General features: G+C 46.0%; 49 protein-coding genes, 5 pseudogenes and 1 riboswitch. Of the genes and pseudogenes, 37 read left to right on the forward strand and 17 right to left on the reverse strand.

Annotated elements, in window-relative coordinates:
- Positions 1-305 precede the first annotated feature (305 nt).
- From GBH70_RS09415 to GBH70_RS09425, 4 genes are all read left to right on the forward strand, one after another.
- The gene (locus GBH70_RS09415) at positions 306-752 is read left to right on the forward strand and encodes a GNAT family N-acetyltransferase (protein ID WP_151680803.1); all 447 of its coding nucleotides are present in this window, start codon (positions 306-308) and stop codon (positions 750-752) included.
- A 72-nt stretch (positions 753-824) separates the two neighbouring features.
- The gene (locus tag GBH70_RS09420) at positions 825-1,388 is read left to right on the forward strand and encodes an FAD-dependent oxidoreductase (protein WP_151680804.1); all 564 of its coding nucleotides are present in this window, start codon (positions 825-827) and stop codon (positions 1,386-1,388) included.
- Between the two features lie 219 nt (positions 1,389-1,607).
- Positions 1,608-1,784, forward strand: coding sequence for a hypothetical protein (locus GBH70_RS18000; protein WP_503827274.1), 177 nt, complete (start codon positions 1,608-1,610; stop codon positions 1,782-1,784).
- A 22-nt stretch (positions 1,785-1,806) separates the two neighbouring features.
- Entirely contained in the window at positions 1,807-1,992 is a 186-nt protein-coding gene (locus tag GBH70_RS09425) for a type Z 30S ribosomal protein S14 (RefSeq protein ID WP_151680805.1), read from the forward strand.
- Positions 1,993-2,219: 227 nt separating this feature from the next.
- On the opposite strand, the pseudogene GBH70_RS09430 reads toward GBH70_RS09425, so the two are convergent.
- Positions 2,220-2,336: pseudogene (locus GBH70_RS09430) on the reverse strand (zinc-binding dehydrogenase); the annotation flags it as partial.
- 509 nt (positions 2,337-2,845) lie between these two features.
- Here GBH70_RS09430 and GBH70_RS09440 point away from each other — a divergent pair.
- From GBH70_RS09440 to GBH70_RS09450, 3 genes and pseudogenes are all read left to right on the forward strand, one after another.
- A pseudogene (locus tag GBH70_RS09440) lies at positions 2,846-3,222 on the forward strand (AMP-binding enzyme); the annotation flags it as partial.
- A gap of 104 nt (positions 3,223-3,326) precedes the next feature.
- The gene (locus GBH70_RS09445; RefSeq protein ID WP_151680807.1) at positions 3,327-5,513 is read left to right on the forward strand and encodes an ATP-dependent helicase; all 2,187 of its coding nucleotides are present in this window, start codon (positions 3,327-3,329) and stop codon (positions 5,511-5,513) included.
- A gap of 358 nt (positions 5,514-5,871) precedes the next feature.
- Complete coding sequence (locus GBH70_RS09450) at positions 5,872-7,023, forward strand: glycerate kinase (RefSeq protein ID WP_151680808.1); 1,152 nt, start codon at positions 5,872-5,874, stop codon at positions 7,021-7,023.
- A gap of 413 nt (positions 7,024-7,436) precedes the next feature.
- On the opposite strand, the gene GBH70_RS09455 is transcribed toward GBH70_RS09450, so the two are convergent.
- The 4 genes from GBH70_RS09455 to nfsA form a co-directional block, all read right to left on the reverse strand.
- Positions 7,437-8,321 (reverse strand): sulfite exporter TauE/SafE family protein, encoded by an 885-nt coding sequence (locus tag GBH70_RS09455; protein WP_253693687.1) that lies wholly within the window; start codon positions 8,319-8,321, stop codon positions 7,437-7,439.
- A gap of 210 nt (positions 8,322-8,531) precedes the next feature.
- Positions 8,532-8,640, reverse strand: a riboswitch (SAM riboswitch).
- Between the two features lie 159 nt (positions 8,641-8,799).
- A complete protein-coding gene (locus GBH70_RS09460; RefSeq protein ID WP_151680810.1) occupies positions 8,800-9,318 on the reverse strand; it encodes a ribonuclease H-like YkuK family protein in 519 nt (172 codons plus the stop codon).
- A 67-nt stretch (positions 9,319-9,385) separates the two neighbouring features.
- Entirely contained in the window at positions 9,386-10,723 is a 1,338-nt protein-coding gene (locus tag GBH70_RS09465) for an amino acid permease (RefSeq protein WP_151680811.1), read from the reverse strand.
- Between the two features lie 154 nt (positions 10,724-10,877).
- Positions 10,878-11,624: an oxygen-insensitive NADPH nitroreductase gene (gene nfsA, locus GBH70_RS09470; protein WP_151680812.1), complete on the reverse strand. Its 747-nt coding sequence runs from the start codon at positions 11,622-11,624 to the stop codon at positions 10,878-10,880.
- A gap of 234 nt (positions 11,625-11,858) precedes the next feature.
- On the opposite strand from nfsA, the gene dhaK reads away from it, so the two are divergent.
- From dhaK to dhaM, 3 genes are read left to right on the forward strand one after another with little or no spacing between them, the layout of a single operon-like run.
- Entirely contained in the window at positions 11,859-12,851 is a 993-nt protein-coding gene (gene dhaK, locus GBH70_RS09475; RefSeq protein WP_151680813.1) for a dihydroxyacetone kinase subunit DhaK, read from the forward strand.
- 13 nt (positions 12,852-12,864) lie between these two features.
- Complete coding sequence (dhaL, locus tag GBH70_RS09480) at positions 12,865-13,455, forward strand: dihydroxyacetone kinase subunit DhaL (RefSeq protein WP_151680814.1); 591 nt, start codon at positions 12,865-12,867, stop codon at positions 13,453-13,455.
- The gene (gene dhaM / locus GBH70_RS09485; RefSeq protein ID WP_151680815.1) at positions 13,448-13,825 is read left to right on the forward strand and encodes a dihydroxyacetone kinase phosphoryl donor subunit DhaM; all 378 of its coding nucleotides are present in this window, start codon (positions 13,448-13,450) and stop codon (positions 13,823-13,825) included. The genes dhaL and dhaM overlap by 8 nt, the downstream gene beginning before the upstream one ends.
- 31 nt (positions 13,826-13,856) lie before the next feature.
- Here the strand turns inward: dhaM and GBH70_RS17190 are convergent, their stop codons facing one another.
- Together GBH70_RS17190 and GBH70_RS17195 are read right to left on the reverse strand one after the other, a co-directional pair.
- Positions 13,857-15,569 carry a sigma-54 interaction domain-containing protein gene (locus GBH70_RS17190; protein ID WP_253693693.1) on the reverse strand — a complete coding sequence of 571 codons (1,713 nt, stop codon included), beginning with the start codon at positions 15,567-15,569 and terminating at the stop codon, positions 13,857-13,859.
- A gap of 111 nt (positions 15,570-15,680) precedes the next feature.
- Positions 15,681-16,760 (reverse strand): annotated as a pseudogene (locus GBH70_RS17195) (transporter substrate-binding protein); the annotation flags it as partial.
- Between the two features lie 188 nt (positions 16,761-16,948).
- On the opposite strand from GBH70_RS17195, the gene GBH70_RS09495 reads away from it, so the two are divergent.
- From GBH70_RS09495 to GBH70_RS09555, 13 genes are all read left to right on the forward strand, one after another.
- On the forward strand, positions 16,949-17,932 hold the full coding sequence (locus GBH70_RS09495; protein WP_151680816.1) for an aliphatic amidase: 984 nt from the start codon (positions 16,949-16,951) through the stop codon (positions 17,930-17,932).
- A 47-nt stretch (positions 17,933-17,979) separates the two neighbouring features.
- On the forward strand, positions 17,980-19,722 hold the full coding sequence (locus GBH70_RS09500; protein ID WP_151680817.1) for a purine-cytosine permease family protein: 1,743 nt from the start codon (positions 17,980-17,982) through the stop codon (positions 19,720-19,722).
- 49 nt (positions 19,723-19,771) lie between these two features.
- A complete protein-coding gene (locus GBH70_RS09505; protein WP_151680818.1) occupies positions 19,772-20,770 on the forward strand; it encodes a formamidase in 999 nt (332 codons plus the stop codon).
- A 164-nt stretch (positions 20,771-20,934) separates the two neighbouring features.
- A complete protein-coding gene (locus tag GBH70_RS09510) occupies positions 20,935-21,237 on the forward strand; it encodes an urease subunit gamma (protein WP_151680819.1) in 303 nt (100 codons plus the stop codon).
- Between the two features lie 15 nt (positions 21,238-21,252).
- On the forward strand, positions 21,253-21,576 hold the full coding sequence (locus tag GBH70_RS09515; RefSeq protein ID WP_151680820.1) for an urease subunit beta: 324 nt from the start codon (positions 21,253-21,255) through the stop codon (positions 21,574-21,576).
- A complete protein-coding gene (gene ureC / locus GBH70_RS09520; protein ID WP_151680821.1) occupies positions 21,573-23,282 on the forward strand; it encodes an urease subunit alpha in 1,710 nt (569 codons plus the stop codon). The genes GBH70_RS09515 and ureC overlap by 4 nt, the downstream gene beginning before the upstream one ends.
- A gap of 11 nt (positions 23,283-23,293) precedes the next feature.
- The gene (gene ureE, locus GBH70_RS09525) at positions 23,294-23,743 is read left to right on the forward strand and encodes an urease accessory protein UreE (RefSeq protein ID WP_151680822.1); all 450 of its coding nucleotides are present in this window, start codon (positions 23,294-23,296) and stop codon (positions 23,741-23,743) included.
- Positions 23,733-24,419, forward strand: a complete 687-nt coding sequence (locus GBH70_RS09530; protein WP_151680823.1) for an urease accessory protein UreF — start codon at positions 23,733-23,735, stop codon at positions 24,417-24,419. The genes ureE and GBH70_RS09530 overlap by 11 nt, the downstream gene beginning before the upstream one ends.
- Positions 24,420-24,443: 24 nt before the next feature.
- The gene (ureG, locus tag GBH70_RS09535; RefSeq protein WP_151680824.1) at positions 24,444-25,058 is read left to right on the forward strand and encodes an urease accessory protein UreG; all 615 of its coding nucleotides are present in this window, start codon (positions 24,444-24,446) and stop codon (positions 25,056-25,058) included.
- On the forward strand, positions 25,055-25,873 hold the full coding sequence (locus GBH70_RS09540; RefSeq protein ID WP_151680825.1) for an urease accessory protein UreD: 819 nt from the start codon (positions 25,055-25,057) through the stop codon (positions 25,871-25,873). The genes ureG and GBH70_RS09540 overlap by 4 nt, the downstream gene beginning before the upstream one ends.
- A gap of 16 nt (positions 25,874-25,889) precedes the next feature.
- Entirely contained in the window at positions 25,890-26,552 is a 663-nt protein-coding gene (locus tag GBH70_RS09545) for an urease accessory protein UreH domain-containing protein (protein ID WP_151680826.1), read from the forward strand.
- Positions 26,553-26,756: 204 nt separating this feature from the next.
- Complete coding sequence (locus GBH70_RS09550) at positions 26,757-27,515, forward strand: GTP pyrophosphokinase (RefSeq protein ID WP_151680827.1); 759 nt, start codon at positions 26,757-26,759, stop codon at positions 27,513-27,515.
- Positions 27,512-27,949: a DUF5392 family protein gene (locus tag GBH70_RS09555; RefSeq protein WP_151680828.1), complete on the forward strand. Its 438-nt coding sequence runs from the start codon at positions 27,512-27,514 to the stop codon at positions 27,947-27,949. The genes GBH70_RS09550 and GBH70_RS09555 overlap by 4 nt, the downstream gene beginning before the upstream one ends.
- A gap of 49 nt (positions 27,950-27,998) precedes the next feature.
- Here the strand turns inward: GBH70_RS09555 and GBH70_RS09560 are convergent, their stop codons facing one another.
- Complete coding sequence (locus tag GBH70_RS09560) at positions 27,999-29,648, reverse strand: M20/M25/M40 family metallo-hydrolase (RefSeq protein ID WP_151680829.1); 1,650 nt, start codon at positions 29,646-29,648, stop codon at positions 27,999-28,001.
- A gap of 133 nt (positions 29,649-29,781) precedes the next feature.
- Between GBH70_RS09560 and GBH70_RS09565 the strand changes: the two genes are divergently transcribed.
- A complete protein-coding gene (locus tag GBH70_RS09565; protein WP_151680830.1) occupies positions 29,782-30,531 on the forward strand; it encodes a polysaccharide deacetylase family protein in 750 nt (249 codons plus the stop codon).
- A 45-nt stretch (positions 30,532-30,576) separates the two neighbouring features.
- Here GBH70_RS09565 and GBH70_RS09570 read toward each other — a convergent pair whose 3' ends face one another.
- Positions 30,577-31,614, reverse strand: coding sequence for a PTS sugar transporter subunit IIC (locus GBH70_RS09570; protein ID WP_151680831.1), 1,038 nt, complete (start codon positions 31,612-31,614; stop codon positions 30,577-30,579).
- Positions 31,615-31,853: 239 nt separating this feature from the next.
- On the reverse strand, positions 31,854-32,099 hold the full coding sequence (locus GBH70_RS09575; RefSeq protein ID WP_151680832.1) for a hypothetical protein: 246 nt from the start codon (positions 32,097-32,099) through the stop codon (positions 31,854-31,856).
- A 178-nt stretch (positions 32,100-32,277) separates the two neighbouring features.
- Here GBH70_RS09575 and rlmN point away from each other — a divergent pair, with 178 nt between their 5' ends.
- The 5 genes from rlmN (at position 32,278) to GBH70_RS09600 (ending at position 36,913) form a co-directional block, all read left to right on the forward strand.
- On the forward strand, positions 32,278-33,345 hold the full coding sequence (rlmN, locus tag GBH70_RS09580) for a dual-specificity RNA methyltransferase RlmN (protein WP_151680833.1): 1,068 nt from the start codon (positions 32,278-32,280) through the stop codon (positions 33,343-33,345).
- Between the two features lie 409 nt (positions 33,346-33,754).
- Positions 33,755-34,243 (forward strand): PTS sugar transporter subunit IIA, encoded by a 489-nt coding sequence (locus tag GBH70_RS09585; protein WP_253693690.1) that lies wholly within the window; start codon positions 33,755-33,757, stop codon positions 34,241-34,243.
- Between the two features lie 184 nt (positions 34,244-34,427).
- Positions 34,428-34,745 (forward strand): nitrous oxide-stimulated promoter family protein, encoded by a 318-nt coding sequence (locus GBH70_RS09590; protein ID WP_151680834.1) that lies wholly within the window; start codon positions 34,428-34,430, stop codon positions 34,743-34,745.
- 454 nt (positions 34,746-35,199) lie between these two features.
- Positions 35,200-36,009, forward strand: coding sequence for a sugar-phosphatase (yidA, locus tag GBH70_RS09595; protein WP_151680835.1), 810 nt, complete (start codon positions 35,200-35,202; stop codon positions 36,007-36,009).
- A gap of 373 nt (positions 36,010-36,382) precedes the next feature.
- Positions 36,383-36,913, forward strand: coding sequence for a hemerythrin domain-containing protein (locus GBH70_RS09600; protein ID WP_151680836.1), 531 nt, complete (start codon positions 36,383-36,385; stop codon positions 36,911-36,913).
- A gap of 42 nt (positions 36,914-36,955) precedes the next feature.
- On the opposite strand, the gene GBH70_RS09605 is transcribed toward GBH70_RS09600, so the two are convergent.
- Positions 36,956-38,059 (reverse strand): glycerol dehydrogenase, encoded by a 1,104-nt coding sequence (locus GBH70_RS09605; RefSeq protein WP_151680837.1) that lies wholly within the window; start codon positions 38,057-38,059, stop codon positions 36,956-36,958.
- Positions 38,060-38,345: 286 nt separating this feature from the next.
- On the opposite strand from GBH70_RS09605, the gene GBH70_RS09610 reads away from it, so the two are divergent.
- The 6 genes from GBH70_RS09610 to fni all read left to right on the forward strand — a co-directional run bounded on the left by GBH70_RS09610 (position 38,346) and on the right by fni (position 45,827).
- The gene (locus GBH70_RS09610) at positions 38,346-39,104 is read left to right on the forward strand and encodes a DeoR/GlpR family DNA-binding transcription regulator (protein WP_151680838.1); all 759 of its coding nucleotides are present in this window, start codon (positions 38,346-38,348) and stop codon (positions 39,102-39,104) included.
- 163 nt (positions 39,105-39,267) lie between these two features.
- Positions 39,268-41,178 (forward strand): PTS fructose transporter subunit IIABC, encoded by a 1,911-nt coding sequence (locus GBH70_RS09615; protein ID WP_151680839.1) that lies wholly within the window; start codon positions 39,268-39,270, stop codon positions 41,176-41,178.
- A 466-nt stretch (positions 41,179-41,644) separates the two neighbouring features.
- Complete coding sequence (locus tag GBH70_RS09620) at positions 41,645-43,684, forward strand: Na+/H+ antiporter (RefSeq protein ID WP_151680840.1); 2,040 nt, start codon at positions 41,645-41,647, stop codon at positions 43,682-43,684.
- Between the two features lie 69 nt (positions 43,685-43,753).
- A complete protein-coding gene (locus tag GBH70_RS09625) occupies positions 43,754-43,984 on the forward strand; it encodes an excisionase family DNA-binding protein (protein WP_151680841.1) in 231 nt (76 codons plus the stop codon).
- A 22-nt stretch (positions 43,985-44,006) separates the two neighbouring features.
- A complete protein-coding gene (locus tag GBH70_RS09630; RefSeq protein WP_151680842.1) occupies positions 44,007-44,681 on the forward strand; it encodes an N-acetylmannosamine-6-phosphate 2-epimerase in 675 nt (224 codons plus the stop codon).
- Between the two features lie 111 nt (positions 44,682-44,792).
- The gene (gene fni, locus GBH70_RS09635; protein ID WP_151680843.1) at positions 44,793-45,827 is read left to right on the forward strand and encodes a type 2 isopentenyl-diphosphate Delta-isomerase; all 1,035 of its coding nucleotides are present in this window, start codon (positions 44,793-44,795) and stop codon (positions 45,825-45,827) included.
- A gap of 47 nt (positions 45,828-45,874) precedes the next feature.
- Here the strand turns inward: fni and GBH70_RS17505 are convergent, their stop codons facing one another.
- Positions 45,875-45,997 (reverse strand): hypothetical protein, encoded by a 123-nt coding sequence (locus GBH70_RS17505; RefSeq protein ID WP_259370065.1) that lies wholly within the window; start codon positions 45,995-45,997, stop codon positions 45,875-45,877.
- Between the two features lie 126 nt (positions 45,998-46,123).
- Entirely contained in the window at positions 46,124-46,627 is a 504-nt protein-coding gene (locus tag GBH70_RS09640) for a DoxX family membrane protein (protein ID WP_151680844.1), read from the reverse strand.
- A 509-nt stretch (positions 46,628-47,136) separates the two neighbouring features.
- On the opposite strand from GBH70_RS09640, the gene GBH70_RS09645 reads away from it, so the two are divergent.
- The gene (locus GBH70_RS09645; protein ID WP_151680845.1) at positions 47,137-47,721 is read left to right on the forward strand and encodes a Uma2 family endonuclease; all 585 of its coding nucleotides are present in this window, start codon (positions 47,137-47,139) and stop codon (positions 47,719-47,721) included.
- Positions 47,722-47,750: 29 nt separating this feature from the next.
- Here GBH70_RS09645 and GBH70_RS09650 read toward each other — a convergent pair whose 3' ends face one another.
- The gene (locus GBH70_RS09650) at positions 47,751-48,338 is read right to left on the reverse strand and encodes a nitroreductase family protein (RefSeq protein ID WP_151680846.1); all 588 of its coding nucleotides are present in this window, start codon (positions 48,336-48,338) and stop codon (positions 47,751-47,753) included.
- 148 nt (positions 48,339-48,486) lie between these two features.
- Here GBH70_RS09650 and GBH70_RS09655 point away from each other — a divergent pair, with 148 nt between their 5' ends.
- Complete coding sequence (locus GBH70_RS09655; protein ID WP_371862195.1) at positions 48,487-51,729, forward strand: DEAD/DEAH box helicase; 3,243 nt, start codon at positions 48,487-48,489, stop codon at positions 51,727-51,729.
- Between the two features lie 47 nt (positions 51,730-51,776).
- Here GBH70_RS09655 and tatC read toward each other — a convergent pair.
- From tatC to GBH70_RS09670, 3 genes and pseudogenes are all read right to left on the reverse strand, one after another.
- A pseudogene (gene tatC, locus GBH70_RS09660) lies at positions 51,777-52,467 on the reverse strand (twin-arginine translocase subunit TatC).
- 29 nt (positions 52,468-52,496) lie between these two features.
- A complete protein-coding gene (gene tatA / locus GBH70_RS09665; RefSeq protein ID WP_151680847.1) occupies positions 52,497-52,682 on the reverse strand; it encodes a twin-arginine translocase TatA/TatE family subunit in 186 nt (61 codons plus the stop codon).
- 18 nt (positions 52,683-52,700) lie between these two features.
- A pseudogene (locus GBH70_RS09670) lies at positions 52,701-53,159 on the reverse strand (alkaline phosphatase D family protein); the annotation flags it as partial.
- Positions 53,160-53,401: the final 242 nt, after the last annotated feature.

Here is a 53,401-nt window from a genome sequence, read left to right on the forward strand (position 1 = left end):
TACGGAACCGTACGTACGGTGGTGTGAGAGGACGGGGGCTAGTCACCTCCTCCTACTCGATTTCCTGCTATTTATGAAATCGGCGGAACGGATTAAACTTTCAGCGGAGCGGGTTAAAAAGATGGCGAATGGAATCATACCCATGATGAAACAGGGGCCTACTTTCCGGGTAATCAGCGGGAAATGTATAAAATCAGCAATACACTCATTCAACTCAAGTATCATTTCTTGTCGGTTAAATTGTGAATTGCATCCAGAAAATTGGTATGATGTTTTATATCAAACTTTCAAGGGGGCAGAACCAATTGGAATACCGCAAAGCAAATCTGAATGATATCGAGAAACTAATCGAATTAAGAAAGCAGCAGCTGGTTGATGAAGGAATCGAGCCGAATATAGATATCGATGCTGAGCTGCGCGTTTTCTTTCAAAATAAATTGGGCGAAGGATCACTCATTCAGTGGCTCGCAGAAGATCAAGGGGAAATTGTGGCAAGCGGTGCTGTCATTTTCTATGAATTCCCCCCAAGTTATACAAATAAAAGCGGCAAAAAGGCTTATATAACCAATATGTTTACGAATGAAAACCACCGCGGGCAAGGTATCGCAACGAAATTGCTCGGAAAATTAGTGGAGGAGGAAAAATCTGCTGGTATTTCAATAATATGGCTTGGAGCTTCTAAAATGGGCAGGCCTGTATATGAAAAATTCGGATTCAAAGAAGTAGATGAATGGATGGAACTGCATTTGTAATCCCCTATGTTTAAATTTTTGAAGTTTCACAGGAATCGGTCTATACTTGAAAAGGTAAGGGAGGAATACAATATGTACGAAATAGCGATTATCGGAGCCGGACCGGCCGGTGCAAGTGCAGCGATTTTTACGGCAAAAGCGGGGAAAAGCACGGTTTTATTTGACGCCGGCACAAGTGCCACAAAGCGGGCGCTGCTGAAAAACCATTACGGCGTCAAGGAAATCACCGGCCCTGAACTGGTGGAAACCGGAAAAAAACAAGCGGAACAATTCGGAGCAAAACTTGTTGATGAAAAAGTTACCTCGGTCGAAAAAACGGAAAACGGTTTTACGATCCAAACAGAACAAGGTTCATACGAAAGCAAATATGTAATCTTTGCAACCGGTTTAATTGCTGATCTGGGGGAAAAACTCGGCGTTGAAACGAAACCGGCGACAGAACCGCGGGTGAAAACGGTATTTGCTGTCGACGAGCAGGGAAAAACGAACGTTCCGAACGTATGGGCATGTGGCACTGTTGCAGGCGTCTCCATGCATACGATTATCACGGCAGGGGACGGCGCAAAAGTGGCCATCAACCTGATCAGCGAAATAAACGGCAAACGCTTGGTTGACCATGATGTTTTAGGAAATTAATTGATAAAGACCGGGCTGAAACATTTCGCCCGGTTTAAATTTGCCTTCATTTATAACCGGTTATGTGCTGGCAATTTAAGGCCCGTGCTGCAGCTATTGCCATTATAAAAAGCCTTGCTCTTGCCCATCTTAATTTTTAATTTTGGCCTTTCATTGGGATACACGATCACGATGACAAGGAGGTTTTTTCATGCAAACCAATTTTAATGCAGCCATCAGTTGAACCAATGCCGCCAAATTGCGCAAACGCTCATTCGACAAACGAAACAGGGCAATGCACAATACGAGCAAATGATGCAGAAGGAGCAGCAGAATGCCGGAATGTTGCAGCATTCCTTATTTGGCAGGCAATACCTATTTATTTTCTATAAAATTTATTGTAAAATAATCTGTTAGCAATTGAAAGGAGGAGAATGCGTTGGCGAAGAAATCAATGATTGCCAAACAAAGACGCACACCGAAATATAAAGTTCGGGCTTATACACGCTGTGAACGCTGCGGACGGCCGCATTCGGTTATTCGCAAATTCAAACTTTGCCGTATTTGCTTCCGGGAACTTGCTTATAAAGGCCAAATTCCTGGCGTGAAAAAATCCAGCTGGTAAGCCCTCCTGCCCTCATTATGGGGGTATATATATCTTTCATTCTTCATTATTACTCCGGAAATTCCTCACTTATTCGCAAATTCTTTAAGCCGTTTTAATAGAAATTTAACAAACCGGTTGTACCATAAAATCAGTGGGGATGGCATAAGTGGCCATCATCGGTATTCCGCGTAGGCGGAGCGGATACCATTGATTTCCAGTACAGCCGGCATGTTTACTTGGAAATTCTACAATTTCGAAACATCCAGCACAATTTTTCCTGTGCTCTTTCTGCTTTCCATCCATTCATGGGTTTTCGCGGCTTCTTCGAGCGGATAGTGCCTGCTGATCTTCATATGAAGGCGCCTTTCAGCTAAATATTATAGCACATGCGCTGCGGTGTCCGGCAGCAGTTCCGGCCGGTTTTTGGCTGTTGTCCCGATGCTGAAACCGGGGACGGACCGGTATGAACCGTGTAAATCGGATGACTGGAAGCGGCCCGGTCTTCCGCCGGCATACCCGAATACAACAAGGCGGCCCGTAAATGTAAGGCATTCGCGGCTTTTTCCGACATTTCTGCAGCGATGAAATCCAAAATGACATCTGCGCCTTTGCCGTTTGTCCGTTCATTGACAATTTTTGCAATGTCTTACATACGGTAATTGACGGCAGAATCTGTCCCTGCTTCCAATGCAGCCTCTTTCTTTTCGTCGCTTCAGACCGTTCCGATCACCTGTCCCACGCCTAAAATTTTTGCAAATTGGATTGTGGTAGTTCTGATTCCTCCGGCAGTAGCATGGTATTATGGGTATCATGATTCACACCCCGGTTTTTACCCCCAACTAATTGTAATCGGATACAATAACTTTTTGGCGGCAAACGTTTTTTCCGGACAGGGGATATTGTCAAAATGGATGAAGAAGGCTGCTTTTTCATCGTAGACCGCCTAAAGCAGATGATCAATGAAAGTATGGCCGGCAGAAGTGGAGTCGATATTGTACAAACATCCTGCTATCAAGCAGGCGTATGTCGTCGGTGTCCCGGATCCGAAACGGGGTGAAACGGTCAAGGCTTTTGTCATCCTGAAAGCAGGGTACAAAGGCAAAGTGGCTGAAAAAGAAATCATCAAATGGTCCAAAGGGGAAATGGCTGCTTATAAATACCCGAGAATTGTAGAATTCATCGGACAGTTCCTGATGACGAGCAGCGGAAAAATTATGGCAGGTGCTGCAGGAGCAAGCAAAAGCGGGGGTAAAAATACAGGGGGACAGGGGAAACGGCGTTCTGTTCCCTTTTTTACGTTCTTTCAGCTATGGTAAGATAGAAGCAAAGCATGTTGGAACGGGGCCATTGCAATGAATACGAAACAAGATTTTTTTACCCGCAAAAAAGAAGAGCTCGCTGTTGTGTTGAATGATGTGCAGCTTGCGGCTGTACGCCATACGGAGGGCCCGCTGCTGTTGCTTGCCTCTCCGGGTTCGGGAAAAACGACGACAGTCATTATGCGGATCGCTTATTTAATAGAAGAAAAAGGCGTGGCGCCTTCACGGATCAAAGCAATCACGTTCAGCCGTGCCGCTGCCAATGATATGAAGGACCGGTTCCGGAAGTTTTTTCCTTATCTTCAGCCGGTTGATTTCTCCACGATCCACAGCCTTGCCTTCGAACTTGTCCGCGCATATTTCAGGAAGGTGAATATGCCTTTTCGGCTCATTGAAGGCGATGCGGACATGCAGTTCCATAAGAAAACGATTTTGCGGAATTTGTACAAATCCACAAGCGGCGTGAATATCACCGAAGACCAGCTGGAAGAATTGATGACGTACATCAGCTACATTAAAAATAAAATGGTTCCCTCGGAAAAATGGGCGTCTGTTGCAACTGAAGTACCTGGAGCCGAACGGATTTTAATGCAGTACGAAGCGTTTAAGCGGACCGGCACCGGGCAGCTGCTTCTTGATTTTGACGATATGCTCACGAAGGCAAACGAGATTTTGCAAAAAGATGCGGATCTCCGCCGCATGTACCAAGAACGCTATGATTATGTGCTGACGGACGAAAGCCAGGATACTTCAATGGTGCAGCACGTAATCGTTGAAAAGCTTGTCCAGGTGCACCAAAACTTGTGCGTCGTGGCCGATGACGACCAGTCGATCTACAGCTGGCGTGGCGCCGAGTCGGCTTATTTGCTGAACTTTAAAAAGGTGTATCCGGATGCCAAGATATTATATATGGAGCAAAACTACCGCTCGTCACAGGAGATCGTCACGGCAGCCAACCAGTTTATCAAGCGCAACAAACATCGCTATGATAAAAACATGTTTACCGAAAACCCTGCCGCCGGGCCGATCCGGTTTGTCCGGCTGCCGGATTACAAATACCAGGCAAAGTATTTGGCGCAAAACATCGGGCTGCTGGAGAACTTTTTCGAAACGGCGGTTTTATACCGGAACAACACATCATCGATTGCCTTGATTAACGAGTTTGACCGGGCCGGAATCCCTTTTTACATGAAAGATGCCGATAACCGGTTTTTCTCCCACTGGGTTGTGCAGGATATTTTAAATATGATGCGCCTCACGTTCACGGACAAACGGGCAGACATTCTCGAACAGGTCCATTCGAAACTGAACGGCTACATCACAAAGCAGCAGTTGGAAGCGGTGAAAAGAATCCGCAACAACAAATCTGTTTTTGATAATTTAATTCAATATGCGCCGCTCAAAGCGTATCAGAAGAAACAAATTTTGGAAGTCAAAGAGACGCTCCGGCAGATGAACGGCATGCCGCCGCTTGATGCGATCAAAGTGATCCGGGGCAGGCTCGGATATGAAAAGGCGTTGGAAAATTTATGTAAGAAGTTTGGTTTCAGGAAAGATTACTTGATCGGCATTTTAAACACGCTCGAAGAAATCGCCGATACGCTTTCGACGATGGAGGAATTTGCCGCCCGCCTCAAGCATTTGGAACAGGTTTTAAAAATGGCTAAATTGAAAAAGGGGAAAAATGCCGTCACGCTCTCGACATTTCACAACTCAAAAGGCCTTGAATTTGAAAACGTGTATATGATTGATCTTGTAGAGGGGATCATCCCGGGTTCTGATGAGAAAGAGGACGAGCTTTTAATGGAAGAATCCGTCCGTCTTTTTTATGTTGCCATGACGCGCGCGAAAAAATCACTGGAAATGGTCAGTTATGAAAAGCGAAACGGGAATCAGATGATGGATTCGCGCTTCGTGTCGGCGATAAAAAAGATTGTGAGCGGCCGGAAAAAAACGACGAGAACCGGCAGCGTGGAGCGCAAGGTAAAAATGGTCGGGCTCGGCAAAGACACGGCCGAAATTCCTTACAATCCGAATGCGATCAAAGATGTATCGGCGTTTACGGTTGGCAAAAAAGTTAAGCACCGCGTCTTCGGCCACGGCGAAATACTCAGCGTGGATGGCGATACTTTGGAAATCCGGTTTGAAAAAAGAGTCGTAAAGCTATCCGCGGTGACATGTTTGAAGATGGGGCTGTTGGAGGAGGTTGATAAACTTTAACTAGGCGCCGGGACGCGAAAAAGTGGGAAAGGGAATTACGCTGAATACGGCGGAACTGAAGGTACTGCGGGATTTGCTGAATAAGATGAATTTGTAATTAATTTAAAGGTTGTTCCTAAAAGGGACGGCCTTTTTTCTATTCATGATGGGGTATTGGTATTTGCTTCATTTTGGAATAGAAATCAGCGGAAATCGGCGATATATCAGCGAAAAAGAGAAATATACCCGTGGACGGGGTTTTACATCCATATGGGAGTATGATCGATCGGTACCGCGAAATCAGCCCCTCTATTGCGTCAATTTCTACAGGCCGGCATGATATAATAAAAATCAGTTAACAGTGCAAGAGGTGAAACCCGTGTCCAAATCAAAAATTGTGATTGCTGCGGACTCCTTTAAAGGCAGCGCATCCTCTATGGAAGTGGAAAATTTTATCGAAAAAGGGATTAGAAGAGTGGCCGTGAATGTTGAGATTGTCAAAATTCCCATTGCCGATGGCGGGGAGGGGACCGTTGACAGCCTGGTGTCCGCCTGCAAAGGGAAATACGTATACGAAAAAGTAACCGGGCCGCTTGGAAACAAGGTAAAAGCAAAATATGGGATGCTCTATGGCAATACCGCGATTATCGAAATGGCGGAAGCTTCCGGATTACAGTATGTCGACAAAACAACGATGAATCCATTTAAAACGACCACTTACGGAACAGGAGAATTGATCCGGTCGGCGCTCGGCCGTGGCGCAAAGACAATTTATGTGGGGCTCGGCGGCAGTGCGACCAATGACGGCGGGGCCGGTATGGCGGAGGCGCTCGGCGTATCATTCAAAGACAAGAAAGGCCGCGAAATCCGGCTCGGAGCTGAAGGAGTTAACGAAATCGAGACAATTGATGTTTCTCATTTGGATCCGCGTTTTGCGGATGTTGAAATCATCGGGCTCACGGATGTCACCAATCCGCTTTGCGGCAAAAATGGCGCTTCTTTTATTTACGGGCCGCAAAAAGGTGCGAAGGCAGAAGATTTGCCAATGTTGGACGGTATTCTTTTCCGCTATGCCGAAAAAATAAAAGAACAGCTGGGCATGGACGTTGCCGATGCAAAGGGGGCCGGCGCGGCGGGCGGTCTCGGTGCCGGCTTGCTCGCTTTTTGCGGGGCGAAACTGGAACGCGGCATTGCAAAAGTGCTTGAATTGGTGAATCTGGAACAGCATGTAAAAGATGCTGATCTTGTCATAACGGGAGAGGGAAAAATAGATAACCAGTCGGTGAACGGAAAAGCGCCAATCGGAGTCGCGCAGCTTGCCAAAAAATACGGTATACCGGTCATTGCTGTTGCAGGCAGCGCCGACGATGATCTGCAGGCGGTTTACGAACACGGTATAGATCTGGTCATTGATGCTGTGCCAAAACCGGTAGCATTGAACGAAGCAATTGCAAATGCTGAAAAACTGATTACGAACGCCGGAGAAACGGCGTACCGGGCGTTTTGTTTGGCAAAACGTGCAGAAAAATAGTCCATGCCTGCTTCGACTTGCAGCCGTTCCGAAAAGAAGCAATGCCGTTTTTGAACTAAAAAAGCCATCAGGATATTATGCTGATGATGGCAAAGGATCAAAATGGGGACCGTAAAGCACATTTTACTTTTTGTGGGATATCTTTCGGGCAGGATCGTATCCCATCGATTTTTTAAATGCGGCAACGGCTTCCTCCATCTCCGGTGGTTTATTTTTAGTGGAAATCAAGCGTGCGGCCTGTCCCCCGCTTCCTCAAGTCATGGTTTGCCATTTTTTCAAGTGCTTTAATCGGTACCTTTTCGATCGTACAATCCTCTCCATCAAATTAAGTTTCTTTATTGTGGGGAATTCTTTTTGAATTGAAAATAAGAAAAATCGGACAAATTTTTGCAACCTGTCCGATTCTATCCGCTCTATTCTGCAACTTCTACACCAGGCACGGCCCGTTTATGTTTTCTTGCTGTATAGAAAATCAGGATTCCCCAAATCACAACAATTGCCGTATAGATGATGGTGTACCAGCTGCTGTCCGCATTGGCCAGTTTCAACAAAGTTTGGACATTACTGAACACAATCATGCCGCTTACAATCACGGCAAGCAAATGAGCCGGCATGATTTTGACAAGATAAGCTGCGATCGGCGCTGCGATCAGCCCACCCAACATCAGGGCAATCGTCCAGAGCCAGTTGATCTGCATGGCACCGAGGGATAAAAGAAAGCCGATGCTGGAAGCAAGAGAAACGGCAAATTCACTTGTATCCACCGAACCGATAACTTTCCGGGGTTCAATGTCATTCCTTGACAGCAATGCCGGCGTTGCAATCGGCCCCCATCCGCCGCCTCCGGTTGCATCGAAAAACCCTGCAACAAAACCAAGCGGAATAAAAAATGCATTGGATCGCGATTTCTTTCTGATTTTCAGAGTTCCGTGCGCATTGATTAAAAACCGGACGAGAATATAGATGCCCAGTGCAATAAGGAAAATGGAGATATAAGGTTTTAACGTACTTGCCGGAAGATGGCTGAGTACAGTCGCCCCAAGAAAAGCACCAACAGCCCCCGGAACAACCAATTTCCATATAATACCTTTATCGACATTTCCAAACTTCATATGGGAGACGCCGGATGCCGCCGTTGTAAAAACCTCCGCCAAATGTACGGAAGCCGACGCAACAGCCGGCGCAATCCCGAATGCCAGCAGCAGTGATGTCGAAGTGACCCCATAACCCATCCCGAGGGATCCGTCCACCAGCTGTGCGGCAAGACCTACAAGTGCTAAAACAATTAACTTTTGCATTGTCAATTTCCCCGCTTTCTTGACCGTATAATATTTGGTAATTCTGCCTGTTTAATAATTTCCAGCGTCAGCCTTTCGATAAAATCAGCCCCTTTCGATCAAGTGAAGTATTGCGCATAGGAGGGGCGGAAATTGGAAGAAAGAAAATTTGTACGCCAATTTACAAAAAAATCTTTCCGCCATTACGGAAAGACAGCGTTTTATGTATTTCGCTTATCTTCCAAAATGGTCCCCATTTTGCTGGACTTGGCACCTTACCGTGTGCTGGCAGGTTGTCGGACTTCATTGGGCCAGGTCCCTCCGTCACTCTTGATAAGTCTGTTGTTATGTCAATTTTATCAGAAAGTTGGTAAAAGTCAATGGAATTATTGTAAGTTTTTTTATCGGATTTATATGAAAGGTGAAGTTTGCTTACTTTTCCCCTATATAAGAACAGAAAAAAGCCCCATAAGATTGCAATCTATCTTATGGGGAAAGTTTATTTTGTATACCGGTTCGCATAGCACGAGGCCACAAATGCATCCGGCTTGATTTTCGGCTCCACGCCCATGGATTCCATGCGCGCGACCATTTCATTTACGAAATTGCTCGTTTTGTTCCGCCTGCCTGCGCCGATATCGATATGGCCTTCCATTGTAAAAGAGGCGCCTTCGTACAAATAAGGCAGAATAATATCGATCAGTTCGTTCTTTTTTTCTTCCGTAAACAGAGCGACAATTTCCTCGGTTAAAGATAATTCCAGCGAAATCCGTTCGTGCAAATGGTCCATTCTTCTCGGTACAACCGTTTTCCGGATGCAGGCCCATACACCGTGCCGTTCCTGCTGAATGACAATGCCGGTAATGAATAATGTGTACGTTCTGTGCACTTGTGAATCCGTCCCGACCATTAGGCGGTAATTGCCTTTCGGGTCGAGTTTCATAAAAGCGGCAATATGGAAAAATACTTCTTCGAATGACATATTTTTTTCCTGGAGGTTTTGAAACGACAACTTCATCTCTGCACCACCCATGGCCTTTTCCTTTATTATATGAAAGGCTTTTGTGATGTTGCAGCAAAAAGCTTTATTCAGCCGTTTCTTTTACCCGGAGAGACAAGGCAATCAGCACGGCTAAAATGATCAGGCATACGGTTGTTCCGATTTTACTGCTTCCGCCCAATAAAAATGCCAGAAAAATCCCCGCCAATGCCAAAAACGCAATCCAAGTTACAAACGGATATCCTTTTACGTGGAATGCCGGCCGCTTTTTATATGATTTCCGGAGTTTTAGCTGCGCCCCGCAAATAGCCATCCAGACAAGCAGCACGGTAAAGCCCGGGATCGCCATCAGATAGCTGATTACTTGGTCTGGTGTGAGATATGCCAAAACAATGCCGGCCAGGATAAACAGGGCGGTCAACAAAATACCGCTGTGCGGGATGCCTTTTTTGGAAATTTTTAGAAAAGCCCGCGGCGCTTCGCCGGACTGCGCCATGTTAAACAATGTCCTTGATGTGGCATAGATGCCGGAATTGGCTGCAGAAAGAACGGCAGTCAGCAGCACAAAATTCATAACATGTGCGGCAGCCGGAATGCCGGTGCTGCTAAAAACCTGTACAAATGGGCTTTCTGCGGATGAAACCTGATTCCACGGGATAATGCCGCAAATGATCAAAATCGGCAAAATGTAAAACAGCATCACACGCACCACGGTTTGCTTAATCACCTGCGGCAGCACTTTTTCACTGTTTTTTGTTTCCGAAACGGTCACGCCGATCAGTTCAGCCCCGCCGTAGGAAAACATGACGACAAGAAAGGCGCTGAACGTCCCGCCAAAGCCGTGCGGGAAAAAACCGCCGTGCGCGGTATAGTTGGACAAAGTGGAAGATGTCCCGGGGAATAAACCGAATAAAATAAGCCCGCCGAGCAAAATAAACGCGATCAGCGTAATGATTTTAATGCCGGCAATCCAAAATTCAAACTCGCCGTAATATTTGACTTCGATTAGATTGATCCCGATAATGAACGCGGCGCAAATAAAACTGAGCTGCCAAAGCGGCACGCCCGGGAACCAGTATTTCAAAAAACTGCCGGCCGCAATCAGTTCAACCACCGTGACAATAACCCAGTTAATCCAGTAAAGCCAGCCGATAATAAAGGAAATCCGGCTGCCGAACGCTTTATGGATCAGGTTTTGAACGTTCAGGCCCGGGTACACAAGCGCCATTTCCCCCAGCGCCAACATCACGATAAACAGAAGCACACCCCCGATGAAGTAGGCGAGGGCGACACTCGGACCTGCCAGGCTGACTGTATCCGAACTTCCTTTAAAAATGCCTGTCCCAATCATTCCGGCCAATGCGATAAATTGGACATGCCTTGGTGACAGGCCTTTTTGCAAATGCTGTTGATTTTTTTCCATATCTATCAATCTCACTTTTCACTTTTTTCATTGAACGCTTTTAAGTGTTAAAGCATCGTATTCTATTTTAACAGAAAAAAAGTAATTTTAATATACTCTTCATATGGTAAAAAAACCTGCGCATTCCCCTTTGCGCAGGTGGCAGGTGCGATGCTTATTTTTTGTCAAACCCCTGGCTTTGTACATAATTTTTCATATAAGCGCGGGCCGGTTCTTTGAAGAACTGCGCCATTTGGCCTGTCCAAGTGTCGCTCCGTTTGCCGTTTGTACGCTCGGTGTAATATTGCGAGATTGTTTCGTTATATTGCTGCAGCTGTTTTTTCAGCAAATTTTCGTCGTTTGGGTATTCTTCTTCAAAATAAATGTTTTCAACCGGCATGCGCGGTTTTTTCCCGGATGGGTTGGCCGGATAGCCGATTGTCATCGCAAATAACGGAAGAACATATTTTGGGATACGGAGCAGCTCCGAAACTTCCGGCAAGCGGTTGCGTAACCCCCCGACATAGCAGATGCCAAGCCCCATTGATTCTGCAGCGAGCGCGGCATTTTGCGCGGCCAATGCGGTGTCGATGAGCCCGACCATAAACTTCTCCGTTGTTTGTAGCGCCTCCGATACATCTACACCTTCCATTTCGGCAGATAGCTCGTGTTTATGGAAATCAGCACAGAAAATGAGAAGATGCCCGCATGTTTCCACATGCCGGTTCCCGGTCAATTCAGCAAGTTTTTTCTTCCGCTCCGGATCTTTTATGCCGAGGATCGTATAGGCTTGGACAAAATGCGATGTCGCCGCCGCCTGCGCGCTCTGGACGATCAGGCGGATTTGATCATCCGAAAGCGGCCGGTCTTCATATTGGCGGATTGAACGGTGGTTGAGGATCGTTTCAATGACTGAATTCATATTCGAACACTCCTGTCTAGAATGGGCTTAAATTTTACTATAGCACAGGAAAAAACTTCCCGCATGAAAGGTGCTTATGTCCATTTATAGGATGGTCATGCTGCGCCAAAAATAAAATAATTTTCTTTCGGTTTGAAAGCGTTATAATAAAAGAAAAGGTTTCAAGAAATGCAGCTTCGGGCAAAGTAGAAATGGAGCCTGCCCGCAGTGCATAGCGATATGGAGGGACGCGCCATGAAAAAAATCTTGAATGATCCGAAAAATGTGGTGGACGAAATGCTCAACGGCTTTGTGTATGCCAATGAAGGGAAAGTGGAACGGATTGAAGGGACGGGTGTGATTTACCGCACTTTCCAGGATGAAGGAAAAGTAGGGCTGGTCAGCGGCGGCGGAAGCGGGCATGAACCGAGCCATGCCGGTTTTGTCGGGGAAGGGATGTTGTCTGCGGCCGTCTGCGGTGAAGTGTTTACCTCGCCGACGCCGGATCAGATTTTAGAGGCGATCAAAAAAGCCGACCAGGGCGCCGGTGTGTTTTTGATTGTGAAAAATTATACTGGGGATGTGATGAATTTTGACATGGCGCAGGAATTGGCCGACATGGAGGACATCAAAGTAGAGAAAGTCATTGTCGACGATGACATCGCCGTTGAAGACAGCACGTACACGGCAGGGAGGCGCGGCGTTGCCGGCACTGTCCTTGTCCATAAAATTTTGGGTGCGGCCGCGGCGGAAGGCAAAACGCTTGAAGAAATCAAAGCATTGGCTGACCGGTTAGTGCCGAATATCAAAACGATCGGTGTTGCGGTTTCGCCGGCAACCGTTCCGGAAGTCGGAAAACCTGGCTTCCAGCTGGAAGAAGATGAAATGGAGTACGGCATCGGGATTCACGGGGAACCGGGTTACCGGCGCGAAAAAATCAAAACGTCGAAAGAAATTGCGGAGGAGCTTGTTGCCCAGCTGAAAAAAGCGTTCAACTGGAAGCGAGGGGACCGGTATGCGGTGCTCGTCAACGGGCTCGGCGCCACCCCGCTGATGGAGCAATATATTTTTACGAATGATGTCCATGCGCTTCTCGACCGGGAAGGACTTGCCGTTGATTTTAAAAAGGTCGGCAATTTGATGACATCAATTGATATGGCCGGAATTTCCCTCACACTTTTAAAGTTGGAAGATGAGGGTTGGCTTGCATTTTTAAAACAGCCGGTTTCAGTCCCAGCATGGGCATAAAGGAGGCGGCAGCATGTTAACAGCGGAAACAGCAGCAGCCTGGCTGCATGCATTTGCGGAAAAAATTAATGAAAATAAAGCTTATTTGAGCGAATTGGACAGCGCGATCGGGGACGGCGACCACGGCTCAAACTTGGCGCGCGGCGTGCAGGCGATGGAGGAGAAACTGCAGGCCGGCGGATTGGAAACCGTGCAGGATGTGTTGAAAACGGCCGCGATGGCGCTCATCGGCAAGGTCGGAGGCGCATCCGGCCCGCTGTACGGCTCCGCGCTGATTGCCATGGCAAAACAGGCCGGGGAGGATGAAAAAGATGTGGCCTCCATCGTGAAAGCCGGCCTTGATGGGATCCAAAAGCGCGGGAAAGCGGAAAAAGGCGAAAAAACAATGGTCGATGTCTGGGTTCCAGTATGTGAAGCGCTCAAATCCGGTGCCTTAACAAAAGAGGTGATCCAAAACGCAGTGGACGGGACGAAAGAAATGAAAGCGACAAAAGGGCGTGCGTCGTATCTCGGGGAACGTTCAGTCGGGCACCTTGACCCGGGTGCGGTGTCAAGCGGGTACTTGTTTGAAGCACTTTTGGAAGGCGGGATTTTGGATGAGTAAAAAAGCGGTCGGCATTTTGATTGTTTCCCATATTCCTGAAATAGCGGAAGGCGTGGCAGAACTGCTAAAGGAAGCCGCCAAAGACGTTTCCATTACATACGCGGGCGGAACGGACGACGGCGGCGTTGGCACAAGCTTTGAAAAAATCAATACGGCTATTGCCAAAAACGAAGCCGATGATGTTTTTGCCTTCTACGATCTCGGGAGTGCAAAAATGAATTTGGAAATGGCGATGGAAATGTCTGATAAATATATCCGACTGATGGACACTGCCCTCGTCGAAAGCGCATATACCGCCGCAGCCCTCATCCAGGCCGATGCGGAACTCGACAACATCCTCAAGCAGCTTGAACAGTTAAAGGTGAAATAATAACACCCCCGGTCCGGTGCGTGCCGGGGGATTAACGTTTCAAGCTGATCCCGTATAGGCGCAGCTTTTTATAAACAGTGGTTCTTGATATGCCTAAGATTCTAGATACTTTGCTTACGTTAAATCCGTTATTTTCCAACAATACTAAAAGCTGTTTTTTTTCCGGATATTCTTCCGTTTTTTCACTTTCAATGTTCCCAACCTGCTGTATGATTTCATTTCTGCTTCGTAAATATGGGTCTAAAAATTCAGGCCCAATAAGATGGTTAAATCCTGATAAATAATAGCACCGCTCGATGATGTTTTCCATTTCTCTAATATTGCCGGGCCATTCATATTGTTTAAAAATATGAATGGTATCGGTTGTGAATGCTTTATGGGTATGATTTTTCCGATTAAGCTGCATTAAAAAATACTGCGCTAATTCAGGAATATCGTTCGGTCTTTTTCTTAAAGGCGGGAGTTCAATCTGAAACACATTAAGGCGGTAATACAAGTCGCTCCTGAAAGATCCGTTATAGGCAATTTCGTCCCGGAGGTTTTTATTTGTCGCGGCGATAATTCTTACATCGACCGGGATAGGCTTGTGGTCACCGATTCTTGTAATCTCTCTTTCCTGGAGGACTCTCAGCAGCGTAACCTGCAAATCAAGCGGCATTTCTCCAATTTCATCGAGAAAAACTGTTCCTCCATTTGCCTCTTCAAATAATCCTTTTTTTCCTCCTTTTTTTGAACCGGTAAAAGCCCCTTCTGTATAACCGAAAAGTTCGGAGTGAATCAATTCTTTTGGAATGGCGCCGCAATTGATGGCAATGAATGGCTGATTTTTCCGCAAACTTTCATTATGGATAGCATTGGCAAATAACTCTTTCCCTGTTCCGCTTTCTCCGATAATCAAAACGTTTGCGTCTGTTTTAGCGGCAGTTTCCGCAATATGTACGGCTTCGAGAAAAGAGGGGTCTGCCCCAATAATGTGCTGGAAGGAGGATTTGGTGGCCGGCTGGCTATTTTCAGTTTCTTTATGTCCTTCTTTTACAAAAATAAAGTAAAAATCTTCCCAGCGTTTCATGCGGATTTCATATGCTTCATCGCCAATTCGCTTGCGCAAATGCTTCTCTGCTGCAGAACGATTGCTTAATTCTGCCAAATCCGAAGATAGGGCATCAATTAATAGAGGCTGGCTGTTGACGAAGTGTTCCGCCAGATTGTTGGCAAATACAATACTATTCCGGTATAAAATAATCAATCCTTCAAGCTGGTTGAGGTTCGTTCCATTTACGATATGTTCAAGCAGCATGGCTTTTTTTCTTTCGGTTATCAGCTTGGAAAAAATATCTGCATACAATCCGATATGTTTGATGGCTTGCCCCAGTTCTTCCTCCCCGCCGTCATTTGTGATTATACCGAGGACACCGGCTGTTTCATGAAATATTTTTATTGGAATGCCTATCGTCGTTAGGTTTTTTAACAAGGGATGCTGATGGTGGCAGCCCGTTACAATGCTGCATGCTTCCCGTTTTATGGCTCTGCCGAATCCGTTTTCTCCGATATCTTCAAGTTTCCATTTTGAACCTATTGGGAAATCAATGTTTGTATAGTTAGAAAACTTTTCAATTAAATAACCATCCTGATTGATGAGAAGAAAATCATAAGGAAATTTTTGCGCAATGTCTTCAAAAAAATAAAAGTGCTCCGACCATTTCTCTTGCTCGAGATGTAACTGTCCCTGTTTTAAAAACATCATATCAGGCTGGATCGTGTTTGGATTTTTAAATAATGGATTTGGGTGGGTATTTAATAAAAAAGGTGCCGGTTCAATTGGTATATCAGATTGCCATACAATATCAAAACCGCCGCTTTTATTCACTTTTCCGATTCTGGAAAACTGCCATAAATGGTGGTTGTTTTCATCAAATCGTATATCTCCTTGGGGTGCTTCAAAAGAAGACCGTGCCAATGCCTTTCTTAATGAATCGGTTGAAAGTGAATCTGTATGATGTAGAGCATCATCAAGAAGGTAAATGCTGTTATAGGCATTTTCCATCACTGAACTGATGACATTTTAATGATAAACCGCTTGAAAATGCTTAACGAATGCTTCATTCTTTTTCGTTTGGACGGAGCTGAAATAAGGAAAAGATGAGTACAGATTAAGATGATAATTTGGACCCAGTGCATGTATTTCAGTTTCAGCCGTAATCGGGCTGCAAATTGGATGTGTAAACCCGGAATCATAATATTGCTTATAAAAGGCAACGACACTATCACCAACCAATGTGGAAAATATAATATCAGGCTCGATACGTTCAATTTCATGCAATGCCGCTTCAAAATATTGGTTGCCAAGCGGATGGTAAGATTCCCCTATGATTTCCCCATGATATTCACTTACTAGCCTTTTAATATGTTTATTTGTTTCCCTCGGAAAAATATAGTCAGAACTGATTAGATAAAATGTTCTCCCAAGTTGTGTAATGATCCATGGCACAAAGAACTGGAGCTGCTGATTTGGCAGCGCACCAGTGTAAAATACCCACCGGTTTTCTTCGCTTCCTTCATATAAAGTGGGATAAATTAAAAGAATATCTTCGTCCTCCAGCACCGGAAGCAGGGCTTTTCTGCATGCTGAAGTATACGTTCCGACTAATATATCGACTTTATCTTCTTTTATGAGCTTTCTCGCCCTTTCAACTGTTATTAAAGGATCAGAAACAATATCCCCAAAAAAAGAGATAACGGGACGTCCATTTATTCCCCCTTTTTCATTTATTTCGTTTATCGCAAGAGACGCAGCCTGATACTGCCCGGTTTCCGTAACTGCTGTAGGTCCGGTCAATGAAAATAAAAGCCCGATGCGTATACTTTCATTTCCCATATTATGACACCTTTCATTACAAATTAAGGAGTATATATTCATTATAGACAAAAAATACATATTATCAAGAATTTTTACAAAAAAATGAACAAGATGTTCATCAACATTAACAATTATTTGTACATATTGTTAACACGTTATGTTAGAAAAAATAACAAAATATTAAAAAACTGTTTCTCATACTGTTTAAAAAATTGGCACACTTCTTGCATTTATATAAAGTGTAAAAAATGATAGGAGGTATTCACATGCCAGTAGGAACGATTTCTTCTTCTCAAGATACTGTAGGAATTGCTGTTGTCAATTATCAGGTGCCGGTTTTGGAAAGTCAAGAAGAGGTGTTGGAAAATTGCCGGAACATTGCATCCATTGTAGAAGGAACAAAAATGGGTTATCCCGGATTAGACATCATTGTGTTCCCTGAATATTCCACCCAAGGGTTCCATCCGACGAAATGGAATGAACTGTGTACGACGATACCTGGGCCGGAAACGGATATTTTTGCGGAAGCATGCAGGAAAAATAAAGTATGGGGCGTGTTTTCAATCACGGGAGAAATCAACCCGAAAGGCAATCCATATAACTGTTTTGTATTGATTGATGATCAAGGAGAAATTAGGATGAATTACCATAAAATTAACCCTTGGGTGCCGAAAGAACCTTGGTATCCGGGTTCGGAAACGATGGTCGTGGAAGGTCCGAAGGGATTGAAAATCGGAGCTAATATTTGCTATGACTCCAATATGCCTGAGATTGTCCGGGATACAGTCATGAAAGGCGCAGAACTGGTGATCCGCATACAAGGTTATATGTATCCGTCAAAAGAACAACAAATTAAACTGGCAAGCATCCGTGCCTGGGAAAATTTAACTTATTTTGCGGTTGCCAATATGGCCGGTCGGGATAAAGTATATTCTTACTTTGGACACTCCAATATTGTAAATTTTGATGGCGCAATATTGGCTGAATGCGGGAGTTCTCCGGATGAGGTTACATATGCGGAACTATCTATTTCCGCAATCCGGAATGCACGAAAAAATTGGACGGCTGAAAATCATCTGTTCAATTTGACGCATCGTGGATATTCAGCCGTTGAGAATGGCGTTGCAGATTGCCCTTATTCTTTTTACAAAACATGGACAGAGGATCCGAAAAAGGCAAAGGAAATTTGTGAAAATCTGACTAGAACGACGCCGGAACAAGTGGAGGAACGTGAAAAAGAAACGGTATAAAGTGATTCATCTGCTTTACGCACCAAAAATTACAAGGGGGAATTGAAATGGAACATGACAGCACATATTCCATTCCAACAACAGCTCCAAAATCGAAAGCAAAGCCAAAAAGGAAATTCAATTCCTGGGTCAATAACCCTGTCTTGGAAGATTATGCATTGCGGTATGCACCAAAATCTTTCCGAAAATGGTCTGAATTTTCAGTATCAAGTTCGGCTCTCGGAGGCATCGCGTTTTTAGCTGACTTTGCAATCGGCGCTTCAATCTCCGTCTCTTATGGCTTTACGAATGCGTTCTGGGGAATTGTTGCTGCGGCAGTTATCATTTTTTTAACAGGCATTCCAATTGGCTATTATTCAGCGAAATATAATGTTGACATGGATTTGTTGACAAGGGGTGCCGGATTCGGGTATCTGGGGTCAACATTAACCTCATTAGTTTACGCAACTTTTACGTTTATTTACTTTTCCACAGAAGGGGCCATTATGGCGCAGGCTTTGGAGGTGTATTTCCATCTCCCGTTAGCGATTGGATATTTAATCAGCACCATAATTGTCATTCCGCTCGTTTTATTCGGTATGACGGCCTTATCAAAATTGCAAGTATGGACGCAGCCGATATGGCTTGTTTTGATGATAGCGCCAATCTTTGCGATTCTAGCAAAAGATCCGCAGACGTTTAGCGCATGGTTGCATTTTGGAGGTAACTCACCGAGCGGAACAGCGTTTAATCCGCTGTTTTTTGCAATGGCATCAGGTGTTGTATTATCGTTGATCACTCAAATCGGGGAACAAGCAGACTATTTGCGCTTTATGCCGGATCAAACGGCCAAAAATCGCAAAAAATGGCTGTGGGCCGTCATCTTATCGGGTCCTGGTTGGATCATTCTTGGAGCGTTCAAGCAATTGAGCGGTTCATTTCTTGCTTCCTATATTGCCCCCAGTGTCGGGCTTGAGAAAGCAAATGAACCAATTCAAATGTTCGTAAAAGCATTTGGCGAATTTATTCCGAGCACATTTGTTGTTCTGACCATAGCTACCTTTTTTGTATTGCTGTCCCAAATCAAAATTAACGTTACAAATGCTTATTCCGGTTCTTTATCATGGTCAAACTTCTTTTCGCGGATTTTGCACTTCCATCCGGGCCGCGTCGTATGGCTAATGTTGCAGGTTGCCATTGCGATTACTTTGATGGAAGCCGGGCTGTTCAATTTCCTCAATACTGTATTAGGCTTTTATTCGAATGTGGCTGTTGCCTGGATTGGTGCCATTGTCGCCGATTTGGTCATAAACAAGAAATTGTTGAAAATCAGCCCGCCTTATATTGAGTTTAAAAGGGCCCATTTATATAACTTTAATCCCGTTGGCTTCGGTTCTATGATCATTGCTTCGGTTGTTTCGATATTGGCTTACTTTGGCGTATTCGGTGCAGTGCTGCAGGCATTTTCGCCTTTCCTATCTCTTGTACTTGCGTTTATCCTCGCTCCAATCATTGCGATTGCGACAAAAGGAAAATACTATATTGCGCGGAAAAACCCGTTGATGCAAACCGAACTGGAGATGGCTGCCAGCTTAATGTTGGAAGATAAAATAGAAGCACTTACTGAAAGCCGCCATGAACATCACCATTACCATGTTAACGGCAATAGTGAAGTGACCTGTTTGGTGTGCGGATTTGACTATGAACCAATGGACAGCACATACTGCCCGTTCCATCAGGGAATGATTTGTTCTCTTTGCTGCAGCTTGGAAAAAGACTGCCATGATATGTGCAAAAAAACAAAATTGTGATTCTGTTTATCTATCAAAAATATTTTTCATGTAAGAGGAGGAATTGTACATGGGAAGCATTGGCAGTATGACAAAACCGACAGAAGGGTTTTTGGCGGCATTGATTCAGTATCCTGTGCCGGTAGTAGATTCACGAAGCGATATTGATAAGCAAATCCAGCAAATTGTAAAAATGATCCATTCTACAAAAGCTGGCTATCCTGGAGTGGAGTTAATTGTATTCCCTGAATACAGTACGCAAGGGTTAAATACGAAGAAATGGACAACGGATGAATTTCTTTGCTCAGTACCCGGTCCGGAAACGGATATTTTCGGGGAAGCTTGCAGGGAAGCGGGTGTCTATGGTGTGTTTTCGCTTATGGAAAAAGATCCGGGTGGGGATGCGCCTTTTAATACGGCGGTGATTATTGACCCGAAAGGTGAAATTATTTTGAAATACAGAAAGCTGAACCCGTGGGTACCGATTGAACCGTGGCAGGCAGGTAATCTTGGAATGCCAGTATGTGACGGACCGGGTGGAAGCAAACTTGCAGTGTGCATTTGCCATGACGGCATGTTTCCGGAAATCGCAAGGGAAGCTGCTTACAAAGGTGCAAATGTGCTCATCCGGATTTCGGGTTACAGCACGCAAGTAAACGACCAGTGGATTTTAACGAACCGGTCTAATGCTTGGCATAATTTGATGTACACTTTGTCTGTCAATCTTGCAGGTTATGACGGCACTTTCTATTATTTTGGCGAGGGCCAGGTATGTAATTTTGATGGAACAACATTGGTACAGGGCCACCGTAATCCATATGAAATTGTTACTGCTGAAATTTATCCAAAATTAGCAGATCAGGCAAGATTGGATTGGGGGCTTGAAAATAATATTTATAACCTTGGAACGAGAGGTTATGTGGCTACGCCGGGCGGGGTGAAAGAAAATCCGTATACTTATATAAGGGATCTGGCCGAGAACCGGTATAAACTTCCTTGGGAAGATGACATCAAAATCAAAGACGGTTCTATATATGGCTATCCGGCTAAAAATCCTGTAAAAAGTTAACGACAAAGTACGCAAGGGAAAACCTTGCGTACTTTTGTCTGTAATTCTGAAAATTTAATGTTGAAGAAAATATATTAATATTGTATGATTATGTTAATAAATATAACATAAGTTGAAAGAAAACCTTACATATTCAATTTTGCTTGTTCATAGGAGGAGATATTTTGAAACTAACCCCCAGAGAAACTGAAAAGCTCCTGATTGTGGTGGCGGCGGACCTTGCCAGAAGGCGGCAGAAACGCGGCTTGAAGTTGAACTATCCGGAAGCTGTCGCGATTATTACATATGAAGTGCTGGAAGGGGCAAGGGACGGCAAAACAGTGGCGGAGCTGATGCAGTACGGTGCCACGATTTTAAAAAGAGAAGATGTTATGGAAGGTGTGCCGGAAATGATTCCCGATATTCAAGTGGAAGCGACATTTCCGGACGGCACAAAACTGGTGACAGTCCACAATCCGATCCGGTAAAGGAGGCAGGGGGATTTGATTCCTGGCGAGTACATATTAAAAAATGAACCGATTGTGTGCAATGCAGGCAGGAAAACGGTAAGGCTTTCGGTTATGAACCGCGGCGACAGGCCGGTGCAGGTCGGTTCGCATTTTCATTTTTTTGAAGTTAATCAAGCCCTTGAAATGGACCGCTCCAAGGCGTATGGGATGCACCTGAATATTCCGGCGGGAACGGCTGTCCGGTTTGAACCGGGGGATGAAAAAGAGGTTGAACTGGTGGCGTTTGCCGGGAAAAGGGAAGTTTATGGCTTAAACAATAAAACAAACGGTCCGCTTAAAAAGGAGGGGAAAACATGAGTTTTTACATGCCGCGCAGGCAATATGTGGATATCTTTGGCCCGACAACCGGTGATGCGGTCAGGCTGGCAGATACAGAGCTTTTTATCGAGATCGAAAAAGATTATACCGTTTACGGTGATGAAGTGAAATTCGGCGGTGGCAAGGTGATCCGCGACGGGATGGGACAGCATCCGCATGCCGCAAGCGATGAATGCCCGGATCTTGTCCTGACGAATGCGATTATCCTCGATTATACAGGCGTTTATAAAGCGGATATCGGCATTAAAGACGGGATCATATCCGCAATCGGCAAAGCTGGCAACCCGCTTTTAATGGACGGGGTGGATATCACAATCGGCGCATCGACGGAGGTCATTGCGGCGGAAGGGATGATTGTGACAGCCGGTGGAATTGATGCGCATATTCATTTTATCAGTCCACAACAAATTGAAACGGCGCTTGCTTCTGGGATTACGACCATGATCGGGGGCGGGACGGGGCCGGCAACCGGGACGAATGCCACAACTTGTACGCCGGGGTCCTGGAATATCCACCGCATGCTCGAGTCTGCCGAAGCTTTTCCGATGAATCTCGGCTTTCTCGGCAAAGGCAACTGTTCTGCCGAAGCGCCTTTAAATGAACAAATTGAAGCAGGGGCGATCGGTTTGAAACTGCATGAAGACTGGGGGTCAACGGCTTCTGCGATTGATACTTGCCTGAAAGTTGCCGACTCTTATGATGTTCAGGTTGCCATTCATACGGATACGCTGAATGAAGGTGGTTTTGTTGAGGATACGTTAGCGGCGATCGGGGGTCGTGTCATCCATACATACCATACGGAAGGCGCGGGCGGCGGGCATGCGCCGGATATCATCAGGGCGGCAAGTTACCCGAATATTTTGCCGTCCTCGACCAACCCGACCCGACCTTTTACCGTCAATACGCTGGAAGAACATTTGGATATGCTGATGGTCTGCCACCATCTGGATGCCAATATTCCGGAAGATATCGCTTTTGCCGACTCCCGGATCCGCAAAGAAACGATTGCGGCGGAAGATATTCTTCATGATATGGGCGTTTTCAGCATGATTTCTTCCGATTCACAGGCAATGGGCCGGGTCGGAGAAGTGATCATGCGCACATGGCAGACAGCCGACAAAATGAAAAAACAGCGCGGCAAGCTTCCGGAAGATAAAGGTGTCGGGGATAATTTCCGGGTGAAACGTTATGTCGCCAAATACACGATCAACCCGGCAATTGTCCACGGAATTTCCGAATATGTCGGTTCCATTGAAGTCGGTAAGTTTGCCGATCTGGTTGTGTGGCATCCTGCGTTTTTCGGCGTCAAGCCGGAACTCATTTTAAAAGGCGGTATGATTACCTATAGTACAATGGGTGATCCGAATGCCAGCATCCCGACGCCGCAGCCGGTCTTGTACCGGAATATGTTCGGCGCTTTTGGAAAAGCGAAGCATGAAACATGCCTTACGTTTGTATCAAAGGCTGCTTATGAAAAAGGCATCCACCGTGAACTTGGGCTGAAGAAGCTGGTAAAACCGGTCCAAAACATCCGCAAACTGTCGAAAAAAGATCTGCCATTTAATGACAAGACGCCGAAAATTGAAGTGGACTCACAAACGTATGAAGTCAAAGTGGACGGGGAACTGGTGACGTGCGAGCCGACTGAATCAGTCCCGATGGCGCAGCGCTATTTTTTATTTTGAGGTGAGAGGAAATGATCGTTGAAAAAGTGGTTGGCAATATAGAGGGAATAGAAAATACGGATCTGCACATTGAACGTGTTTATATGGCTAGCGATGACCTGCTGAAAAGAGTAAAGCGCGTCGTGACGGACCGTGGCAGGGAAATAGGCATCCGCTTAAAAGAAAACTGGGAATTGCGGGACGGCGATATTTTGTATATGGACAGCCGAAATATGATCGTGATCTCGGTATTGGAAGACGATGTGCTGACGATCATGCCGGAATCGATGCGGCAGATGGGGAAAATTGCCCACCAACTCGGGAACCGGCACTTGCCGGCCCAGTTCGAAGGAAATGACATGATTGTCCAATACGATTATCTGGTGGAAGAACTGCTTCAGCAGCTTGGTATCCCGTACCGGCGCGAGAATCGGAAAATGAAGCAGGCATTCCGCCATATTGGGCACCGCCATGATGCATAACTGGTATCCGCTTTTCCAGCTCTGCGATTCGAATTTTCCGTCAGGGGCTTTTTCACACTCGCTTGGTTTTGAAACTTATTTCCAAAAGCACCAGCTGCAGGACAGGGAAAGTTTGGAAAAAGCCATTTCCCTCTACATCCGCAGACAGCTTATTTTTACTGATGGTCTGGCCTGCAAGCTGGCGTATGAAGCTGCGGAAAAAGAGGACAATCATGCCTTGGCTGAAATTGACCGGCTTTTAATTGCTTCTTGCTTGGCGAGGGAATCGCGGGAAGCCGGCTGCAGAATGGGGAAGCGGATGGCAAAAGTGTGCGCAGAGCTGTATCCTTCACCGCTGCTTAGTGGTTATTTAAAAGGGGTGCAAGAAAAAAAGCTGCACGGCCATCCGGCAATTGTATTTGCGCTTGTCGGATGCCAAATGCGTGTGCCGAAAGAAACGGTTATCGGCGTTTACTTGTTTTCGGCGGTTTCCGCACTTGTGCAAAATGCGGTGCGCGGCATTCCGATCGGGCAGACGGACGGACAGCGCATTTTAACGAACATTCAGCCTGAAATGAACGAAGCGGTTGCCGTGATTTCACAATTTTCGACTGAAGATTTGGGAGTTTCCTGCCCTGGGCTTGAGATTGCCCAGATGCAACATGAAAGGCTGCATGTACGTTTGTTTATGTCTTAATTTTCAAGAAAAGGGGTTGGTACGATGGAACCGGTTCGGATTGGAATCGGTGGTCCGGTTGGTGCTGGCAAAACGATGCTTGTTGAAAAATTAACGCGGGCAATGTATGAAGAGTTCAGTATGGCCGTTGTTACGAATGATATATATACAAAAGAAGACGCTTTGTTTTTGGAAAAACACAGCGTGCTGCCGAAAGATCGGATTATTGGTGTTGAAACGGGAGGCTGCCCGCACACGGCGATCCGGGAAGATGCCAGCATGAATTTCACAGCCATTGATGAGTTGAAAGAAAGGCACCCGGATTTGGATTTGATTTTTATTGAAAGCGGCGGGGATAATCTTGCGGCGACTTTCAGCCCTGAACTGGCCGATTTTTCCATTTATATCATCGACGTTGCCCAAGGGGAAAAAATTCCGAGAAAAAACGGGCAGGGGATGATTAAATCGGATTTGTTTATCATTAATAAGATCGATCTCGCCCCGTATGTCGGAGCAGATCTTGAAGTCATGAAACGGGATACAATTGCGGCAAGAGGGGATAAGCCGAATATTTTTACCAATTTAAAAGAAGAAATCGGGCTTGCGGAAGTAGTGGACTGGATTAAGCAAAACGCGCTGCTGCATGGTTTGGAATCATGAGCTATACCGGAAAAATTGAACTTGAGGTTGTGAAAAAACAGCAGAAAACGGTTCTTTCCTCGTGCTACCAGGAAGGGGCTTTTAGAGCGAGCCGCCCGATTTATACGGATGAAGAGATGCCGCTAGTGTATTTGGTCCATGTCGGCGGCGGTTATGTCGACGGAGACAGTTATTATACGGTGTTAAAGCTGGAGGAAAGCGCGGCACTAACAGTGGCAACGCAGTCTTCCACGAAGGTTTATAAAACCCCTGTGCGGCCGGTTTCACAAAAAACGGCCATCCATTTAAAAAGCGGGAGTGTCCTCGAATATGTGCAGGATCCTTTAATTGCTTATGAAGCCGCTCGGTTTGTACAGGAAACATCTGTATACATGGAAGGCGGGGCAAGCCTTTTTTACAGTGATATCATTACCCCCGGATGGGCACATGACGGCAGCCTTTTTGCTTACGGGTGGATCCGTTCAAAGCTGAAGGTATGGATAGATGGGGAACTCATTTTATTTGATCATTTGCGTCTGGAGCCGGATCACGATATTGGCGGTATACTGCAGATGGATGGGTTTACGCACTTAGGCACATTTACGGCTGTTCATCCTTTGGCCGGACGAGAATTTCTGGATGCGCTTTATGAAAGGCTGGAGGGAATGGATGCCGGTCTGCGGTTCGGACTTTCCATCCTGCCGCCGGGATACGGAATGGTGCTGAGAGTGCTGGGGAATCGCACCGGGTCCGTTGAACGGTTGATCGAAGCGGCCCGCACGTTTGCAAGAGAAACTTTGTTGCATAAAGACAGTCTGTTTCTACGGAAATATTAAAATAGAGGAGAAGAAGATGGATGCAATCGATTTGTTTTCAGTGTTGGCATTGGGATTTTTGCTTGGGATGAAGCATGCTTTGGAGCCTGACCATCTGATTGCCGTTTCAACGATTGTCTGCCGCAGCAAAAAATGGTGGAAATCATCGCTGGCCGGTGTCTTTTGGGGGATCGGGCATACATCGATGCTGCTTCTTGTTGGCCTCGCGCTTATGCTGTTAAAAACGGAAATGGCCGAAAAATGGTCGTTGTCATTCGAGTGTCTCGTCGGCCTGGTGATTATTTATTTCGGTGCATCTGCCTTCTTGTCGGCAAAACGATTGCACGAAGCCGGCCATGTCCATCCGCATGCATCCGAAAAACTTTCTTATTTTAAAACATTATTGATCGGTTTAATTCATGGCCTTGCCGGAAGCGGGGCAATGGTGCTGCTGACGATGAGCACCGTGGACGGGCTGTGGCAGGGGATGCTTTATATCCTGTTTTTTGGAGCGGGGACAGTACTCGGGATGCTTTGCTTTACAACACTGATCGGCATTCCGTTTACCTTCAGTTCAGGCCGGCTCTCCTTAAATAAACGGCTCGTGCAGGCAACCGGGGTGATCAGCGTCCTTTTTGGCCTGCATTATATTTACAAGCTTATGGTTACAGACGGATTATTAGAGCTGTGGAGTCGATGACGAGAAACTCCTAACCTATTGGAAAAATAGGCGGGAGTTTTTTATTTTTGGTTATGTTGGTGATCCGGACAGCCTCAGGATTATGCCCTCGACCATCAACAGTAAAGCAGATTATGATTTTTTGACAAATGGCACCACGGCATTTAAGATGGGGGTATCGGAGTTGCTTGGCAGGCATCCGGACGTTTTGAAGGAGAGACAAAAATGGAAATCACCATCCCGATAGATTTTGAACAGATGAAAGAAGTTAAAGTGGAACTGACGCGGTTTATGATGTCATATAAGTTCGCGCTCCATGAAGTGATGACGAAGATTAATATTTTAAAAGAGGAGTTCCAATACATTCACGACTATAATCCGATTGAACATGTAAAATCGCGGTTAAAGTCGCCGGAAAGCATTTTAAATAAAGTGTACAGAAAAGGGTATGAATTATCCCTTGATTCGATCCGGGAAAATATCCGTGATATTGCCGGTGTCCGGATTACGTGTTCATTTGTTTCCGACATTTATGAAATCAGCAGAATGATCCAAAACCAAAAAGATGTGAAACTGATAGAATGCAAGGACTACATTAAAAATCCGAAGCCGAATGGCTATCAGAGCCTCCATTTGATTATCCAGATCCCGATTTTTATGTCGGACAGGGAAGAGCAGATGTATGTTGAAATCCAAATCCGCACGATTGCAATGGACTTTTGGGCAAGCCTGGAGCATAAAATTTATTATAAATATGACCAGGATGTGCCGCGCCATTTGAAGCAGGAACTGAAGGAAGCGGCACTGCAGGCGGCACAGCTTGATTTGAAAATGGAAAAGATCCAAAAAGAGATGAAAGAAATTAAAAGGCGGAACAGCGAAAAAAGCGCGCATCAGCTGGTGATAGATTCAGAAATGCTGCAAATTCCAGAAGAGCTTTTTAAAGCGGCTTTAAACGATACGAATAGGAAGGGATCGATTTGATCATCAATTTGAACGATATGCCAAGGTTCATTCGGTTTGAAATGGAAAAATTAGGCGAAATGATTGCGCCAAAACTAAAAAAAGCTAACCAATATGCGTTTTGGTCAAAACCGCTCATTTTTGTTGCGGCGCTCAATTTATTTTTATTGCTGATTGTATTGCCAAAGCAGAACCAGTCAATTCCGCTTTTGGTTTTTTGTGCGTCAGCCGGGGCCTTTGGCGTGGCATTGCTGCAGGAGTCGCGGATATTAAGGAAAGAGATTATGAAGTTCAGCTTTTCCTATATGATGAAACGGATTGAAAAAAGCGATATCGTTCCCGAAACGGTGAAAAAACGTTACACTGCGTTGATTCAAAATGAACCTGTCAATATTTTTCTTCATTTCATCCATTTTTTAGAAGAAGAGCACGGCAGTGGAAAGGATGCTTATTAAAATAAAAAATCCGTACAGCCATTGAAGGCGTGCGGATTTTTTACACGGCTTATACGAGCAGGTTTAAGATCACTTCATTTGTCAGGTTCGGGACGATTTCCAACGAATAATGCATTTCCATCCGTTCGAGTTTTTTATGGGCGTCCATTCCGTATGGCCCGATGTTGATGACCGGCACATTTAAGGCTCGGATTTTTTCATAGTCGACGCAGAGTTTCGTTCCCCAGGCAGGGTTATTTTTCGCCATTGCATCAATTTCTTCCGCACTGTCGCTGATGGCAACGAAACTCATATCAGAAATATACGGGAAAAAGTTTCGCGTCACGATCGGATGAGGGTAGTGCGGCTGTACGGCGGCCACGGCTTCATCCAATGCCTTAAGCAACGCCCGTTCTTTTTCATTTTTTCCGGGAAGTTCCACGCGCGGCGAGTAAAGCGACGAATAAAACACGATGATGGCGGGGCTTTTGTCTGCCATCCATTTCCACGCTTCTTCCACGGCTTTTGCTGCAAACATGCGCGTATCCAGTTCCTTGTTTCGCAAAAGCCATCCTTTAAAATCTTCCATATGTCTTGTAAAAGCAGAACCGTGTTCGGCAATCAAAATATTCTCCATCTCTTCGTATAACAGCACCCTCGGTTTCCATGAGGTCTTCCCGAAACACTCCCCACTCATCTCCGCAAACCGGCGTTTTCTGTTTTCAAATGTTGCAAGTGCCGCTTCAAACGCTTCGGCAGCAACTTTCTTTAATTTTTCCAGTACTTCTTTCGGCGACCAAGAGTAACTGAAAAAATTATAGTAAACATAAGAGGCGAGCGCCGTTTGTACCGTGTAGGACGGCTTCAGATCGGTTTGTTTTAATGACACCGGCGGCATCGTTGTTTCCCCAAAGGCACGGTTGCAAAGTTCCGGGTTGTAATCGATCCGTTTGGTGAGCTCGGCTGCAATCAAATTCGGATCCAGGCCTTCAAAACAAGCCCCTACATGCGTTTCCGCGCCGGTAATATAAAAAGAAGGAAGCAGTTTGCCGATTGTCCCTTTGTAAATGTAGCGGTTTTCGTCGCCTTCAAAGCGCGGGGCGACAAAATCAGCATTGATGGCCGCAATGTACGCAAGTCCGTGTTCTTCTTTCAATTTTTGGAATGTATCCAACGCGCTTAACACCCCGTGTGATCCGTCTTCTTCATCGCACTCCGCCAATAACAGTAAATTTCCGGCCAGTTCTTTCGGATGCTCTGCGTAATATTGAATGAGGAAAAGATGGGAGGCAAGCCCGCTTTTCATATCCAGAATGCCCCTGCCGAACAGCCAACCCCCGGATTGCAAATGGTTTTTAGCCTGATCCAGAAGCGGCTCCTCCTGCAAAGCTTCCATCAGTTTCTCGGGGTCGCACGCATAAGACTTCAGCCTGTTAAAATCATCGGTTCCGACCGTATCGGTATGCCCCATCAGAATGACAGTCCGGCCGCTTTTTCTCTTTTTCCCTTTTACAAGAGCAAAAACATTGTACCTTTCCAGGTTATCATCGGTTGTCCGCTGCAATATAAGATGCGTCGGGTGCTTTTTGTAATATGGCAAATCCGACAGCCACCCGAAGATTTTTCGGGCAATTATCTTTTCCCCTTCTGTATTGACAATGCTTTCGATCTGCATGAGCCGGTTTGTCCAGGCAAGCACTTTTTCACGGCAAGGCAGCATTTTAAAAGACCCCTTCCTTATGTAAAAAATTCGTTATCTTCTTCCATTGTAACGCCGAAGCGTCTTCTTGTCGTGATGAAAAAGGCGGGGAGGGAGCATAATAAACACAACAACCTTACGAAGGGGAATTGTGATGAAGCGGTTTTGCTGGATTCTATTTATACTGTTAATCATTTTATCAAGCGTCCATCCGGCTAAAGCTGCGCGGAAAACAAGAAATGATTTCGAAAAAACGGACCATGCTTTCTGGAATTTGAAAACGGATGAAAAAATGGTGGCGATCACGTTTGATGACGGCCCGGATCCCGTATATACGCCGCAAATCCTGGATACGCTTGAAAAATACCATGCGAAGGCCACTTTTTTTGTGATCGGTGCCCATGCCGAGGAAAACCCGCATATCATTCAGCGCGAGGTGGAGGAAGGACATGAGGTGGCAAACCATACGTATCACCACTTCTCCCGGTTTGCCGGCAAAAAGGTATTGGCAAAAGAACTGGCGCAAACGAGCGACACGATCCAAAGCATCTCAGGGTACCGCCCTTCGCTGTTCCGCCCTGTTGGGGGGTATTACAATGACACGATCATCCAAACAGCGATTAAAGGGAATTATGAAGTGATTTTATGGTCGTGGCACCAGGATACGGAGGATTGGAAAAGGCCTGGAGCTGATAAGATTGCCCGGCATGTTATTTCGTCAGTCCGGCCGGGGGATATTATTCTGCTTCATGATGCAGGGGGAGACCGGAGCCAGACGGTAAAAGCTTTGGATACGATTTTAAAATTTTTAACAAAAGAAGGATATGAATGTGTTACGGTTTCGGAAATGCTGTACCGCGCCAAATCGATTATTCCAAAGTTCCAGCTGTTTCCGTCCGATTAAAAATAAAGCTGCAGCTTACCTGTGCAGGATCTGCAGCTTTCCGGCTTATTCGAAATTGAGCCGGTAATCTTCTGACTTAATCATTTTTAGTTTTCTTGAAAAAACATAGATCGGCCCGAGATTCAGCACGACCGGTAGAATAAAGAAAGTGCTGAGCATAATGGCAATATTTTTGGCAGTCCAGCCACCTTCAGCCAAATGAATGAAATTGAGCGGGCCGACTAAGCCGGACAGTCCGAAACCTGCGCTGTACGGTGTGCCCTGGATATGGAACACCCCGGCCAGCGCGCCGAGAATGGCAGCCGTAATCAGCATTGGAAAAGCAATTTTCGGTTTCATAAAGAAATTCCGCATTTGGATTTTCGGCGAGCCGAGCACATGGGCAAGGGCGGTGCCGAGCGAGTTGGCTTTATAGCTGGCGATTGCAAGACCGACTCCCGCGGCGCAAATGCCGAGATTCGCAGCGCCCGACCCGACGCCGGAAAGCATGATGACCGTCGCTACTCCGACCGTTGAGATCGGCGATAAAATGATCAGGCAGAAAACGACGGCAATAATGGCGCCCATCACAATCGGCTGCATGCTTGTTACATTCGCCACCCCGACGCCGACAAGGCCTGTAGCCGCTTTAATATACGGCAAGATGGCAAGCCCGATCATGCCCGGTATCAATATGCTCAAAGTCGGCATTAACAGAATCGAATAAGCCTTCAGCCGTGTGCCGATCCATTTCACGAATAATACGGCCAAAGCGGCGGTAATTCCGGTGTTAATTACAATGCCGATCCCGTTTAAGGCGAATATTCCGTCTGCTGTTTTTTGGATCGCGCCGCTTCCAACCACCGCGGCAATGCCGATGCTTGCGGTTTGGATCGGTGTCAAGTTAAAGGTGATGCCCACCATCACGCCGATTAATACAGGCAGCATGCTCATGATGATGACGGTCGCATCCAGCACATGCTGTAAATAAGGCGCATGCGGAATGATCAGCTTTAAAATTTCCCCGAGTAAAGCATTTGGGATCAGAGAGACGACAATTCCGATGCTCATTCCGTTTAACAATTTGCTGAAGAAATCTTTCATTGTAAGATAGCCCCCATTTTGCTTTCGCTGCTGGTGCTGCGGAGTTTGCGTCAACGCATGTCTATTTGCGATTGATTATACAAAACATTCAGACTAGAGTCAACGATTTTTTTAATGCTTTACCGCATGTTTGTATATATGCATAAAAGCGTTAAAAATTAAACATATTTTGATGCAAGAAAAAAAGAAAACCTGCGGGAAAGCAGGTTTTGCTGATAACGCTTTAAAAATGCTGTAAATTAATCTTCAACAGGCTGTTGGTCGATTGTAATGACGCGTGTGGAAACATTGATGGTTTGTTTAACATCATATCTGCAGCTGGAGACCCGGACGGATGAATCGTTGACCGAAAAAGCGATGACGGTCTCCAAATCTTCATCAAGCACGGCAAACGCATACTGGTCTTCCTGATTCGTGTACAAGTGGTACGTTTCATGAATGACAACTGTCCAGCGGTATGGCAGGAATAATGTTTTTGTTTCCATAACCTTTCTCTCCCTAAAAATTTTGTTCACTGAAACATATTCTGCTTATTGCGGCAAATTTTCTGCTTTTGATGGAGCTTGGATTCTACAGGTATTTTGCAACATATACCTGTGGAAATTAGGGGCAAATTCGATTACAATAGGAATTATGCGACAAACTCCAGAAAAGAGGGTTAGAATGGAAAAGAAATCCATTTTCGGATTGACGATAGAACAACTGACTGAATGGATGCTGGAACACGGCCAGAAAAAATTTCGCGCCCAGCAGGTATGGGAGTGGCTGTACCAAAAAAGGGTCAATCGTTTTGCAGAAATGACGAACGTGAATAAAGATTGCCTCCGCCTGTTGGAGGAGCATTTCAGCATCCATACGTTGAAGCAGGTTGTGAAACAGGAATCAAAGGACGGCACGGTGAAATTCCTGTTCCAGCTTAGGGACGGAAACTTAATTGAAACGGTTTTGATGCGCCAGCATTACGGGCTGTCGGTATGTGTCACGACGCAGGTCGGCTGCAACATCGGATGCTCTTTCTGCGCAAGCGGTCTGTTGCGGAAAAACCGCGACTTGGAAAGCGGCGAAATTGTTGAGCAGATTATGTACGTACAGAAACATTTTGATGAAGCAGGCAAAGGCGAACGCGTCAGCCATGTGGTTGTCATGGGGATTGGCGAGCCGCTCGATAATTTTGAGAACGTGGTGAACTTCCTGCATATCATTAACTCGCAAAAAGGGCTTGCGATCGGGGCACGCCACATCACGGTATCGACGAGCGGCCTGGCGCCAAAAATTTACGAGTTTGCGGCCCTCGACCTGCAGGTGAATTTGGCGATCTCCCTGCATGCGCCGAATAATGAGCTGAGGACGCGCATTATGAAGATCAACCGCGCTTATCCGTTAGAAAAATTAATGCCGGCCATTGATTATTATTTAAAGAAAACTAACCGCAGAATTACGTTTGAATATATTTTGCTGAAAGATGTGAACGACCATAAAGAAGAGGCGCTCCAACTCGCAAATTTGCTGCAGGACAAGCGCCATTTGTCCTATGTCAACCTGATCCCGTACAATCCTGTCAATGAGCACGGGTACCAAAGAAGTGATAAAGAATCGATTATGGCGTTTTACGACACGCTTAAGAAAAACGGCATCAATTGCGTCGTGCGCCAGGAACACGGTGCCGATATTGATGCCGCATGCGGCCAGCTCCGCAGCAAACAAATTAAAAAAACAAGCAAACCGGCTTGAAAAAAGGCCCGTGCCGCTTTTCAGACTTGTGAACCGAAAGCGGTGTGGGCTTTTTTCTTTCTCCTGAAGCGGGCGTACGTTTAAAACTCAAAACAAATGGGATAGTAAGCGGATACCTGTATTTATATACTGCAAATTTAAAAACGGTTGCATATTGCACGAATCCAATTAAGGCGCAAGAACCGTCCATAGTCTTCACCATAGCGGCGTTGAATGGTAAAAAATTTTTCGGAAAGGTCTCGACAGCGGGCTCTTTTTTGCGCGGTAAAGCATACTATAAAATAAGAAAGTAACTCCAGAAACGTGTAAAGTTTCCTTACGTCAAACAAGACAAGAAAGCAAAATAGGTGTATAATGGGAATGAAAATACAGATTTTACAGAATAAATTTCAGGTAAGGAGGTGCCCTCATGATGCGAAACTGGTTTAAAAGAAAAAATTCAAAAATTGTTACCCTTGTCTCGCCGATTGCCGGCAATATGATCCCATGCAAAGATACGGGCCAAGCATGCAAAGGAGGCATTGCCATCCAGCCGCTTGAAGGAAGAGTGCACTCGCCTGCAGCAGGCAGAATCACCCATATTTCTCCAGAAAACAATGCCATCAGTTTAATGACGGAACAAGGTTTGGAAATCACCATCCGCCTGAATTCGGAAGATGCCGCAATGGAAAGCGAAGAGTTTGTCATCCTGGTGAAGGAAGGCGATCACATTACCGTTGGAGCTCCGCTTATGGAATTTTCCTTCCAATTGACAGATGCGAAAGCAGAAAACATTTATTCCTCCATTTCAGTTTCCAATATGGACCAAGTAGAAAGCATGGAAGTACCACCGGCTCAAACGATCGGGCTCGATGATTGGGTTATGCGCATCAAAATGAAACCGGGCAATCGCGGATAAAAAATGTTAAAGGAGAGTGGCTCCCATTTTTCACGTTGGCCGGGGAGAAACCTAAAAATGCCGTAAAGATGCATCGTCTTTACGGCATTTTTAGTTCGGAAATTGTACGGAAAATGTTAAATTCGATTGAAGCATCGCATGGTATGGTGAACATGAAAGGTTTTTGGAAAAGAGGTTGAAAGCCATGCCAAAAAGGGAACTGAATAACGGACCGGTTATCCAAAAAGAAAAGGAAACCGTATCCCAAATGATTGCGATTTACTGCAGGAAAAAACACCACCGCAAAGAGCTGTGCGAGGAATGCCTCGATTTAAAAAACTATGCGTTAAAAAGGCTCTCGCTCTGCCGGTTCGGCGAAGAAAAGAGCGCCTGCTCCAACTGCAAGGTCCACTGCTATCGGAAAGACTACCGTGAAAAAATCAGAAAGGTCATGCGCTTCTCCGGCCCGTGGATGCTCCTCTATCACCCCGTATTTTCTGTTAAGCATCTGTTAAAAAAATAGATTTTCTACGTTCAAAAAATGAAGCGGGCGGAAAACTTTTTTAACAAGTAGTCCGTTTCTGTTTGATGCCATCTATGCCGCGGGCGGCCGGAGGACAAGCCCTGCATTTGAGAAAGAAGCAGCCTTATTTACTTCGGCAGCTTTATGCAATGTAAACCGATCGGTGTGTGCACGGCGGTACGGTATTTTTTGAAAGAAGCGAATCGACTGAACCAGCTGTGTGTGGTAACAGGCGGTGATATGGAACAATTTTCACGGCAGTTTATTGAAGCGATTGCGGCCACCGCCATTGGCACTTGAATATTGTATAAGGATCCCATGCAGGGGGCAGGGATGTTCCCTGCATTTTTGCTCCAGTTATTTGTGAAATCTATTACAAAAATAGATTTATTCGGCTTAATATATTATCATGAAAGCATGTGAAAAATTTTTCGGATGCAAGGAGCAGAAAAATATGTATAAATTGATTGCGATTGACATGGACGGAACGCTTTTAAATGACCAGCATGAAGTAACGCATGAAGTGCGGGAGGCTTTACATAACGCGAAAAAACAAGGGGTGAAAATTGTGCTTTGCACCGGGCGGCCGATCGGGGGTGTCCGCCGTTTTCTTGAAGATTTAACGCTGAATGAAGAAGATGATTATGTCATCGCCTACAACGGTGCACTTGTGCAAAACACCCATACGAACGAGGTTGTTGCGGAGCAGTCGATCGGTTATGAAGATTTGGTGCGGCTGTATGCGCTCAGCCTGGAATTGAAAACGCCGATGCATTTCTTCGATCCCGAGTATTTATATACACCAAACCGCGATATCAGCCCATATACGGTTGTGGAATCCTATTTGACCCAGGTGCCGCTGCACTACCGGACATTGGATGAATTTCCGCATGACATTGTGATTCCAAAAGTCATGTTTATTGATGAGCCGGAAAAACTGAGCCGTACGATTGAAGCGATCCCGGGCTGGGTGCGCGATCAGTACACAATGGTGAGGAGCATGCCATTTTATTATGAAATCCTCCATAAAGAAGTGAGCAAAGGCAATGCCGTCAAACTGCTTGCCGAACACCTTGGCATCCGCCGCGAAGAAGTGATCTGCATCGGCGACAATGAAAATGACTTAACGATGATTGAATACGCGGGCTGTGGCGTTGCGATGGGCAATGCGGTTCCAAAAGTGAAAGCCATCGCTGATTTTGAGACCCGCACAAACAACGAAAACGGCGTTGCCTACGCGATCGAAAAATTGGTACTGTCGTGATGGAAGGGTGATGCTCTTAAAAGCCTGTCACTAACTTTGGGAACCCCTTGTTTTAAGGGAAAACCCTGAGCAAATGGTCTTTAAATCAATTATATATGCAAGATTTTAAATAAGCTTTTTCTTTTATAACTGAGACAAATCTTTTTCCTTCTCTTATCCCTTCAATATAACGATATATTTTTATTGTGGATGATAACTGAGGTCCGGTTCAAAAAGTTTAGACAAAACGGGCAAATGCTAAACCAGCAAAATCCATTTGCATATTACCGAGTGGCGAAAAAAAGCAAATTTCGGAACTATGATCTGAATCACACCATATTCCTTTTTCTTTGAGTAAAATAAAAAGAAATCTTGAGGAAAGAGGGAATTGAAAATGGAAATGCCGCATTGCGCAATGATGCATGGCGAGGCAGATATCGAATGGTGTGCAGGCCTCAAACAGCTAAAAAATGAGCATGTACATTTAAGCGAATTAAAACGCGCGTTGAATGAAGCAGCGGGGCAGATCCACAACGGTGAAGTTGAAAATATAACGGAAGCATTGTCGCAGTTTCGAAAAGATACAGAAGCTTTTTCCGCACGGTTGAAACATCATTCCGAAAGGGAAGAAAATGTTTTGTTTACGATGATGGCGCGCTATATCGGCAGGGACAGCGGGCCGATCGCTGTGATGGAATATGAGCATGATGAAGCGGAAAAATACATCGAAATTTTCTTGAACAGCACAAAAACGATCGACGAAGAGCAGGCTGACGTGCTCGCTTCCTATATCCAGCAAATGTACGAAATGCTCACAAGCCACTTCTTTAAAGAAGAAAACGTTCTGTTCCCGATGGCGGAAAACTTGCTTTCGCCTGCAGAGAAGAAAGAGTTGGAAGAAAAGATTTGCGCAACTGCAATTTGATCAAAAGCAGAAGGCAGCCCCGCCTTCTGCTTTTGATTTTAATCAACCCAATTTTTCTTTATAATACCGCCCGACTGAATCGGCCGTGACAATAGCAGCGTAGACAAGCTCAGGGGTGATTTCAAACGGCATATTGTAAATGGTTCCCCCTTCCGCGCAGGAAAGTTCAGCCGCTTTCCGCAGTTTTTCTTCATTGATTTCCTTAACGCCCAAATCGGCGAGCGTAACCGGAAGACCGATGCTCAGGCAGAAAGAAACGACCACTTCAATTTCTTCTTCCGGGGCATCTTCCAAAATCAGCTGGACGAGGGTGCCGAATGCGACTTTTTCGCCATGGTACATATGATGCGTTTCTTCCAATACGGTCAACCCGTTATGGATGGCGTATGCCGCAGCCAGGCCGCCGCTTTCAAAACCGATCCCGCTCAAATAGGTATTCGCTTCAATAATTTTTTCCACCGATTCGGTAACGAGGTGGTTTTTGGCCGCTAGTTTTGCTTTCAGTCCTTCTGCAATGAGTGTGTCGTAGCAAAGTTTCGCAAGGGCAACGGCGGCTTCCGTGACATGCCCGCCGGCCATCGCCGTTTTGTTTGCCCGTTTTGTCGCGCGCGCTTCAAAGTAGGTTGCAAGCGCGTCGCCCATGCCGGAAACAATTAGGCGGGCAGGTGCCGAAGTAATGATTTTCGTATCCGTGATGACAAAAGTTGGGTTGAACGGCAGCATGAGATATTCGTCAAACTCGCCGTTTTCTTTATAAATGACGGAAAGTGCGCTTGTCGGGGCATCGGTTGAAGCAATGGTCGGTGCGACAATAACAGGGATTTCGTTAAAGTATCCGATTGCTTTTGCGGTATCCAGCGTTTTCCCTCCGCCGATTCCGACAACCACATCGGCTTCTGCGGCTTTGCAGGCGGTACGCAGCCTTTCAATTTCCTGTTTAGAACATTCGCCGTCGAATTTTTCCATCGTATAGCTTGTTTCTTTGCCGGCATAGCTGTCTTCGATTGTTTTGCCAACAAGGCCTGTTACAAATTCATCTGCTATGATAAATGCGTGTTTTCCGAGCCGGCCGGAGTATTCCGAAAGCTTGGACAGTTCGCCGGGTCCTTGAATATACTTGCTTGGCGAGATAATCATTTTCGTCATGGCCATTCCTCATTATGTATGTGAAAAACTTAACAAATATAACTCTATCTTACCGCATATTTACCAAAAGAAAACGTTTTTTTGGAAACGCTCACAAATTATTCGTAAATATGCTTGAATGATTCAAAAACGTTCAAAAAAAGAAGAAGAGCGGTTAAAATAAGGTTGATTCGATTAAATGTGACAAAATTTTGATCGGTTTTGATGAAAAATGATATTTTTTGATTGAAAACGGTTGATTATGAAATCGTTTGTGATAAAATATCATCAGACGGAGGAATAAAACATGTTAGCAGAAGAGCGGCATCAAATCATTTTGCGGTATTTGCAAAAAAAGCATATTGTAAAAGTCCAGGATTTGGTGAACCTGTTGAATGCTTCAGAATCAACTGTCAGGCGCGATTTGCAGGATCTTGAAGCAATGAATTTGCTCAGGCGCGTCCATGGCGGCGCTTCCCTTTTGCAACGTCGGAGTGAGGAACCGGATATGGATACAAAAACGCTCAAAAACGTTCAACAAAAAAGGATCATTGCCCAATTGGCAGCAAAAATGGTCAAAGACAATGACTGCATTTATCTGGACGCCGGAACGACTACGCTAGAGATGATCTCTTATATAGAGGCAAGGAATGTAATCGTTGTCACCAACGGACTTCCGCATGTAGAAGCGCTTGTGGAGAAAGGAATACTGTCGTATCTCCTCGGCGGGATGATGAAGCGAACGACAAGGGCGGTTATCGGTAGTGTCGCGATGCAGACATTGAACGGCTTCCGGTTTGATAAAGCGTTTTTGGGTGCAAATGGCGTGGATCCCGAAATGGGCTTTACGACGCCGGATCCGGAAGAAGCGCTGATTAAGCGGCGCGCAAAAGAACTTTCCGAACAATCTTTTGTGCTTGCAGACAGCAGCAAATTCCAAGAGGTGGCCTTTTGCAAAATGTTTGATATTTCAGAAGCCGCTATCATTACTGAAGAACTGCCGGATGCGGTAAAATCAACCATTTTAAACAAAACGAAGGTGATCACCCGCGAAGACAGCGAATGAATGCAAAGCAGCTATTTTCCCCCGGAAATGAAAAAGACTGTGCATGAAGAAAAGTAACAATATCCATCTTAAACATAGATCACAAGTATTCCACTTCATCGTTTGTTTGGCCACTATGGGAAGAGGTATTGTTGTTGTATTTGAAAGAAAAGGAGTGAGTGGGATGAAAATAACTGATTTGATGGTTCAAGAGACCATGGTTATGGATATGCAAGCGACAACGAAAGAGGAAGCCATTGATGAACTGATCGAGAGTCTGTCAAAGAGCGGCCGCATCAATGACCCGGTTCTTTTTAAAGAAATGATTTTAAAACGCGAACAGGAGTCGAGCACAGGGATCGGCGACGGGATCGCCATGCCGCATGCCAAAACAAAAGCGGTCAACAAAGCGACAGTCGTATTCGGGCGCAGCAAAAAGGGCGTTGATTACGAAGCTTTGGACGGCCAGCCGTCATACTTGTTCTTCATGATTGCGGCCCCGGCAGATGCTGCGGATACGCACTTGCAAACCCTGGCGGCATTATCGAGGTTGCTCATTGACCAGGAGTTTGTCAACCAGTTGAAACAGGCGGAAACTCCTGCTGAAGTGGCGAAACTGTTTGACGACAAACAGGCTGAAAAAGAAGCAAAAGAAGCGCAGGAAGAAGCGCCGGCAGCCGGTACAAGCGCCGGATCCGATGAGAAATTCATTGTTGCGGTTACTGCCTGCCCGACCGGGATTGCCCATACGTATATGGCGGAAGATTCCCTGAAGAAAAAAGCGGAAGAAATGGGGATTCCGATCCGTGTTGAAACGAACGGTTCGGAAGGTGTAAAGCACGGCCTCACAAAAGATGAAATCGAACGCGCAGTCGGCGTTATAGTTGCTGCCGACAAGAAAGTTGAGATGGCGCGCTTTGACGGTAAACGCGTGCTGCAAACGCCGGTCAGTGATGCGATCCGGAAGCCGGAAGATTTGATCAATAAGGTATTGAAGCAGCGTGCACCTGTCTATCATGCGGACAGCCCGGCCAGCAGCAATGATGATGAGCCAGCGGAAAAAACATCCGTTTGGGGAAAAATTTACAAAGATTTGATGAACGGGATTTCGCACATGCTGCCATTTGTTGTCGGCGGCGGGATTTTGCTCGCGATTTCGTTCCTGTTTGAAAGAACGGCCGGCGCAAACAGCTCGATTTTTAAAATGCTGAGTGCGATTGCAGGTGGCGATACAGGGGCATTCCACTTCCTGATTGCGATCTTGGCCGGATTTATCGCTTCGAGCATCGGCGACCGCCCTGCATTAATGCCTGGTATGGTCGGCGGTTACCTCGCAGCAAGTTCAAATGCCGGTTTCCTTGGCGGCCTGGCAGCCGGTTTCCTTGCAGGGTATGTCATTGTATTTTTGAAAAAGGCTTTTGCCGGCCTTCCTCAAACGCTTAACGGCTTAAAACCGATTTTGTTTTTCCCGGTTTTCGGCTTATTGATTACCGGTGGATTGATGTACTATATTTTTGACCCGATCTTTAAATGGATCAACACAGGCTTAATTGGCGGATTGAACCACTTAGGCACAGGTAATGCGGTGCTTTTGGGACTTGTTCTCGGCGGCATGATGGCGATCGACATGGGCGGCCCGTTCAACAAAGCGGCCTATACGTTTGCAATTGGTGTATTCACGTCAAGCGGAAACACGAACGGCCTTATGATGGCTGCGGTTATGGCCGGCGGTATGGTTCCTCCGCTTGCAATCGCCCTTGCGACTACGTTCTTTAAAAATAAGTTTACCGAACAGGAAAAAGAAGCAGGCCTTACAAACTATGTGCTCGGTCTTTCCTTTATCACTGAAGGCGCAATTCCGTTTGCGGCATCCGACCCGTTGCGCGTCATCGGTTCGAGTATCATCGGGTCTGCGGTTGCCGGCGGTTTGACACAATTCTGGCATATTAACGTGCCTGCTCCGCACGGCGGCATCTTCGTTGTTTTCCTTGCCAACCATGCACTGTTGTTCCTTGTTTCGATTATCATCGGTGCAGTGGTTGCCGGCTTGATTCTCGGCATTTGGAAACGGCCGGTTGCACAAAAAAATATGTAATATTGACGATAGGGGGGCTGTCCCGTAAGCCGGCAATACGGCTTTGGGCGGCCTTCTTTTTTACGGATTAAACTACGGCTGGTACTTTTGCCGCCATTGTGAAGGGATTTGTCTTTCACCGGTGCCATGAAGGACAAAATGAGCCGGGCAGATTGTGGTTTTTGTCTTTCATCGGCACCATGAAGGACAAAACGGGACGGATCGATCTTTGTTTTGCCTTTCCTCCCGTCCGATGTATTTTGAACCTCAATCCGTTTACCCTGCCTCCTGCATTCCCTTTTTCCGGGTTTGGCGCGAAAAGCATTGAAGCACCGGCGGATTCGCGATAACATAAATACATCATAATTTTTTCAACAATCTCTAAAAATTGATCGTTTGGCGGTCCTTTGCTTCATTAATCCAACCGAGATTTGGGTATAGTTTTATTAGCTGTCTTGATTCAGAGAAATAAGGAGAAATTTTCCAAATGGACATGTTTCTAATTTTGCTGATTTTGCTATTGCTGGTTGGAATTTCCGATATACTGAACCACTTTATGCCCTTTATTCCGGTGCCGTTAATTCAAATTGTGCTGGGGCTCGCTTTTGCCGCCGTTCCTGTCGGGGCCCATATTCCGCTGGAGCCGGATTTGTTTTTCGTTTTGTTTATTGCCCCGCTGCTTTTTTACGACGGCAGAAACGTATCGCGAGAAGCAATGTGGAAACTGCGGTGGCCGATTTTGCTGCTTGCGCTCGGGCTTGTATTTGTGACCGTATTTGTGGTCGGTTACGTGACGCACCTGCTGATTCCTTCCATTCCATTGGCGGCAGCTTTTGCTTTGGCAGCGATTTTATCTCCTACCGATGTTGTAGCGGTCAGCGCCATTTCTGAACGTGTAAAAGTCCCCCGCGTCATCATGCATCTGCTGCAGGGCGAAGGGCTCCTGAACGATGCATCCAGCCTTGTTGCATTTAAATTTGCGGTCGCCGCCGCGGTCACCGGGTCGTTTTCACTTGCCGAGGCAAGCGGCAGTTTTTTGCTTATCTCAATAGGCGGCTTTTTCGGCGGCTCAGTTTTGGCTTATCTCATTATCCGGTTCAGGGTTTTGATCCGCCGACTAGGGATGGAAGATGTCACGGTCCATATGCTGATCCAAATTTTAACCCCGTTTTTTATTTATCTGGCGGCGGAACATATGCAAGTCTCCGGCATTTTGGCTGTTGTTGCCTGCGGAATGGTGCATGCGATTGAACGGGAAAGGGAACAATCCCCGAACTTTTCGTACCAAGTTGTGTCGCGCAGCACCTGGACGGTTTTGACCTATATTTTAAACGGGCTTGTTTTTGTACTCCTGGGCCAGCAAATGCCGGGCGTTTTGAGTGAAATTTGGAAAAATCCGGAGTTTGATAACGGCAAAGTGATTTCGTATATCATCGTGGTGACGGCAGCCCTTTTGCTGCTCCGGTTTCTCTGGGTGTATGGTTCGTGGTGGCTCGGCTGGAAGTCCAAAAAGCAGCGTTTGACGAAGCCGTCGGTAAAGCATACAATGATTACCACTGTATCCGGGGTGAGGGGGGCGGTTACGCTTGCCGGTGCATTTTCCATTCCATACTATCTTGTAAACGGGGAACCGTTTCCGGAACGTTCGTTGCTAATTTTTATTGCCGCCGGCGTCATTTTGCTGATGCTGTTGATCGCAAGCGTTCTTTTGCCGGTTTTGGCGAGGCGGGAGAGTGAAAAAACGGACCAGTCGGAGAGGAAAGCGGAAAAAAATGCATCGATTTTTATCAAAGAAGCGGCCATCCAGTCTGTGCGCAAGCAAATCAATGATGAGAACCGGGAAGCGGCGGCCGCGGTCATTGCCGACTATCAAAGTATTCTCCATCAACTGAAAATCGAGGAAAACGAAATGGATTTGCCCAAATTTAAGCGGATTGAAACGGACATAAGGATGAAGGCGCTCGATGCGGAAACGCATTATATTGAATCCCAGATCGAGTCCAAACGCATCGACCGGGAAATGGCTTTTTTATTCCTTGAATATATCCGGCGCATGGAGATTGCCGTTACCAATCGAATGAAGTTCCGGCTCTTGAATATTTGGGTGACCTTCCAAAAAGGTTTCATACGGTTGCTTTACATGCTTTACCCCAACAAGAAAAAACTCCGTAAACAGCGCAAAAACCGTTATTTAAAAATGAAAAAAATCAAAATTGAAATGGCGGAAGCGGCCATCCAGTCAATTAAATCCGGCGTGACAGAAGAGAACAGGGAAATTTCTTTTCTTGTCATCAGCGAATACCGGAAGTTTATCCGTAATTTAAACATGCCGAAAAACATGGAAGCATCACTAAAGTTTACCCGGCAGGAAAGGGAACTGCAGGAAAAAGCCTTCCAAGCCGAGCGCAATGCTGTCCAGTCCCTTTTTGAAAGGGGAAAAATCTCAAGGGACACCGCGCGTAAACTCCGACGGCAAATCAATATCCGGGAAGTGTATTGGATGGAAGAACATCACCTCCATGCGTGATATAATGAACATAGATATTGTTAGGTATGCCGTGCGTATGGGGAAAATTAATGAATCGAGGTGCCTGCGATGTATTTAACCGTTCAGGAAACAGCGGAATATTTGTCTTTGCCGGAATCAACGATTGAAAAATTAATTCTGCAAAGGCGGATACGCGCCGTGCATGACGGGGAGCAGTATTTAATTAACCGTGACCAGTTTAATATGTATTTGCAGCAGCTCGAAAAATACAGGCAACTTGTGGAAGAATGGCTGAACGAGCCGGTACCGGAAGATTTGGACATAAAAGATGAGGACTAGGCTTGCGATTGGAGGACTTTGGATGTTTGACAACGTAAAAGGAAAGCTGATCGTATCCTGCCAAGCTTTGGAGGATGAACCGCTTCACAGCCCGTTCATCATGTCCAAAATGGCACTCGCTGCAAAAGAGGGCGGAGCGGCCGGCATCCGGGCAAATGGCGCCGAAGATATCCGGGCCATTAAGGCGGAAACCGGGTTGCCCGTAATTGGCATTGTAAAAAGGGATTATGAAGGCTCTGAAGTTTATATTACACCGACGAAAAAAGAGATCGACGAACTGCTCGGCGTAAAGCCGGATATGATTGCGCTTGATGCGACCGGCCGCGTACGCCCGAACGGCGAACAGCTTTCCGGATTGATCGGGTATGTCCATGAAAAAGGCCTGCCCGTCATGGCCGATATTTCCACATATGAAGAAGGTTTGCACGCGGCTGAACTGGGCGCAGATTGCCTTTCGACGACTTTATCCGGCTACACCCCATATTCTCCAAAACAGGAAGGGCCTGATTTTGAACTGCTCCGGAAGCTTTCAGAAACGCTCACAATTCCTGTGTTTGCGGAAGGCCGTATCAATACGCCGATGGACGCGCAAAAAGCGTTTGGGCTCGGGGCATTTGCAGTAGTCGTCGGTTCAGCAATCACGCGCCCGCAGCTGATCACGAGAAAATTCGTGGACGCCATTATGGTGCAGAAATAAAGAGACAGCTGTTTTTCTTCCTTTCATTCCCGGCTTTTGGTAAAATGAGAAAACTGAAACTGCCCTGCATAAGCAGGTGTACGTCACGAGAAAAGCGGGAAGGTGAAGAAAATGGCAGATTCATCCATATCCAAGCGGAAAGCGGAACATATCCGTGTGGTGCTTGAAGAAAATGTAGCCGGGAAAGAAACGACAACTGGCTTTGAGAAATACCGCTTTGAACATCAGGCGCTGCCTGAACTTGATTTTTCCGAGATATCCACGGAAACGGCTTTTCTCGGCAAGCAGCTGAAGGCGCCGTTTTTGATCAGTTCAATGACCGGCGGTACGGCCCAGGCGCGCAGTATTAACCGCAATTTGGCCGCCGCGGCGGAGGAAAGAGGCTGGGTGTTTGCTTTAGGGTCGACCCGGGCAGCGTTGGAAAGCCCGGAACAGGCGTATACTTTCCAAGTCCGAGATGTGGCGCCGAATATTCCGGTGCTTGCCAATCTCGGTGCCGTCCAGCTGAATTACGGATACGGCGTGGACGAATGCCGGCGAATCATTGAATTGACAGGGGCCGACGCGCTTATTTTGCATTTCAACAGCCTGCAGGAAGTGTTCCAGCAGGGCGGGAACACGAATTTTAAAGACTTGCTTGTAAAAATTGGAGAAATTTGCAGCAAGCTTGAAGTTCCGGTCGGCGCCAAAGAAGTCGGCTGGGGCATTAACGGCCGGCTCGCAGATAAACTTTTTTCCATTGGCGTTTCCTTTGTCGATGTCGCCGGTGCGGGCGGCACATCATGGAGTCAGGTTGAAAAATATTTGACGTCGGATCCACTGAAGAAGGCGGCGGCAGAAGCCTTCGCCGATTGGGGAATTCCGACGGCGGAATGCATCACCGGCGCGCGCAGCCTCGGTGTGGAGGGTACTTTGGTGGCAAGCGGCGGCATGAAAAACGGCGTGGATGCAGCCAAAGCGATTGCACTCGGGGCCGACCTTGCGGGATTTGGTAGAAAACTATTGCACGATGCGGTCAATTCGGTTGATGCTTTGCTCCGGACTTTTGAGCAGACGGAACTTGAGCTGAAGATCGCGATGTTCGGGATTGGGGCGAAGGACTTAAATGCTTTGAAGCACACGTCGTTTTTGAGAAAAACCGATTGATGATTGGCAAAAAAATTCCGGCTCCCATTTTGGGAAGCCGGAATTTTTTATTTTTTCGGTGCAACAAAGTCTGTAAGCTGTGCCATTAATTTACTGCGTGATCTTTTATTTCTCATCAGATAAACGACACCCAAAGCGACAGTTGCCATGGCAAGTTTTTTTCTATCCATATCATCACCACATCCCTTTCATTGTCATATGTTCGTACTTTTCCCTGTACAGGCGCATTTAAACGGGGGTTTTCACAAATAAAAAAGGCAAACATGGACATGTTTGCCTTGAAAGGATGGAGTTGTTTAATGGGCGGCACCTTTTCCCGGTTGCGGTTTATGCTGTTTTTGGAAGTATTTTTTTACTGCAGGTACAGCGAGATGATCCAGACCCCAGACATAAGAAGCGCTGCCTGTAAACAACAGAATCATTGCAACGGTGTAAAGGATCGGGTTCGTACTCGTTGTGCCGGCAAGCATAAAGTTCAGGTTCATAAATGCACCTGCAAGTAAAGCCGGAATGGTGGCCAATCCTAAGATGAGGCCAAGGCCGACCAACATTTCGCCCCAAGGAACAAGCACATTAAATACGTCAACATTTGGGAGAGCGAAATGGCTGATGAACGAAGCATACCAGCCCTGAACAGCAGGATTTTCACCCGCGGTTTTCGCCAATGCGTCTTTTAAAAATCCGGAAGCGTCAAAACCGCCTGTTAGTTTATGAAAGCCGGCTTCAAGCCATTGGATGCCGAGCCAAATTCTTAAAATTGCCCAAATGATACTGATTTTAGAATCATGATACCATTTCATGATTACTCATCTCCTCAAATAAGGAATTTTAAAAGTCCCAAATCATGTTAATAAATATATTGTGAAACATTTCACATATATCACATTATTAGAATACAACATTTACAAGTGGGATACAATAGTCTTTTGAAGGTTGTCAAGAATTTGTGATATTTTTCACATTTGTGAACAGACCCGGTGTCGTAAATCGGGAAAATCCAACTTTTAACGTTAAATATACGAGATAATACTCAAATTAAGAAAAATCTCAATCACCGGGGGATCTGAACCGTTCTGTACTACTTCTGGAAAAGAAATAGGCGGAAACGAAGGAATATAAAAAAATCAGCGGGAAATCGCAGGAAATCAGTGAATGGCTTGCTGAATAATATACGGGTATCAGGGTAGCAAGTATTTGAATACTTGTTCTAAACTGTCAATAATATGTCAAGGAGCTGATGCTGGCAGGGATGGTATAATCTCTATAGAGAGTAATCGTTTTCAATCGATTTTAAATAGGTGGTGGGCTTATGGCAACGGCAGCATTGAACGACCATTTCACGTATGCAGATTATATGTCCATAGGAAAAGATAACCATTTTGAAGTGATAAACGGGCAGGTTTTTATCATGCCATCTTCCCCCGAACCACGTCATCAGGAAGTCGCCAGAAGGCTCAAAAATGCTTTTGCGGCCCGGCTTAGGGGCTCCTCATTGCGGGTTTTCTCCTATTCTGTCGATGTCTGTTTATGTAGCGGCTTTATCGCTCTTGATGAGGTGAAAGAATGGGTGCAGCCGGATCTGGCAATTGTCAGCGCCCATTATAAAATCAGCGAAACGAGGATCGTGGGCGTCCCTGATTTAATCGCGGAAGTGCTTTCACCTGCAACTGTTAAGAAAGACCGCGTGGACAAATTTTACCGCTATCAAAGAGTCGGCGTGTGGGAATACTGGCTCGTGGACCCGTTCAATGAAGTGATTGACGTTTATATATTAAAAAACGGCAAGTACGAAAGTAGGGGCACTTATTTTAAAGATGACCGGATTCCGGTCTCTATTTTGCACAGTGCTTCCATTAACGGAAAAGAAATTTTTACAGTGCCTGTTCTGGAATAAGGGGCGGCGCACAGGCCGCCCTTTCCGCATCAATTAATTGTCTTCCCGAAGCTTCCTTCAAATACCGATTCTTTCACCGGCCTGCGATCGGACGGGGTTTCCCTTTCCTGCAATGCGACCGGCAGTGCATCTTTTTCCCCCTGGTAGCCGATGGCAATGAGCGCGTCGATTGCATAATCTTCCGGAATGTTTAGAACTTCACGAGCCTTTTCAAAATCAAAACCGGTCATCGGATGGGTTGCGAGCCCCTTTCTCACCGCTTCGAGCGACAGGTAGCCCCATGCGGCGCCAGCATCAAAAGCATGCGAACGGATCGGGCCGGTATCGCTTTCCGTTTTCGATATAACGAGCGCAAAAGAGGGAACGGTCTTACACCAAGTCTTGTTAAATTCACCGATGAAGGACATAAATTTTTCCCTGTCTTCCTTCGTGCGGGCAATGATAAAACGCCACGGCTGGTGGTTGAAAGCGGACGGCGCCCAACGAGCCGCCTCAAACAAGCTCATCAGCACATCTTCCGGTACTTCTTTTTCCAAAAACGAACGCGGCGACCATCTTTCTAGATAAACGGGGTCAATCTCATACTGCGCTTTCCGGGGCGAAAATGTTTTTACCATGATGACTCCTCCTCGTTTTTGTCATAATCCGCTTTTATTTTAAAATAACTTAATCTCTCATACAAACGATTGAACCTGAGGCCAAAAATGTATTTGCATCACGGATCATGTATAATAAAAGTTATGGATTAATTGGAGAATAGGATGAATGATGTTGGACGAATTTTCGCTTTCAATGCAGGACATAAAAGGAATGCACTCGAGTGCTGTTTACCGCCGGGGCATGTCTTATTACCAGCAGGGCCGTGTGAAAAATTTGGAATTTGATGATCTTTTTGACAGATGGACTGCAACCGTAAACGGAAGCGAGCCATATGATGTCAGTATTACTTTTGAAGATGGCATGTTTTATCCCGAATGCAGCTGTCCGGCTTTTTTGCAATACGGCGAATGCAAGCATGAAGTTGCAGCCATGATCGCAATCGCGGATAAGCGTGAAAATAGCTGGCCCGTTATAGAGGATTTCCTGGAAATGCGGAAGCGGGAGAAGGCTGAAAAATTTATGGATATTTTCTCCGGCCTCCAACAAATCCGGGTGGAGACGAGCCAACGTACGGCCAAAAGGCAGCTGCGTGTGGAATACATTTTAAAGCCGACGCAGATATTTTACTTAAACCGTCGTTTCTATTTAACGATTGAAATCAAAGTCGGACCCGAACGGACGTATGTGGTCCGAAGCATGAAAGATTTCCTCGGGAAAGTCGGCCGCGGACTCCCGCATGAATTTACAAAAAAATTCACATACGATCCTGAAGAATATTATTTTGCCAAAGAAGACAAAGAAATTGTGGACATGCTGCTTGAGATGTTTTCCACCCAACAATTATATGAGTATTCCATTGATCAATGGCGCTATTCACCGAACCGGGACAGGGAACTTGTCGTCCCGCCGTTTATGGCGAGACAACTGGTGCAAAAGCTCTCGGGGCGGGAATGCAAGTTTGAAGACGGACTTGATGTGTACAGCCCGATTGTTGTCCGGCCAGCGAATGAACTTCCGCTTTCTTTCGAGCTGGACGAGGGGGCGGAGGGGCAAAACGGATTTTCGCTTCACCTTGAGAGCCTCGGAGACATCATTTTATTTGGGGAGTACGGGCTCGTGTTTTATGAAGGGATCTTTTATGAAACGGCCGCTGAGCAGCTCAGGCTTTTAAAAGAACTGGTGGAATTTAATGCTGGCGGCGGAGATGATGTTGCAATTGAAAAAGAACAGCTCAGCCCGTTCCTATCTAATGTTCTCCCGGGCCTGAAACGCATCGGCAAAGTGAAAATCGCAGATACAATCCAAGGCCGGTTGGTGCAGCCGAAACTCCATACCAAAATTTTTATGGACGAGGAAGACGGCCGGATTACATTGCGGATTGAACACCATTACGGCACCCGCGTGATCGATCCGTTTGTCCGGAAAGAAGCATCGGATCAAGATGTAATTTTACTGCGTGACCTTGAAAAAGAGCAGGAAATCATGACGCTCATTGAACGGTCTCCGCTGAAATACAACGGAAAACAGTTATATTTGGATGACGATGAAGAAGCATTGTACGAATTTATTGTTGATATTCTGCCGAAACTCGAAGAAGCGGCCGAAGTGTATATCGCGGGCAGAATCAAAACGTATTTCCAAATGAACCGGTATACGCCGGTCACATCGGTGGATATTGAATCGGACGGAAATTTTCTAGAAGTCAATTTTGACATGGACGGGATTGATGAAGAGGAAATCCGGAATGTGCTCCGGTCCGTTGTGGAGAAAAAGCGGTATTACCGCCTGCCGAACGGAGCTTTTGTTTCCTTGGAAAGTGAAGAATTTGAACATATAGGGCAATTGCTCGGAGAACTGAATATCCCGTCCAGAGAGCTCCGCCATGGCAGCTTAAAAGTTCCGCTCTACCGCAGCCTGCAGGTTGATGAGCTGATGAAAACGAGGGATAAACATGCCGTGAAATTCGGGAAAGCTTTCCGGAAACTTATACAGCATCTGAAGAACCCTGAAGATATGGATTTTGAACTGCCTAAGGGCTTGAAGGCGAAAATGCGGGATTACCAGGTAACGGGATTCCAGTGGTTTAAGTCGCTTGCCCATTACCGGCTCGGCGGCATTTTAGCAGACGATATGGGGCTCGGAAAAACGTTGCAGAGCATTTCTTATCTTCTATCGGAAAAAGAGACCAACCCGGATGAGGCGCCGTTTCTGGTTGTGGCGCCGGCTTCCCTCGTTTACAACTGGAAGAGTGAGATTGAAAAATTTGCGCCCGGCCTTAAAGCAGAAGTTATGATCGGAACGCCGTCCGAGCGTAAAGCGTTTTTCGAAAATGGCGGGTTGCCGGATGTGCTGATTACATCTTATCCGACGCTTCGACAAGATATTGAGAACTATGAAAAAATCAAATTTGATACGATGATTTTGGATGAGGTGCAGGCGATTAAAAACTATGCGACGAAAACAGCCGCGGCGGTACGGAGCGTGCAGGCGGCCAAAAGGTTTGCGTTAAGCGGCACACCGATTGAAAACTCGATAGATGAACTGTGGTCCATTTTCCAGGCCGTTCTGCCGGGTTTTTTCCCGCCGCAGGCCGAGTTCCGGAAAATGGAACAGGAAAAGATTGCCCGCATGGTGCGCCCGTTCATTTTGCGCCGCGTGAAAAAAGATGTATTGAAAGTGCTGCCGGATAAAATTGAGACGAACCATTTGTCGGAACTTACAAAACCGCAGAAAGAATTGTACTTGGCTTATTTGGAAAGGATCCGGCAGAAAACGGAGAAAACGCTTGCGGAAGGCGATTTTAACCGGAACCGGATCAAAATTTTGGCCGGGCTTACCCGGCTGCGGCAATTGTGCTGCCACCCGTCCCTTTTTGTGGAAAATTATCGGGGCGAATCGGGAAAATTGGAGCAGCTGGTCGAGCTGACGCAAACTGCGATCGAAAACGGAAAGCGTCTGCTGATTTTCTCACAGTTTTCCAGCATGCTGCAGCTGATCCGGGCGCGGCTTGAAGAAGAGGGCATTGATTCTTTCTATCTGGACGGGCAGACGCCGTCGCGCGACAGGGTCGAAATGGCCGACCGTTTTAACGGCGGAGAAAAAAATGTATTTTTAATTTCGCTTAAGGCAGGCGGCACCGGATTGAATCTGACTGGCGCGGATACCGTTGTACTGTATGACTTATGGTGGAACCCGGCGGTGGAAGAACAAGCCGCCGGCCGCGCACACCGCATCGGCCAGAAAAACGTCGTCCAGATTATCCGCCTGATGGCCCGCGGCACGATCGAAGAAAAAATTTACGAACTCCAGCAGAAAAAGAAAGAATTGATCGAAAAAGTCATCCAGCCGGGCGAAACGATGCTGAATAGCCTGAGCGAGCAGGAGATCAGGGAATTGTTGAGTATGTAACAGAACACTCAAAACCCCGCTGCTTCAATTTGCAAGCGGGGCTTTCTTTATGATGCGGCGACCTGCTTTTTCCTGCCTGCATATGCGGATAGCAGCACGCCCAGTTCAAAAAGTACCAGCAGCACGATCGAAACAAGAAAATCAGAAATAAAATCTGGCGGCGTCAGCACAACCGAAACAGTCACGAGAATAAAGTACAATACCTTTCTGCTTTTTCTTAACTGCTGTGCCGTGACGATATGAATGGAAGTTAAAAACATGATGATGAGCGGAAATTCAAATAAAAACCCGAATGGAACCGTCAGTTTCAGCAAAAATTTAAAATAATTCCCGGGAGTAAACAGCAGTTCAAACTGTTGACCTGATAATTTTACCAGGAAATGAAAAATGGCGGGATAAACGAGAAAATAGCCGAATGCAATGCCGCCCGCAAAAAAGATAAACAACGCCGGGATAAATAATAGGCTTTGCGGTGCTCTTCTGGCGTTAAAGCCGATTTTACAATCTGCCAGATCTGGAAGGCGGCAAAAGGTATTGTCAGGCCGATTGTTGTGGCCCCGGCAATCATGCAGTGATATCCCCGGGACCCAGCACCGCTAAATGGCCGTCAAAACCGCGAAGAAGCCAGCGGTAAATCGTTTGGACAAAGCACATGGCAAGAATGAAAAAAGTGGCAAAAACTGCAGCAACCAAAAGAATCCTTTTTCGTAATTCCTCCAGATGCCCCATTAACGGCATCAATTCAATCACCCCATTTTAAAGCACACTTACATATTCTTCGGCTTTTTTTCCTCCTGTTCAGCAGAAGGCACCAAATCTTTTGTCGAATTTTTGAATTCCTTTAATGTATTTCCGACGGCCCTGCCGATTTCGGGTAGCTTGGACGGCCCGAATATGATAAGTGTAATAATTAAAATAATAATTAATCCCGGTATGCCGACATTTTGAAACATAAGAACACCCCCTTTTATTTAATCGGCTGCTTTTCTTTTTTCCGTTCCATTTTGGATTTCATGGGCCCGTTCGTGTGCGCGTATCCGGTCTTCCTCCGTTTCAGAAGACCTTTTGCGGCCGCCTGCCACTTCAGCCGTGGATACTTCTACCAATCCGTCGGCACATTTTTTATAAACGAACGATGCCCTCGTCGTCATATCCGCACCAGGAATGGTTACATAAGGCACAACTCGGTAATCTGCCCGCCACTGTTCCGGCGTTACAGTGCACCTCACATATCCGCGATAATCGTTAAAAAACTTAATATGCTGGTTCAATCCTAAAATTTTATCCGTATCTGCACGTTTATACGCTCCGTTGCCGCCCGATGCAATGGACGTCCCGATAAACTCAACTCCGAGAAGTTTTGACCGGGCATCGTTAAAATCACTTAAAATATTGGAAGCCCAATTGGCATGGACATCTCCGGAGATCACAAAGCTTGCCAGTAGATCCATCCGGGTGAAAAAAGAAAGACCACTTCTTAATGCCAAATGAACAGGCGTTATGGAAGTTGGTTTTGGTGCGTTTACATTTATTGCATTAAGGCTTTTTAGTGTGAAATACAATATTTTTCCACAAAAAATTGTTGTTTATTTCAATGCATTAAATGGAGATAAGTGAAAAATTTTTTAGGTGCCCATATTGTGACTACCTTGGTTGTTATAATGAGCTTATA

The sequence above is a fragment of the Weizmannia acidilactici genome (genome assembly GCF_008974225.1).
GTDB classification, from domain to species: Bacteria; Bacillota; Bacilli; order Bacillales; family Bacillaceae_C; genus Weizmannia; species Weizmannia acidilactici.

Bases quoted from the DNA above. Each gene is read 5' to 3' on its own strand.
- GBH70_RS09420 (WP_151680804.1), top strand. From the start codon at position 825: ATGTACGAAATAGCGATTATCGGAGCCGGACCGGCCGGTGCAAGTGCA.
- GBH70_RS09445 (WP_151680807.1), top strand. From the start codon at position 3,327: ATGAATACGAAACAAGATTTTTTTACCCGCAAAAAAGAAGAGCTCGCT.
- GBH70_RS09455 (WP_253693687.1), bottom strand. From the start codon at position 8,321: ATGCAAAAGTTAATTGTTTTAGCACTTGTAGGTCTTGCCGCACAGCTG.
- GBH70_RS09460 (WP_151680810.1), bottom strand. From the start codon at position 9,318: ATGAAGTTGTCGTTTCAAAACCTCCAGGAAAAAAATATGTCATTCGAA.
- GBH70_RS09465 (WP_151680811.1), bottom strand. From the start codon at position 10,723: ATGGAAAAAAATCAACAGCATTTGCAAAAAGGCCTGTCACCAAGGCAT.
- nfsA (WP_151680812.1), bottom strand. From the start codon at position 11,624: ATGAATTCAGTCATTGAAACGATCCTCAACCACCGTTCAATCCGCCAA.
- dhaK (WP_151680813.1), top strand. From the start codon at position 11,859: ATGAAAAAAATCTTGAATGATCCGAAAAATGTGGTGGACGAAATGCTC.
- dhaL (WP_151680814.1), top strand. From the start codon at position 12,865: ATGTTAACAGCGGAAACAGCAGCAGCCTGGCTGCATGCATTTGCGGAA.
- dhaM (WP_151680815.1), top strand. From the start codon at position 13,448: ATGAGTAAAAAAGCGGTCGGCATTTTGATTGTTTCCCATATTCCTGAA.
- GBH70_RS17190 (WP_253693693.1), bottom strand. From the start codon at position 15,569: ATGATGTTTTTAAAACAGGGACAGTTACATCTCGAGCAAGAGAAATGG.
- GBH70_RS09495 (WP_151680816.1), top strand. From the start codon at position 16,949: ATGCCAGTAGGAACGATTTCTTCTTCTCAAGATACTGTAGGAATTGCT.
- GBH70_RS09500 (WP_151680817.1), top strand. From the start codon at position 17,980: ATGGAACATGACAGCACATATTCCATTCCAACAACAGCTCCAAAATCG.
- GBH70_RS09505 (WP_151680818.1), top strand. From the start codon at position 19,772: ATGGGAAGCATTGGCAGTATGACAAAACCGACAGAAGGGTTTTTGGCG.
- ureC (WP_151680821.1), top strand. From the start codon at position 21,573: ATGAGTTTTTACATGCCGCGCAGGCAATATGTGGATATCTTTGGCCCG.
- ureE (WP_151680822.1), top strand. From the start codon at position 23,294: ATGATCGTTGAAAAAGTGGTTGGCAATATAGAGGGAATAGAAAATACG.
- GBH70_RS09530 (WP_151680823.1), top strand. From the start codon at position 23,733: ATGATGCATAACTGGTATCCGCTTTTCCAGCTCTGCGATTCGAATTTT.
- ureG (WP_151680824.1), top strand. From the start codon at position 24,444: ATGGAACCGGTTCGGATTGGAATCGGTGGTCCGGTTGGTGCTGGCAAA.
- GBH70_RS09540 (WP_151680825.1), top strand. From the start codon at position 25,055: ATGAGCTATACCGGAAAAATTGAACTTGAGGTTGTGAAAAAACAGCAG.
- GBH70_RS09545 (WP_151680826.1), top strand. From the start codon at position 25,890: ATGGATGCAATCGATTTGTTTTCAGTGTTGGCATTGGGATTTTTGCTT.
- GBH70_RS09550 (WP_151680827.1), top strand. From the start codon at position 26,757: ATGGAAATCACCATCCCGATAGATTTTGAACAGATGAAAGAAGTTAAA.
- GBH70_RS09560 (WP_151680829.1), bottom strand. From the start codon at position 29,648: ATGCTGCCTTGCCGTGAAAAAGTGCTTGCCTGGACAAACCGGCTCATG.
- GBH70_RS09565 (WP_151680830.1), top strand. From the start codon at position 29,782: ATGAAGCGGTTTTGCTGGATTCTATTTATACTGTTAATCATTTTATCA.
- GBH70_RS09570 (WP_151680831.1), bottom strand. From the start codon at position 31,614: ATGAAAGATTTCTTCAGCAAATTGTTAAACGGAATGAGCATCGGAATT.
- GBH70_RS09575 (WP_151680832.1), bottom strand. From the start codon at position 32,099: ATGGAAACAAAAACATTATTCCTGCCATACCGCTGGACAGTTGTCATT.
- rlmN (WP_151680833.1), top strand. From the start codon at position 32,278: ATGGAAAAGAAATCCATTTTCGGATTGACGATAGAACAACTGACTGAA.
- GBH70_RS09585 (WP_253693690.1), top strand. From the start codon at position 33,755: ATGATGCGAAACTGGTTTAAAAGAAAAAATTCAAAAATTGTTACCCTT.
- GBH70_RS09590 (WP_151680834.1), top strand. From the start codon at position 34,428: ATGCCAAAAAGGGAACTGAATAACGGACCGGTTATCCAAAAAGAAAAG.
- yidA (WP_151680835.1), top strand. From the start codon at position 35,200: ATGTATAAATTGATTGCGATTGACATGGACGGAACGCTTTTAAATGAC.
- GBH70_RS09600 (WP_151680836.1), top strand. From the start codon at position 36,383: ATGGAAATGCCGCATTGCGCAATGATGCATGGCGAGGCAGATATCGAA.
- GBH70_RS09605 (WP_151680837.1), bottom strand. From the start codon at position 38,059: ATGACGAAAATGATTATCTCGCCAAGCAAGTATATTCAAGGACCCGGC.
- GBH70_RS09610 (WP_151680838.1), top strand. From the start codon at position 38,346: ATGTTAGCAGAAGAGCGGCATCAAATCATTTTGCGGTATTTGCAAAAA.
- GBH70_RS09615 (WP_151680839.1), top strand. From the start codon at position 39,268: ATGAAAATAACTGATTTGATGGTTCAAGAGACCATGGTTATGGATATG.
- GBH70_RS09620 (WP_151680840.1), top strand. From the start codon at position 41,645: ATGGACATGTTTCTAATTTTGCTGATTTTGCTATTGCTGGTTGGAATT.
- GBH70_RS09625 (WP_151680841.1), top strand. From the start codon at position 43,754: ATGTATTTAACCGTTCAGGAAACAGCGGAATATTTGTCTTTGCCGGAA.
- GBH70_RS09630 (WP_151680842.1), top strand. From the start codon at position 44,007: ATGTTTGACAACGTAAAAGGAAAGCTGATCGTATCCTGCCAAGCTTTG.
- fni (WP_151680843.1), top strand. From the start codon at position 44,793: ATGGCAGATTCATCCATATCCAAGCGGAAAGCGGAACATATCCGTGTG.
- GBH70_RS17505 (WP_259370065.1), bottom strand. From the start codon at position 45,997: ATGGATAGAAAAAAACTTGCCATGGCAACTGTCGCTTTGGGTGTCGTT.
- GBH70_RS09640 (WP_151680844.1), bottom strand. From the start codon at position 46,627: ATGAAATGGTATCATGATTCTAAAATCAGTATCATTTGGGCAATTTTA.
- GBH70_RS09645 (WP_151680845.1), top strand. From the start codon at position 47,137: ATGGCAACGGCAGCATTGAACGACCATTTCACGTATGCAGATTATATG.
- GBH70_RS09650 (WP_151680846.1), bottom strand. From the start codon at position 48,338: ATGGTAAAAACATTTTCGCCCCGGAAAGCGCAGTATGAGATTGACCCC.
- GBH70_RS09655 (WP_371862195.1), top strand. From the start codon at position 48,487: ATGATGTTGGACGAATTTTCGCTTTCAATGCAGGACATAAAAGGAATG.
- tatA (WP_151680847.1), bottom strand. From the start codon at position 52,682: ATGTTTCAAAATGTCGGCATACCGGGATTAATTATTATTTTAATTATT.